Source organism: Ferranicluibacter rubi (genome assembly GCF_011603255.1).
GTDB lineage: Bacteria > Pseudomonadota > Alphaproteobacteria > Rhizobiales > Rhizobiaceae > Ferranicluibacter > Ferranicluibacter rubi.
On sequence record NZ_JAANCM010000004.1, the window covers coordinates 277,759 to 335,429 of the forward strand.

Consider the following 57,671-nt stretch of genomic DNA (forward strand, 5'->3'; position numbering starts at 1 on the left):
CGGCACCTGGCCCGCCAATCTGCGAATCAAGGTCAATTCCCTGATCAATTCGCCGATCCCGCAGGTGCTGATGTGGGGTCCGGATCATGTGATGATCTACAATGACGCCTACCGCGAGATCGCCGGCGGCTATCACCCCCGGGCACTCGGCGGCAAGGTGCCGGAGATCTGGCCGGAAATCTGGGACTGGAACCGCCGCATCCTGGAGAGCGGCTTCAAGGGCGAGGTCCAGAGCTTTCGCGACCAGCCCATGGTGCTGCACCGGAACGGCCGGCCGGAAGAAATCGTCTTCGACCTGTTCTATACGCCGATCTACAATGACGAGGGTGGGGTCGATGGTGTGCTCTGCACGGTACTCGAAAACACCGACCGGGTGCGAGCCGTGCGGGCGCTGGCCGAAAGCCAGGCGGAACTCAGCCGGATCACCGACGCGCTCCCCATTCTCGTCGGGTTCCTCGATGTCGATCATGTCTACCGGTTCGCCAACAAGGGCTATCTCGAATGGTTCGGCCATCCCGCGAACGCGGTCATCGGCCGGCACATCCGCGAGATCATCGGCGAGGACTATTATCGCAAACGCATTTCCTATCTCGAACGCGCCTTTGCCGGCGAGCCCGTCATTACGGATACGGTGATCCGCAGACCGGGCGGCGACCATCGGACCGCCGAGGTGCGCTACATGCCGCGCCTGACGGATGCCGGCACGGTGGACGGTATTTACATCCTGATGATCGACATCGAGGATCGCAAGCGCGCCGAGAAGGAGCTTCTTGCCAGCAACAGCCGGTTTCGGGCCGCAGTTCACGCCGTGCACGGCGTTCTCTGGACCAACAGCGCCGATGGCCGGATGATCGGGCAGCAGCCGGGCTGGGCAGAACTGACCGGGCAGCCTTACGAGGCCTATCAGGATTACGGCTGGGCGGACGCAGTGCATCCCGACGACCGGCAGGCGACGGTCGAAGCCTGGAATGCTGCCGTCGCCGACCGGCGCACCTTCATCTGGGAACATCGCGTGCGGCGGCATGATGGCGTCTGGCGGATGTTTGCCATTCGGGGCGTGCCCATCTTCGACGAGCAGGGCGATATCACTGAGTGGGTCGGCGTTCACACGGATATCAGCGAGCAGCGGCAGGCCGAGGACGAGCTGCGCCGGCATGCCGTGCATCTGGAGCGCCAGGTCCGCCATCGCCAGCGCGCCGAGGAGCAGCTGCGTCTGCTCAACGAGACGCTGGAGGCCCGCGTCGGCGAAGAGATCGCCGTGCGGCGGCAGGCGGAGCGGGCGCTGCAACAGGCCCAGAAAATGGAGACGATCGGCAAGCTCACCGGCGGCGTCGCCCATGATTTCAACAACCTGCTGCAGGTCGTCTCGGGCAATCTGCAGCTGCTTGCGAAAGACGTGGCCGGCAACGAGCGCGCCGAGCGGCGGGTCGCCAATGCGCTGGCCGGCGTCAGCCGCGGCGCCAAACTCGCAAGCCAGCTTCTGGCCTTCGGCCGAAGGCAGGCGCTGGAGCCGAAGGTCATCAATGTCGGGCGCTTCATGTCGGGCATGGACGATCTGCTGCGGCGCTCCATCGGCGAGGCCATCGAGCTGGAAACCATCGTCGCCGGCGGGCTGTGGAACACATTCGTCGATCCGGTGCAGGTCGAGAACGCGGTGCTGAACCTCGCGATCAATGCGCGCGACGCCATGGAGGGCAATGGCAAGCTGACGATCGAGGTGGGCAATGCCTATCTCGACGACGATTATGTTCGCAACCATGCCGAGGTCGAGGCGGGCCAGTATGTCGTGCTGTCCGTCAGCGACACGGGATCGGGCATTGCGCCGGAGGTGCTGGAACAGGTGTTCGAGCCATTCTTCTCCACAAAGGCCGAGGGCAAGGGCAGCGGGCTCGGCCTGTCGATGGTCTACGGCTTCGTCAAGCAGTCGGGCGGCCATGTGAAGATCTACAGCGAGGTCGGGCACGGCACGACGGTCAAGCTCTACCTGCCCCGCGCCACGGCCAGCGAAGACCGCGAGGTGACGATCCAGTCCGGACCCGTCGTCGGCGGAACGGAAATGATCCTCGTGGTGGAGGATGACGACGAGGTGCGCAACACGGTCGTGGAGATGCTGAGCGATCTCGGCTACGGCGTGCTGAAGGCGACCAATGCGCAGAATGCGCTCAGCGTGGTGGAAAGCGGCATCGCCATCGACCTGCTCTTCACCGACGTCGTCATGCCCGGACCGCTGAAAAGCGTTGACATGGCGCGCAAGGCCAAGGAGCGCCTGCCGGATATCGCCGTGCTCTTCACCTCGGGCTACACGGAGAACTCCATCGTCCATGGCGGACGACTGGATGCCGGCGTGGAGCTTCTCTCCAAGCCCTATACCCGCGAAGCACTGGCGCGCAAAATCCGCCACGTCATCGCCAATCAGAAACAGCGTTCCGCCGTGAACAGGCGGGTCGCCGACACTGTCGCACCCGGGCCGGCCGCGACGGCCTTGCCTGCGCCGATCGTCACGCCCGCGCCGGCACCGCTGACGGTTCTCGTCGTCGAGGACGATCCGCTGATCCGGGCCAACACCGTGGAGCTCGTCGAGAATTTCGGCCATGCCGTCATCGAAGCGGGCAATGCGCAGGAGGCGAGGGAGAAGCTTGCCGGCGCATCGGTCGATGTGCTCGTGACCGATCTCGGCCTTCCCGACGCATCGGGCGCAGAACTTGCCGCGGAAGCGCTGGCGATCAACCCCGCGCTCGGCATCGTCTTTGCAACAGGTAACGACCGGGCACCGGACGGTTCGCCGCCGGATGCAGTGCTGCTGCGCAAACCTTATGATGCGGACGGCCTGGAAGCGGCCATCAAGGCGGCAGCACGGCGGGGATCTACGACCTGATTTTGCGAGCGTAAACGGGGATGGGCGCGGTTCGGCGGACGTTTTCCTGCAGCGGCGGTCTCACGCCTCTGCGGCGACCACGCTCCACAAAAGCTCTTCCGTGTTCAGGCCATCGCTGAACAGCGCCACGAGATAGGCAGCCTCGATTTCCGCCTTCGGGCCGGTACTGGGGATCTGGCGATGATCGCAGAGGCGCTGGAAGACGCGAAAGAGCATATCCATTTCCGTCGGCGTGATGACGGTGCCTTCCTGAAAAACATACGAACCCAGCATGACGTGCTCCCGGCTGCCATGCAGCAGCCTCTGTTGGCGAATGAGGCGTAAACCGTCTTCCCTGAAGACGGCGCGAGCCTTATGTCGCTCGCCTTCGTCAGGGCGCCGCCTCTACGCGCTATCCTCCGTTTGTGACGTAACGTTCTCCCCGGCTATTTCAATATGTCGTGAAGGTTGTAGTATGGAGGGAGAGCCGCTTCGTAAAAACACAGGACTCTTCGCCGCCTCTTCAAAGCGCATTCCCGTTTAGAGGTCGCGTGCGTTTGGAGAGTTCTTGCGCTCTACACATTCCTTTTTTTCGAGAGAGCCATTGTTTTTCCGTAAAACCGACCAAATGAGGTTTTACACTTTTTCTCAAACAGCCCTATTTTCCTCTGAGCCATATCCCAAATGTCTGAACTGGCTGCCCTTCGACCAGCAGCCGTAAAGAGAAGAGACTGAACCGATGTCCTGGCGTAACCAACCCATGCTGCCCGAGCATGTCGATCTCTGTCAGCGCGTCTACGACGCTGCTCGCAAGAAGCGCAAGATCGCGCCTGACAGCGATGCCAGCAACCCCGTCGCAGCTCTTGTCCTTACGCTCTATCGTCACGGGGTCCTCGAGGAAGAGGAGTTGCTGCGGCGCGTCTTGAAGGCACTTGACGAAAAGAACTGAGATGCCAACAGGTTCCGGTTCTCGACCGGTGGGGCGGTCGTGGGTCTGGGTTTATTGCAGGAACACGCGAACGCTGGCGGCCCGGCCCGCAGCATCGATGACAGTCAGCGTGGAATAGCCGGCACCATCCGGCACCCACTGGTTGACCCGCCGCCGGGTGAGATCCGCCAGCGGCCGGCCATTGGCCAGCCAGCGAAACGGCGCCCGTCCACCCTGAAGTTTCAGCATCAGCGGCAGCGGCACGCCGGCGACATCCTTACCGAGATCGACGCGCGCGCCCTCCGGCGGATAGACGATCTGCGGTGCAGCTTCGCGGATGTTGGCGCGCAGGAGGCCGCTTGTCGTCATGGAAAAGCGGCGCTGGCTGATCGGCAGGTCCTGCGCCGCGATACGCACGGCACCGGCCGGCGCGCGCGGCAGCGGTACGCCCGCAATGCCCGATTTGGCAAAAGCTTCGAACAGGATCGGCGCCGCCGTCGCATAGCCGGTAATGCCCGGCACGGCGCCGTTGTCGGCGCGGCCGACCCAGACGCCGAGCACCGTCCGACCGTCATATCCGACCGACCAGGCATCGCGGTAGCCGTAGCTCGTGCCCGTCTTGTAGGCGATCCCACGGCGAGCGCTGCCGGTCGGCGGCAGGACGCCCGAGAGGATATCGGCAATCTGCCATGTCGCGGCCGGGTCTAGCATGGGTTCGCCGGCGATGGGCCCGGGCACCGAGTCCACCCCGTCGCCGAGCCGTACCGGCCGGCCCTCATTGGCAAGCCCGGCATAGAGCTGCACCAGATCGCGCAGCGTCACACCGAGACCGCCGAGCCCGATGGCAAGGCCCGGCGTCTCCTGCGGCGGCAGGATCGGGTTGATGCCCGCGCGCCGCATGCGCAGCATCAGCCGGGACGGGCCGACCGCATCCAGGAGCCGGATGGCCGGGACGTTCAGCGACAGTTGCAGCGCCTGCCGGATGGTGACGTCGCCCTGGTAGGTCATGTCGAAATTGCGTGGGCGGTAGCCGAAGAAGTCGGCCGGCCGGTCTTCGATCACCGTTTCCTGCGACACCAGCCCCTCTTCGAAGGCCAGTCCGTAGATGAAGGGCTTCAGGGTCGATCCCGGCGAGCGCGGCACGCGGGTCATATCGATCCAGCCTTTGCGGCTCGAATCGAGGTAATCCGCCGATCCCACCTCCGCAAGAATCTCCCCCGTCGCGGCGTCCGCCATGACCATGGCGACCGAAATGCGTAGGCCGGCACGCTCGGCCGCACTCTTGGCCACCGCCTCCAGCGCAGCCTGAACGGGCGCGACGAGCGTGGTATGAAGCGTGGGTGCGGCCGGCGCCTTGCGACGTGCGGTTTCGGCGAGGTGCGGGCTGAGCGTCGGCAGCGGCCGACGGCTTTCGGGCACACGCGTGACGGCTGCCCGCTCCGCCTCGCCCTCGCCGATAACAGCGGCAACGGCGGCGCGCTCCAGCACGCGGGCACGCGCGGCTTCCGCCGCTTTTGGATGCCGGTCGGGACGCCGGCGCTCGGGCAGTTGCGGCAGGGCGACGAGAAGCGCCGCCTCCGCAACCGTCAGCCGCCGCGGCTCCTTGCCGAAATAGGCAAGGCTTGCCGCGCGCACGCCTTCCAGATTACCGCCATAGGGCGCGTGCGTGAGGTAGAGGTCGAGAATCTGCGCCTTGGTCAGCCGGCGCTCCAGCTGCCAGGCGCGGGCCATCTGCCGAAGCTTCGCACCGATCGAGCGGCTTTCGCGTGGCTCGATCAGCCGGGCGACCTGCATGGAGAGGGTCGAGGCGCCCGAAACGATACGGCCGTGGGCGAGGAACTGCATGACGGCGCGGGCGAGCGCACGGACATCGATACCCCCATGCTCGGCAAAGCGCCGGTCTTCGTAAGCGATGAGCATGCGGACGAATTGCGGATCGACATCCTGCGCCGTGGTCCGCAGGCGCCAGCGGCCATCGGCGGTCGCAAAAGCCCGCAACAGCCGGCCATCGCGATCGACCATTTCGGCCGAGGTCGAAAGCGCCGGTCCTTCGAGCGGTGGCGGATAGGCGTGATCCGCCGCATCGATAGCAAACACGACGCCGACGACAAGGCCAACCAGAATGCCGCCGCCGACAAGGCCGGCGGCGAACGTTCGGACGAGACCGCCAGAAAGGACGGATGGGCGCAACGACGGACGCATCACTCGACCGCCTGAACCTCCATGCGGCCCGTTGCCGTGCGCGCGGAGAATTGCGGGCGGTACATGTCCTCGACCGTTGCCGCGGGATGATCGTAGGTGCCGGAGGTGACGGCACGCACGACATAGGCAACCGTCATCTCGTTCGTATCGCCGGCGGCATGGTCGAAGGCGGCGACGAAGCGGTCGCTGCGGAACTCGCTATGGGCTGCCTGCATCTCGCCCAGCCATTCGAAATTCGACAGCTTGGCACTGTCCACCAGCGTCGGATTGTCGATCTCGAACCCGGCGGGCAGAAGGTCCGTGACAAGAATACGGGCCGGGCCGGGGTTGAGATCGGTCGCCTTGATCACCACGACATAGCGTTCGTTCTGGCGGGCTTGGCTGACATTCGCGGGTTCGCCGTCGAGCGTGTAGTAGCTCCGCTCGATGGCATAGCCGTTGCCGCCGGCCGGCAGCGGGAAGGCGGGAGCGGCAACAGTCGTCACCGTCGCCGTTACCGGCTCCTTGCCGGCATTGGCGATGGTGACGGGACGGGCAAGGATCTCGTCGCCGGTCTTGCGGGCGGCAAAGGCGCCCGATGACGCCACGCCGTCCACCGTCAGGGCGAGGCCCTCGTCTCCGCCCGACACCGCACGGGCGGCGAGCAGCATCCACAATTGCTCCTGGGTGCTGGTGGTCGATGTGCGGTCCCATGCGGCCGCGACCTTCCTTGCGAGCGCAGGAATGATCGTCGGGACAGGGCGGCTTTCGGCCGCAAGAGTCAGCACCGCCGCATCGTCGCGAAGGGCGGAGCCGTAGTCCGACCGGGCAAGCTCCGAGATCTTCGCATCCTCGGACATCGTCGCTGCCTGCGAGAACACGCTCTCCGCCCGGTTCGCATCGCCATAAAGCGACAGGGCTGCGGCCAAGTGACCCTTGGAAAGGGCCGTCGGGAATTCGCCGAGCTTCGTATCGACGTAGTAGCGCAGGTCGCTGATGGCGGCCTTGCGGTTGCGGGCGAGAACATAGAGCGCGTAGGCGATGCCGTTGCCCTGCTCGGTCACGTTGACGTCGTAGGAGAGCGAGTTCTGTAGATTGTCGAGCGCCTGCACCATGGCCTGCTCCGGCACGTCGAAGTTCTTTTCGCGGGCGCGGGTCAGGAACTCGGTCACGTAGCTGTCGAGCCAGAGATCGCCGGAACCGGGACCCCAAAGGCCGAAGCTGCCCGACGACGACTGGTAGGAGAGGACGCGGTGGATGGCATCCTGAACACGCGTGCGCACATCGGCATCTTCGGGAAGACCGGATTGGGCAGAGAGTTCGCTCAGATAGAGAAGCGGCAAAGCGCGGCTCGTCGTCTGCTCCGCGCAGCCATAGGGGTAGCGGTCGAGCACCATCAGAAGCGCCGGGATATCGAAGGCGGCAGCCCTGCTGACGCTAAGACTGACGGACGCGCCGCGCAGCTGACTTTCCGCAAGCAGGCCCTCGTCCACGACAAGGCTCGCGCCGGGTTTCAACTCGACCGGCAGGCGCGTGGTGACCGGAAGCGAGGCGGGCCGGACAGGGATCGACAGCGTCTGGTCGAGCGACAGTCCATCGGCCCCGGCGATCTTGACGGTGAACGTTCCATCGCCCGGATGCACGCCTTTCAGCGGCAGGGTCACATCGATCTTCGAGCCGGCCGGAATGGCAAAGCTCTGGGCGAGCGACGCTGTATCGACGGAGAGCGAGGGATCGGCCTCGACCGTGATTGTGAGATCGCCGGCCGGGGCATCGGTATTGGCGATATCGAGGCGCAGTTCGGCGCTGTCGCCGGGCGCCAGGAACTTCGGCAGGCTGGCGGTGACGACGACAGGATCTCGGATGACCACGTCGGCGCTCGCATGGCCGACGCCCGCTTTCGTCCAGGCCACGGCCATGACGCGCGCGGTGCCGTTGAATTGCGGAATGTCGAAACCGATAATGGCCTTGCCCTCGGCATCGAGCTTGACCGGGCCGGAGAAGAAGGCGACCAGCTTTTCCGTGGGCGGATTGCCCTGCAGCGCCATGGCACCGCCATCGCCGCCGGTGCGCAGACGTCCGGTCGCGCCCAGCGAGCCATCGATCAGGCGGCCGTAGAGATCGCGGATCTCGAGGCCGAGGCGGCGCTGGCCGAAATACCAGCCATCGGGATCCGGCGCCTGGTAGCGCGTGAGGTTGAGAATGCCGACATCGACGGCGGCAAGCGTCACATAGGCTTCCTCGCCGACACCGGAGCCGGCAACGCTGACGGGGATGTTCAGCGTCTGCCGCGGCAGCGTCTTCTCCGGCAGCGTCAACGACACGTCGAGCTTGCGCTCGGCTGGATCGACAGACAGCCATTTGACGCCGATGGCGCGCATCGGCATACGGCTTTCCTGCGCGTCACCCGGCCGATAGAGCGTCGCCGTGACATAGGCGCCGGCACCGAACTCGGCCGTGATCGGCAAAGCGATCTTGTCGCCGGTCGCGGGAATGGAAACGGTTTTGGTGGCGATCAGGGTTTCCGAACCGACGGTGACCAGCAGTTCGCCGGCAAATCGCGGCGAGACGTTGAGGGTCGCGGTTTCCCCGACCTTGTAGCTGTTCTTGTCGAGAGCGATCTCCAGGCCGTCGGGCGTCTCGGTGGAGGTCGCCGCGACGTAGAAGCCGGCATCGAACTCGACGCTCGAAACGGGATCGCCGCCGGGACCCGCAACCTCCAGCCGGAAACGGCCCCAGGTGACGGGAACGCTGACCGTGCCACCATCAGTCCCGGCATCGACCGTGCCGTTCGACAGAAGCTTGGTCGACAGGATGGGCTCGTAGCGCCACGCCGTACCTTCGCGATACCACTGGTACTGCCGCTCAACGCTCATGAGCTTCCACGTCAGGCCCGGCATCGCCTTGCGCGCGCTATCCGGCCCGACACCGATCACGTGGAACGTGCCGGTGGAATTCTCGGTGAGAGCACCACTGAAGTTCGGCTTGATGCCGATCCGGTCGGTCTCCGAGCGCACCGGAATCTCCAGCGTCCGCTCGACCGCCCGTCCGCCGGCTTCCTGAAGCCGGACGGCGATGGTGGCGTTGATGAGCTGGGTCGTGGCCGGGACATCGGAGAGATCGACATCGAAGCTCGCCTTGCCGTCCGCATCGAGCGGCGTCAGCATGTCGAGCGTCTGGCGGCTGTCCTCGGTGTTCTCCTCGTCCGCAAGGCCGAAGACGTAGCCGGGATAGTCAGTGCTTTCATGCGTTGGCTTCAGGAGCACGTCGCCTTCGAGCTCAAGACCCGCCGCCGGCGCGCCATAGAGAAAACGGCCATCGACGGTGACCGGTACCGGCGTGCCGGGTGTGATGGCCTGCGCGGTGCTCTTGAGGTCGAATTCGATGCGATCCGGTACGAAATCATCGACCTGAAACGGTTTTTCGCTGATGGCCTTCGCTTTCGGATCGGTGAAGACCTGCACCGTCCAGGTACCGCGCATGGCATTCGGCTGCAGCGCCATATCGAGCGTGTAACCGCCGAGCTTGCTGTCGGACGACACGATCCGCCGGTCCTCTACGCCATCTGGGCGCAGGAAGACGAAGGTGAGCGGCAGATCGGGAACGGCTGTCGCCGCGGGATCGCGGGCGAGCGCCGACACGTGAACCGTCTCCCCGGCCCGATAGATGCCGCGCTCCGTCCAAGTGAGCACATCGACAGCGCCCGGGGCCGGGCGGCCGGTAACGCCGCGGTCGGACAGGTCGAAGCCGGCCCGTGTCATATCGAGGAAGACATAGTCGTCGGTGCCGGCACGGGCTGCGATGACGGCCGGCAGCGTGGCATCGCCACCGCGCAGGAGACCGGCGGCAAAGACCGCGCGGCCATCGGCGTCGGTGGTTGCGGTGCCCAGCACCTCGTTGTTTTTCGCGACGAGTTCCAGCGCGACGCCGGACAAGGGGCGTGCCGACGAGAGCGAACGGGTGAACACGCTGAGGCCATCGGTGCCGGCAAAGGTCGAGAGGCCGATATCGGAGACGACGAACCATTGCGTGGCCCGGTTGTCCCATTCGTTGGAGGCGCCGGTCGCCGAGACGGCCGTCAGCACATAGACGCCGGGCTTGCGCTGCGGCAGGGCCTCGTCCACCGGAAAGCTGGTGACGACCTCCTTGTTGAGGTCCGTCTGGAGGTCGATAGTGCCCTGCCAGACGAGTTCGCCGCTCTCGTCGCGAATGCGGTCGGCGCTGTAGCCGTCAAGCTGGGTCAGGAATTGCGAATTCGTCAGCAGCTGGGCGATGTTGCGATCGCCGACGCGGTAGAGCTTGAGATTGGCGCTTGTCGTATTGACCGACACGAGGGGAATGCCGCGCCGTGCCGTCATCGGCAGCACGAAGCTGTCGCCGGTGAAGCGCACCATGGCCGGGCGGTCGGGAATGTAGAGATCGAGATCGACGGCCGCCTCGAGCGGCTCCTCGACGGACGAGGGAAGACCGGGGCGCAGCGCGAGCTTGTAGCGCTGGCCGTGCAACAGGCCCTCGACGCAGATCTGGCTTTCCTTCGCCTCCACCGCCTGAGGTGCAGCACCATCCAGCGTCAGGAACGGCGTGTAATCGACGCCCGACTGCAGCGGCTCGGAAAACTGGACGCAGGCACGCGGCGAAACGGCTTCCGCCTCCACCGTATTGCCGATCACGCGAAAGCCGTTCTTGCTGCGCAGATCTGCAAAGGCGGCCCGTATCGTCGGGTTTTCCACCAACGCAAGGCTTGCCTTGTAGGCTTCGAGCGCCGGGCGGAAGCTTTCGGTGGCGGCAAGCGCCTGCCCCAGCATGGCCAACGCGTCGGCGCGGTCGGTGGCGGTGCGCGACAGCTCGTAGCCATTGATGGCGGCAAGCGCCGACTGGTTGGCGACGGTCGCATTGCCAGTGATGAGGTTGGCGGTGCGGGAGGCCTGCGTCCACAAGCGGCCATCCTCGGCATCGATCGCGAGCGCAGCCATGAGGCTCTGGAGGGAGGCCTCGTTGGCACCCTCCTGCCGTTCGCGGGCGGCCTGCGCAATCAGCGCCGCACGACCGGCGTCCGCGCGATCTTCCGGCACGGTGAGTGCGCGCTTGGCCTCGCGCGCCTGGGTTACCAATTCCTCCGACAGGAAGGGCAGCGAAAGGGCGGCACCGATATCCGGGCCGGCGCTTGCGGCATCCACGATCCGGCCGGCAACGGCGCCGGGGAAGGTGTTCAGCGTGTGGAAATCGGACTTGAGGAAGCACCACTTCACCTTGGGATTATAGGTGAAGGCGCGGCAGTTGCGATCAGCGATACAGACCTTCTCGCAATCGGCGAGCGACAGGTTCTGCTCCGTGCGCAGGTCGAAGCCGAAATAGTCGTGATCTCTCGTCGTCGCGACGGTTCGCCCCCCGGCGGCAGCGACCGAGATCACCGAACCGAGCAGCATAAACAGGCCCAAGGAGAACCGAAGTGTCGCGCGCATGCCGAATTTCCCCCGTAAGGTCCGGCCTGCTCAAGGCGGCCGGTTCCGGCGCCACTCTCTGTCCGGGCCCTGTCATTGTCAATCCAGAGGCACGTTCATAGAGGGATCGGCAGACCCTGAAGAGCGATGCTGCGATAGGTCACGCCGACCTTTGGTTCGGAGGCCCTACCTTCCGAGCAAGCCCTTCGGCAACAGCGCTTGTCGCGTCAGCCGGCCTGGCGCTGCGGGCGGGCGCGCATGTCGATGAGCGTGGCTGCGGCATAGGTCTGGGCGACGATTTCCGGCACCAGATCGATATCCGGCAGGGAGCCGAGGCCGAGCGGGCCGATGGCAAAGAGGCCGAGGGAGCGGCCGCGCGCATCGAGAAGCTCGCCAGCCGGATTGACCGACAGGCCGAGCTGCAGCTCGTCGGTGACCGCAAGCTGGTTGCGAAGGGCGGCCGCAATCACCGGCACATCCAGATCGGCCGACAGGCAGCGGCAATCGATGATGCGGTCAGCCGTAAACAGGCTTTCCGCCTGCTCGCCGGCCCAGCGGACCACGAGGCCTTGAGAGGACCTGCGCAGCGCAGTGCCACGCCGCAGTTCCGTCAGTCCGGCGCCCAGCTCGCGCTCCAGCCGGGCATGGACGTCGGCCGGCAACCGGTTGCGGTGGGCGTCGTAGATCGAGCGCAGATGCCGGTTGAACTGCCGCTTCTCGCTGGGCGGAAGGGACGACCAGAGCGAGCTTGCCCGCTTGCGGAGCCCATTCATGGCCGCCTGCCAGCTCCAGCCGTTCTCCTCCGCCTCGGCACAGGCTTCGCGCACGAAGCGCAGGATGTGACGCAACTGCGAGGGCATGGGCTGGGTCGGGAACACCGAATCGGCGGCAAGCCGCGTGTGCGGCTGGGGCAGGAATCCGCGGCGAGAGAGGATGGAGATCCGGCCAGCGAAGCCTGCGTCGCGTAGCTGCAGTACCTGATCCACCGCCCGCAGGCCGCTGCCCATGACGATCACGTGCTTCTCGACGCTTTGCGGCGTGGTGATCTCGCGGGTCAGCGCCCGCGCGACATCGCCGGCATCCGCCTTCAGGCCATAGCCCGTCGCCAGAATCACGTCGTCGAACACCATGGCCCCACCATCGGCAAAGCCGAGGCGAACGCCGCCATGATCGAGGCGGCGGATGTCGTCGGCGATATCGTGCGACATCTGCACCGTCACATCGCGCCGCTGGGCGAGCGCCTCGGAAAAGCGCTGATAGACATAGTCGCTGAAGATCGATTTCGGCACGAAGATCTGCCCGAAGCCGGGAATTGCGGCGGAAACGGCATCGCGAAATTCGCTGCTCGCCTGCAGCCAGCGCGTGAAATCCTTAGGTTCCCCGGTCGCGACCGAGAGATCGCGAGCGCGGCTGTTGAGGATCTCCGTCGAGCGGGCGCCGGCCAGCGCCTGACCGCCGCTGATGGTAGGCGCGGGATCGAACAGGCGCAGCCGGAAGGGTTGCGTCACCGTCTTCAGAAGCGCGATCGCCATCATGATGCCGGAGAAACCACGGCCGACCACCGCGATATCGAGCGGGTCGCCGGATGCACGTCGGCCGGGCGCGGAAATGCCGTGAACCGTCATATCATTCCTCCCTTCCTGCCGCCTCCAGCAGGTGTCGGATCGTTGAACCGGATGCCCTCGCCCTGGTCGTCCTCGCGGACATTGCCTTGGGCGCATGCGTTCACACATATGCGGTCATGTCGTCAGTGGGGGATTACAACACGGGTTTCGCCCGCCATCAAGCGGTTTTCACGATCCGTTAACGTCTGCCATCGTCGGGTAGGACGGCGCGCGAGTGTTTCCACAACGAGAAAGGGGCCACTTTCGCAGCCCCTTTGGGTTATGAGCGAACGAGGCGATGCGCCTGCTGTCGCTCCATCCGGCGGATAAACGCGTTGATATCGGCCCGTCCGCTGCGCACCTGGCGCTTGCGGATCATGATGCCCATGATGCGGGCTGCCGTAGAGACCGTCATATCGTCGAGCGGGCTTTCGCTCGACCACGGCTTGGTCAGCTGCGACGTCACCACCTCCCGGACGGACGTCGGCAGAATATCGGTGCATCCGCGCATATGATCGAAGACCAGCGCGATCGGCAGGAGTGCACCTTGATAGTAGATGGTCGGCGCATCGGCGCCGCCGTTCCATTCCTCGTAGGCGTCGATCGCCTCGCGGAACAGCTGATGCAGCGTAATCGGAGCATGCCCCTGGTGAAGTTCTGGCAGTAGAGTGTTCATCTGCGTCTCCTCACATTTGCTTCGACGCGGGCGGGTCGCGCCTGCACATTTCCGCCTGACACATTAATGACGTGCTTTGCCGCCGGGTTCCACCCTTTTGAGAAATTTTTTTGCGCATTTCGCAGAGGTAACAATCCTTAAGCCAAGGATTACAATAGCTTTGCGTGGGTACATCCATCTTTCGCCCTTGTTATCGGTGCTGCGTGGAAAGGGCTGATTAACCTTTATTTTCTATTGAATAGAGGTGCCCATCGGCCCTCATGTTCCCGAGTTTGCAGGTTCCCATGCGTCTATCCAGAACGAATCTTCCCCACGGTATCGACAATGCGAAGGCGGAGGATGCGCAGCAGCGTATCGAGCCGGTCAAGCGGATCTACGGTACGCCGGAGACGCTCGGCAGCGCTTTCCTGTCGGGCGCCGACACGGAGAATGCCGACGAGATGGCCGCCGGCGAGATCGAAGGACGCGCGCCGATCTGGCAGAGCAACTTCGTCATCGGCCCCAATGTCCGCTTCACCCGCACGCCGGACAGCGCCTATCCCAAGCGCAGCCCGAAATCGCCGCCCATGCTCGAAATGGTACAGATCAACGAGCATCCCCCAGCGTCGATCTCCGACATGACAGAGGCCACGGCCTCAATGGAACGACCCGAAATGACACAGACCTTCGACATGCCGGAAACCGACTTCGCGACGGCGCGCGGCGCCTTGGCGCTGGCACTGAAACTGCGCCGCGAATTCCCGCAGAGCGACGCCTGGCCGCAGCTGGCGCAGATCGAGGCGCCGCGGGATGTCCAGCCCACAGAGATTGTCGACGTGGTGTCTGTCGAACCCGAGACTGTGATCGAAGACGTTGCCGTCCCGGCAGAGGCGCCCGCGCCCGTAACGCTGGCTCCCCGCGCCTTCAGCTTCGCGATCAACGATGCGATCTTCTTCGAGACGCTGCTCTCGAACCCGGATTTCGATCCGTCCCTTTCTCTCATCCCCGCGCCCTCCATTCGGGAAACGGCATCGGTGAAGACCGAGGCCGAAACGATGGCAATACCGGTTGTGGCCGAAACGCCGGCTCCCGTGCCGCCGACGATCGCGTTTCGGACAAGCCCGGAATCCGTGACGGCGCTGTATCGGGTGATCGAGGTCGGCCCGGCCAAGGCCGTTGCCGTTTCCGGCATCGATGAGACCGCACCTGTCGAAACAGCTACCGAGGAGCCACAGGCCGCACCGGAACCGGTCGCCGAAGCGCCGGCCGCCCCCGAGGTTGCCGAGGAGGCGCCAGCCGCCTTCAAGCCGCGCATCCGCGCCGCTCAGGTTCTTGCCGGCCGGCTGACACCCTCGCTGCAGCTGAGCGCCGCTGCCCGCGCCATCGATCTCTCGGTCCTGCCGGAGATGGAAGGCTACCAGCTTCCGTCGGTCGAACTGCTGCAGGAGCCGGTGTTCCAGCAGACCACGTCCATGAGCCAGGAAGCGCTGGAACAGAGTGCGGGCCTGCTCGAAAGCGTGCTGGAAGATTTCGGCGTGCGCGGCGAGATCATCGACGTGCGGCCGGGCCCAGTCGTCACGCTCTATGAGTTCGAGCCGGCACCGGGGGTCAAATCCTCGCGCGTCATCGGCCTGTCCGACGATATCGCTCGCTCCATGTCGGCGCTGTCGGCCCGCGTCGCGGTCGTTCCCGGCCGCAACGTCATCGGCATCGAGCTGCCGAACCCGGTGCGCGAAACCGTCTATTTCCGCGAGATGATCGAGTCGCACAGCTACGAGGAAACGAAGTTCAAGCTGCCGCTCTGCCTCGGCAAGACCATCGGCGGCGAGCCGGTCGTGGCGGAACTCGCCAAGATGCCGCATCTGCTCGTCGCGGGAACGACGGGGTCCGGCAAGTCGGTGGCGATCAACACGATGATCCTGTCGCTCCTCTACCGCCTGAAGCCCGAGGAATGCCGCCTGATCATGGTCGATCCGAAGATGCTGGAACTGTCGATCTATGACGGCATCCCGCATCTCCTCACCCCCGTCGTCACCGACCCGAAGAAGGCCGTGATGGCGCTGAAATGGGCGGTGCGGGAGATGGAAGACCGCTATCGCAAGATGTCGCGGCTCGGCGTGCGCAATATCGACGGCTATAACGGCCGCGCGGCGATCGCCCGTGCCAAGGGCGAGACGGTGTTCACGACGGTCCAGACCGGGTTCGACCGGGGCTCCGGCGAGCCGGTGTTCGAGGAGCAGGAACTCGACCTCGCGCCGATGCCCTATATCGTCATCATCGTCGACGAGATGGCCGACCTGATGATGGTCGCCGGTAAGGAAATCGAAGGCGCGATCCAGCGGCTGGCCCAGATGGCACGTGCCGCCGGTATCCACCTGATCATGGCGACGCAGCGCCCCTCGGTCGATGTCATCACCGGCACGATCAAGGCGAACTTCCCCACCCGCATCTCCTTCCAGGTGACCTCGAAGATCGACAGCCGCACCATCCTCGGCGAACAGGGTGCCGAACATCTGCTCGGACAGGGCGACATGCTCCACATGGTCGGCGGCGGACGCATCGCCCGCGTCCATGGGCCCTTCGTTTCGGACGAAGAGGTCGAGAAGGTCGTCAACCATTTGAAGGCGCAGGGTCGTCCCGAGTATCTCGGCACCGTCACCGAGGACGCCGACGAGGTGGAGGAGGCGCCCGAGGAAGATACGGCTGTGTTCGACAAGTCTGGCATGGCCGAGGAAGACGGGCAGGACCTCTACGACAAGGCGGTCAAGGTGGTGCTGCGCGACAAGAAGTGCTCGACCTCCTACATCCAACGTCGCCTGCAGATCGGCTACAACCGTGCGGCCTCGCTGGTGGAGCGCATGGAACGCGAAGGTCTCGTCGGCGCGGCCAACCACGTCGGCAAGCGGTCGATCATCGCCGGCGGACGGGACACCATGGAGCCCATCGCCATCGAGCCTGCTATTCTTGAAAGCGAAGACTGAGGACATGCAGGACGCCCGGGGCGAGACATTCGCCCCGGGTTCCGCGATCCAGACGCTGTCCGGTCTTGCAAACCCCTTTGCGGCAGGCATTTGGAACCAAACCCGGGTTCGCGAATTATCCCGTGTTCTTAGGGGCGCGACGACGCGCGTGGGAGATATCGTAATGAAGAAAATTCTAGCTTCTGCCGGCATTGCGCTGGCGATCGCAGCTGGCGGCACGGCCGGTTTTGCAGGCATTGCCAATGCTCAAGGCGTGGAACTGCGCGTCGGGCCGGACGGCATCCGTCCTGTCATCCGCGAGCCGCGCCGCGAACGTGGTCGTGATCGTTGCGGCGAACGCGAAGCTCGCGCTGCCGCCCGCGACTCGGGTCTCCGCGACCCGGAAGTCGTCCGCGTGACCGACCGCCGTGTCGTCGTCGAAGGCATGACCCGTCGCGGTCCGCAGCGCATTACCTTCGCCAACCGGAACGGCTGCCCGGAAATCTGATCGCCTTTAAAGGCGACGACTAAAAAGGGCTCCCGCATCGCTGCGGGAGCCCTTTTTCATGTCTTGACGGTTTAGATCAGTCGAGCAGTTCGGCCGGAACCTTGCCGCCGTTTTCCGACAGCTTCTGGAGCAGCGCCTTGTGCAGGAACACGTTCATCTTGCCGGAGTCGTTCGCGTCGCCGGTATAATGAAGCTCCTGCGCCAGTTCCTTGCGTTCCGAAAGGCTAGCTTCCATGCCGAGCGCCTTCATCAGATCGACGATGGAGTGGCGCCAGTCGAGCTTCTGGCCGTTAGTGGCGACAGCCTTGTCGAGCATCGCGGCGACATCGACAGGACCGGACGAAGCGGTGGTGGCCGAGGGCGCCTGCGACGGGGCGGCCGTCGGCGTACCGGATGTCGTGTTTACCGCCGGACCTGTCGGGGCAACCGGTGTGGCCGACGGTGCCGTGGATGCAATAACCGGGCCGGTGCCCGTGGGGTTGATGGTCGTGCCGGTCGGCGAAGCCGGTGCGGCGGCCTTGTCGTGATGGCCGAAGATCGCGTCCTTGATCTTGTCGAAAATGCCCATGGGAACGTCCTCCTTTGGTGGGGGCGGCGCATCGCATGCGCGCCTGCCTGCACGCTTTAACTAAGCCGCAGGTTTCATTCTCCAAGGGCTCGCCCTGGAATGGCACTTGGTAAAAGGACAGAAGCGGATAGAGGCGCCCCGTGCCCGCTGGAGATTTTTCTTCAAATCATCGGCGTTTTGCTCTAAAGCGCGAGGCAATTCCGTTCCCCCCTGGAAAACGAAAGTCGCAAGGCCATGGACAAGTTCGTCAAGCTCACCGGCGTCGCCGCTCCCCTGCCCGTCGTCAATATCGACACGGACATGATCATTCCGAAGGATTACCTGAAGACGATCAAGCGCACCGGGCTCGGCACGGGCCTGTTTGCCGAAGCGCGCTACAACGAGGACGGCACGCCGAACGAGAGCTTCGTTCTGAACAAGCCCGCCTACCAGAACGCCAAGATTCTGGTCGCCGGTGACAATTTCGGTTGCGGCTCCTCGCGCGAACATGCGCCGTGGGCACTGCTCGACTTCGGCATCCGCTGTGTCATCTCGACCTCGTTTGCCGACATCTTCTACAACAACTGTTTCAAGAACGGCATCCTGCCGGTCGTCGTCAGCCCCGAGAATCTCGAGAAGCTGATGGACGATGCGAGCCGCGGCTCGAACGCCGTTCTGACGGTGGACCTCGAGAACCTCGAGATCACCGGCCCCGATGGCGGCAAGATCAGCTTCGAGCTAGACGCCTTCAAGCGTCACTGCATGCTGAACGGCCTCGACGATATCGGCCTGACGCTGGAGAAAGTTTCGGCCATCGACGGCTTCGAGAAGTCGAACGCCGTCGAGCGTCCCTGGGCCTGATGTCCGACGCCGAGGCACCGGACACCCGCCGTCTGATCTCGTCAGGCTCGCCGTTCGAAAGGACGGCGGGCTATTCGCGGGCGCTTGTCCAGGGCGACTGGTGCTTTGTCTCCGGCACCACCGGCTATGATTATGCGACCATGACCATGCCCGAGACGGTGGAAGAGCAGGCCCGCAATTGCCTGAAGACCATTGAAAGTGTCGTCCGCGAAGCCGGCTTCTCTTTGTCCGACGTCGTCCGCTGCCACTATTACATCACCGATGCCAGCTTCGCCGACCGGGTCTTCCCGATCCTCGGAGAAGCCTTCGGCGAGATCCGCCCGGCCGCCACCATGGTCGTCTGCGGCCTGATCCGCCCGGAGATGCTGATCGAGATCGAGGTCACGGCGCTTCGCCGCTGACCGCAACACCAATGCCCCGACGCAAAAACGCCCCGCTTTCGACGGGGCGTTTTCGTATTCGGTATCGTGATCCTTCCGGGATCAGGCGGCCGTTGCACGGCGGACGTCGTCGTCCGTCAGGATGCCCGAGGCCCGCAGCAGGGCTGCAAAGCGGCCGTTGGACTGGCTGAGCTCGTTGAAGCCGCCCATTTCGACGATCCGGCCACGGTCCATGAAGACCACCAGGTCGGCTTCGCGAACCGTCGAGAGACGGTGTGCGATGATGAAGGTCGTGCGGTCCTTTCGCAGGTTGTCGATAGCGTCCTTCACCCGGTTTTCGGTTTCCACGTCGAGCGCGGAGGTGGCTTCGTCCAGCACCAGGATCGGTGCATTCTTCAGGATGGCACGAGCGATCGCGATCCGCTGGCGCTCGCCGCCGGAAAGGCGGTTGCCCCGTTCGCCGACCCGTGTGTCGTAACCCGTGTCGCGGCTTTCGATGAAGTCCGAAGCAGCGGCGGCTTCAGCGGCCTTCACGACTTCTTCCAGCGTGGCATCCTCGCGGCCCAGACGGATATTGTCCGAGATGGAGCGATTGAGGAGGCCGGCGTCCTGGAAGACGGTGGCGATCGAGGCACGCAGCGACTTGCGGGTCACCTTGGCAACATCGACGCCGTCGATCAGGACCTTGCCGGAGGCCGGTTCGTTCACACGCTGCAGCATGTTGATCAGCGTGGTCTTGCCGGAGCCGGTGGGGCCAACGATGGCGATGGTCTGGCCGGCCTTCACCTTGATGTTGATGTCGTGCAGGCCATCCAAGGTGCCCGGGAAGTGATAGGTCAGGTCGCGGAACTCGACGTCGCCACGAACATGGTTCAGTTCACCGGCGTCGGCAGGCTCTTCACGGTCACGAACCGAGTCTTCGAGGTTGAAGAAGTCTTCCAGCTTGGCACGGGCTTCGAAGATCTGGTTGACGAAGTTCTTCATCTGGTCGAGACGGCCGATCAGAAGGTTCGCAAAGCCGATGAAAGCAACCACTTCGCCGACACCCAGTTCGCCGCGCTGGACGAGGATGGTGCCGATGACGAGGATCGTCATCATGGAGATCGTGGAAGCCATGCGGTTGAGGCCGCTGGCCAGCGCCCACCAGTCGAGAACCGGCAGCTGCACCGACATGAGCTTCTGCGTGAAAGCCTTCAGTTCGCGCGTTTCGGCTTCGATACGGTTGTAGCTGTGAACGACCGAGACGTTGCTGATGGCATCCGACACATGGCCGAACACGGTGTGGTAATGACCTTCGACAGCAGCCTGGCCGTCCTTGGTCTTCGCCATGACCAGCTTGCCGATGATGACGTAGAGCGTGCCGAGAACGACGAGGACGATCGACAGGCGCCAGTCCATCGCAAAGGCGGTGGGAACCAGCAGCGTCAGCGCGACGGCCGTCGAGAGATGCTCGCGCATGAATTCGAGCCAGAGGCCGAACAGCGTTTCGCAAGCCCGCAGCAGTGTATGCAGCGCATTGGACGTGCCGCGCTGGCTGTGCCAGGAAAGCGGCATGGAGATGATGCGGCTGAAGGCTTCCGTGATCAGCGTCGCACGGCGCTGATGCGCCAGGCGGTCGGCTTCACGGGCGACCAGCACGAATGCGATCGTGTTGAAGATGCCGAGCGTCGCCCACATGATCAGGGTCGACGTGACTTCCGTCTTGGAGGAGATCGCGTCGATGATGCGGCCGAACAGGATCGGCTCGGCGATCGTGATGCAGGCCAAAACGATGTTGGCGACCACGATTGCGGAAACGCGAAGCTTGTGAGCGGCGAGATACTGAAGTGCTCTCGCATAGACCTGGAACAATGACACTATCTTATCCCTCGTGGGAAAACTCGTTGTCGCGCCAGACCGGCCAACCGGCCCGGCTTGAAAACGAACCGGTGAGAAGACGTGCTTCTCCCTGTTCGATGAGTCCACTATCGCAATCGCAACATGAATGGTCGCTGAACGAGGCATTCATGTTGCAATGCAGCACCGCGGGCAGCCTCGAACGTCGTCTTCGCGCAAGCTGGCCTGGACAGGCGAAATAGCTGGGCTTTGCTTGGTCTGGACAGGCGCCAGACCGGCATCATGATTCTGACATTCTTGTGAAATCCGAAATTGAACTTCCTAAAATGAGCGGATAGAACTTATATCGCGGTGCAGCAGAACCGCACGTCAAGGTGTAGGAGGCCAGCTTGTCCATCAAAAAAATTCTCGTTGCCAATCGATCCGAAATCGCGATCCGCGTGTTTCGCGCCGCCGACGAGCTGGGCCTGAAAACCGTCGCGATCTGGGCCGAGGAGGACAAGCTCGCCTTGCACCGTTTCAAGGCCGACGAAAGCTACCAGATCGGGCGGGGGCCCCATCTGGAGCGCGACCTCGGACCGATCGAAAGCTATCTCTCGATCGACGAGATCCTGCGCGTGGCCAAGCTGTCGGGCGCGGATGCGATCCATCCGGGCTACGGCCTGCTGTCGGAAAGCCCGGAATTCGTGGATGCCTGCAAAGAAGCCGGCATCATCTTCATCGGCCCGACGGGCGACACGATGCGCCGTCTCGGCAACAAGGTCGCCGCGCGCAACCTCGCCATCGAGATCGGCGTTCCCGTGGTGCCCGCGACCGAGCCGCTGCCGGAGGACATGGCGCAAGTGGCGCGCATGGCCGAGGAGATCGGCTATCCCATCATGCTCAAGGCCTCCTGGGGCGGCGGCGGGCGCGGCATGCGCGCCATTCGCGACCCGAAGGATCTCGCCCGCGAGGTGACGGAAGCCAAGCGCGAGGCGAAGGCTGCCTTCGGCAAGGACGAAGTCTATCTGGAAAAGCTGGTGGAGCGGGCCCGCCACGTCGAAAGCCAGGTTCTGGGCGATACCCATGGTAATGTCGTGCATCTGTTCGAGCGCGACTGTTCGGTTCAGCGCCGCAACCAGAAGGTCGTGGAACGGGCTCCCGCCCCCTATCTGAACGAGGCACAGCGTCAGGAGCTGGCAGCCTATTCGGTCAAGATCGCCCAGGCGACGAATTACGTCGGTGCCGGCACGGTCGAGTACCTGATGGATATGGATACCGGCAAGTTCTACTTCATCGAGGTGAACCCGCGCATCCAGGTCGAGCACACCGTCACCGAAGTCGTCACCGGCATCGATATCGTGAAGGCGCAGATCCACATTCTCGATGGCCATGCCATCGGGACACCGGAATCCGGTGTCCCGAAGCAGGCGGACATCCGCCTCAACGGCAACGCGCTGCAGTGCCGCATCACCACGGAAGACCCCGAGCAGAACTTCATTCCCGACTATGGCCGCATCACCGGCTACCGTTCGGCAGCCGGCTTCGGCATCCGCCTCGATGGCGGCACGGCCTATACCGGCGCAGTCATCACCCGCTTCTACGATCCGCTGCTGGTGAAGGTCACCGTCTGGGCGCCGGGCGCTCCCGAGGCCATTACCCGCATGGAGCGCGCTCTGCGCGAATTCCGTATCCGCGGCGTGGCGACGAACCTCACCTTCCTCGAAGCCATCATCACGCACCCGAAATTCCGCGACAATTCCTACACGACGCGCTTCATCGACACGACGCCGGAGCTCTTCCAGCAGGTCAAGCGGCAGGACCGTGCGTCGAAGCTCCTCACCTATCTGGCAGACGTGACCGTCAACGGTCACCCCGAGGCCAAGGGACGGCCGCGCCCCTCCGCCGATATCGCCAAGCCCGTCGTGCCCTACGTCAAGGGCGACATCTTGCCCGGCACCAAGCAGAAGCTGGACGAACTCGGCCCGAAGAAATTCGCCGAATGGGTGCGCGCCGAAAAGCGCGTGCTGATGACCGACACCACCATGCGTGACGGCCACCAGTCGCTGCTGGCGACCCGCATGCGGACCTATGACATCGCGCGGATCACCGGCACCTATGCCAAGGCGCTGCCACAACTGTTCTCGCTGGAATGCTGGGGCGGCGCGACCTTCGACGTCTCCATGCGCTTCCTGACCGAGGATCCGTGGGATCGTCTCGCCCGCATCCGCGAAGACGCGCCGAACCTCTTGCTGCAGATGCTGCTGCGCGGCGCGAACGGCGTCGGTTACAAAAACTATCCCGACAATGTCGTAAAGTATTTCGTGCGCCAGGCAGCCCGCGAGGGGATCGACGTCTTCCGCGTGTTCGACTGCCTCAACTGGGTCGAAAACATGCGCGTTTCGATGGATGCCGTGAACGAGGAGAACCGCATCTGCGAGGCGGCGATCTGCTACACGGGCGACATCCTCAATTCCGCACGTCCGAAATACGACCTGAAATACTACACCGCGCTTGCAGGCGAACTGGAACGTGCCGGTGCGCACATGATCGCGCTGAAGGACATGGCGGGCCTCTTGAAGCCGGCGGCAGCCACCGTGCTGTTCAAGGCGCTGCGCGAGGCGACCGATCTGCCGATCCACTTCCACACGCACGACACGTCGGGCATCGCGGCTGCGACCGTGCTGGCCGCCGTGGATGCGGGCGTCGATGTGGTCGATGCGGCCATGGATTCGCTCTCCGGCAACACCTCCCAGCCCTGCCTCGGCTCGATCGTCGAGGCGCTGAAGGGCTCGGAGCGCGATCCGGGTCTCGATCCCGAATCCATCCGCCGTATCTCCTTCTACTGGGAAGCGGTTCGCCACCAGTATGCGGCCTTCGAAAGCGACCTCAAGGGGCCGGCATCCGAAGTCTATCTGCATGAAATGCCGGGTGGTCAGTTCACCAACCTCAAGGAACAGGCACGCTCGCTTGGCCTGGAGACCAAGTGGCACCGGGTCGCCCAGACCTATGCCGACGTCAACCAGATGTTCGGCGACATCGTGAAGGTCACGCCGTCCTCCAAGGTGGTGGGCGACATGGCGCTGATGATGGTGAGCCAGGATCTCTCCGTCGCCGACGTCGAAAACCCGGCCAAGGACGTGTCCTTCCCGGAATCGGTCGTCTCCATGCTGAAGGGCGATCTCGGCCAGCCTCCGGGCGGATGGCCGGAAGCGCTGCAGAAGAAGGCGCTGAAGGGCGAGGAAGCCTATACCGCCCGTCCGGGCTCGCTGCTTCCCGAAGCCGATCTGAATGCCGAGCGGCAGGAGGTCGAAACCAAGATCGGCCGCTCTGTCTCGGATGTCGAGTTCGCCTCCTATCTCATGTATCCCAAGGTCTTCACCGATTACGCGCTGGCCGTCGATACCTATGGCCCGGTCTCCGTGCTGCCGACGCACGCCTATTTCTACGGGCTGACGACAGGCGAGGAGCTTCTGCCGGAAATCGAGCGCGGCAAGGCGCTGGTCATCCAGCATCAGGCCAAGAGCGAGCCGGACGAGCAGGCCATGGTCAAGGTCTTCTTCGAGCTGAACGGCCAGGCCCGTATGATCAAGGTGCCCGACCGCAACCGCGCGGCGACCGCCGCCGTTCGTCGCAAGGCCGAAGCCGGCAACGTCTCCCATCTCGGTGCGCCCATGCCGGGCGTCGTCTCGACCGTCGCCATATCCGCCGGCCAGACCGTCAAGGCGGGTGACGTGCTTCTGTCGATCGAAGCCATGAAGATGGAAACGGCGCTGCACGCCGAGAAGGACGGGACGATCGCGGAGGTGCTGGTGAAGACCGGCGACCAGATCGACACCAAGGACCTGCTCGTCGTCTTCGGCTGAAACCGGCGATCCCGACGATGTGAGAAACACCGGCCGGCAACGGCCGGTGTTTTGCGTTCTGGGAGCTCGCACGCCGGTATCAGGCGCGGCGCGTTCTCTCTACAAAAACAGCGGCACGATCAGCGCCGTCACCAGCGCGTTCAGCGCCATGGCGATGCCGGCAAAGAGGCCGGCAACGGGATCGACCTGGAAGGCGCGGGCGGTGCCGATACCGTGCGAGGCAAGACCCGCCGCAAAGCCGCGGGCAGCATAGTCGGTGATCCGCATGCGGTTCATCAGACCGGTGACGATGACCGCACCGGTAATGCCGGTCAGGATCACGAAAACGGCGGTGAGGCCGGGATCGCCGCCGAGACCCTTCGATATCGCCATGGCAACGCCGGCCGTCGAGGACTTCGGCGCCATGGAGACGGTGAGCGCTTCCGGAAAGCCGAAGAGCGCGCCGAGCGCGAGAACGCTTAGGACCGCCGTGACGCTGCCGGCAGCGAGCGCTGCGAGCATGGGCAGGAGATTGGCGGCAACCAGCTTGATCTGCCGCACGAGTGGCACCGCCAGCGCCACCGTTGCCGGACCCAGCAGGAAATGGATGAACTGCGCGCCCTCGAAATAGGCGGGATAGGCGACCCCACCGAGCGTCAGGCCCGTGCCGATGACGACGACCGAGATCAGCACCGGATTGACCAGCGGGTGTCCGTTCGCCCTGCGCGCCGCTGCATTGGCAAGCAGCCAGACGACGAGCGTCGCCGTCAACCAGAATAGCGGCGTCGCGGAAAGGTAGACCCAGAGGCTGGACGGCAAGGCCGGCAGGGATTGCGCCTGATCGGTGGCAGCCTGTGCCGCGATCTGACCCAGGTTAGACATCTCGGTCATGGCTTGCGCCTCCACTGCTGTTCCAGATGCTTGGCCAGAGTGAACGCCCAGACGGTCACGACGAGCGTGACGACCGTGGAGACGAGGATGGCGACGAGAATCGGCAACCCCATGGATATCACGAGATCGAGGTGCTGGATAATGCCGACACCGGCCGGCACGAAGAGGATGCCGAGATTGGCGAGCAACCCGTCGGCCACCTTGCCGGTGGATTGCTCCATGGCGGCAGCAGCGGAAAAGCGTCGGGTCGCAAGCAGAAAGAGCGCGAGCAGCGCAAGTCCGATGACAGGTCCCGGAACATGGCCGCCGCTCGCATAGGAAAGAGTCTCCCCGACGAGCTGGAAGCCGAGCAGCCACGTGATGCCCTGAATCATGCTGGGTGTTTCCTGTCGATGTTGGAGATGCGTCCTGTGTCCAGAGATGCCTTGTGAACCCCTCTTTTACGGAGGGTCAAGCCCGGCAGATAGAAATCCCTTTGCACCTCGGCCAAAATTGTTTATGCACGTTCTTACCGATTCATGCATGATTGAGAATGAAGATGGCAAGTGACCTGCTGTCGCGCGAGAGACAGGATGCGATCCGGGCCGAACTCCGCCAGTCCGGCCGGGTGCTGGCCGGCGATCTCGCACGCGCGTTCAAGGTCTCGGAAGACACGATACGGCGTGACCTGCGCGAGATGGCGGCAGCGGGCCTCTGCGAACGCGTTTATGGCGGCGCGCTGGCATTGCCCGCCGAGCAGCCCTTCTCGGTGCGGACCGGCATTTCGCGCGGACGCAAGCAGATGCTGGCCGCAGCCGCCGTCTCCTGCCTCAAGGACGGGATGACGGTGTTCGTCGATGCCGGATCGACCAATCTCGCCATCGTCCAGGCGCTCCCGCCCGGGCTCTCCCTCACGCTTGCGACCAACATGCCGGCCATCGCCGTTGCAGCGCTGGAGCACGCCGGGATCGAGGTGATCACCATCGGCGGGCGGATCGACCGTCATGTGGGCGCGGCGATCGGCGCACAGGCGGAGCGGGACCTGGAGATGCTGCGGCCCGACCTCTGCATTCTCGGCGCCTGCGGCCTTGATGCGAGAGCAGGCCTGACGGGGCTCGTCTATGACGACGTCGCCTTCAAGAAGATCGCCGCCGCGCGCGCGGCGGCCGTGCTCGTCGCCTGCACCAGCGACAAACTGGAAGCGGTGCACCCTTTCGTGATCGCCAACCTGAGCGACCGGATGACGCTGATCCTCGAGGCGGACGCACCAGACGCCATCGCGACCGGGCTCAAGGATACAGGTGCGACAATCCTGCGGGCCGACCCGGTCGACGGCTGATCCGCACATACACAAAGACGACATGATCCGGTCGCAGAGGACCGGGAGGAGACAGATGATGGACCACCACACGACCACAGGAGCACCGGACGGGCCAGCGCACGCAGCAGCGGAGATGGCGCCACGGGGCTACATGCCGAAGATCAGGCTCGCCGTGTCGCTGCTGTTCCTGATGAACGGCTTCATGATGGGCAGCTGGGCGCTGAAAATTCCGGTGCTGAAGGATCGGCTCGGCATCAGCGAGGGCATGCTCGGCCTCTTGATCCTCACCTTCGGCATCGGCTCCCTGCTGATGATGCCGGTGGCGGGCGGGCTGATCTCACGGCTCGGCTCGCGGCAGATCTCGAACCTCATGGCCGCCTGCCTGGCGCCCATTCTGCTCCTGCTCAGCCTCGTGCCGGGCCTGCCCCTCACCTTCGTCGTCCTCTTCCTGCTCGGCGGCTTCATCGGCGCCATGGACGTGGCGATGAACGCCAATGCGGTGGCCGTGGAAAAACGCATGCGGCGGGCGATCATGTCGTCCTGCCACGCTTATTGGAGCCTCGGCGCGCTGTTCGGTGCAGCGCTCGGCGGCCCGGCGCTCGCCCATTTCGGCGAGGTCATGCATGCCGTGCTGGTCACGATCACCGGCCTTGCGATCCTCGCGGTCGCCTGGCCCATGGTGATGGCGGATCACCCGCATCCCGAGGCCGAAAAGGAAAAGCTGGCCTTGCCTCGCTCGGCCCTTCCCTGGCTGATCGGCATCGTCGCCCTGTTCTCGATGATCCCCGAAGGATCGGTCATCGACTGGAGCGCGCTCTACATGCGCAACGAACTCGGCGCTTCCGTCGCCTTGTCCGGATACGGTTTTGCTGCCTTCTCCGCCACCATGGCCATCATGCGCTTTGCCGGCGATCATGTCCGCGATCGCTTCGGCGCCGTGAGGACGCTGCGCGTCTGCACGCTGCTCGCTCTCCTCGGACTGGTGACGGCCGGGCTTGCACCCAGCCCAACCGTCGCGATCATCGGCTTTGCGGTCGCCGGCATCGGGATTTCCAACATGGTGCCGATCGCGTTTTCGGCGGCTGGCAACCTGCCGGGGCTTGCACCGGGCATCGGCCTTTCGGTCGTCACCTTCATGGGCTATTCCGGCATCCTGGTTGCCCCATCCCTCATCGGCTTCATCGCCGAACATGTCGGCTTCTCCCTCGTCTTCACCGCCATCCCCCTGCTCTTCCTCGTCGTCCTCCTGCTGTCGGGCCATGCGGTTCATGCGGATGCAGCAAAGAACGGATAAGATGAGAGCCTGATGCCAGGCGGCGGATAGGCGCCACGAATTCGCCGCCAAAACCTGCTGGAGCACAGGTGCTGCCGGGTGCGCCTTTTCGACCTGGAAGGCGCGGCGTCAGTTGACAGCGCGTCGATCCTCCTGCACCTCAGGGGCGCCGATCGACCGGGAATGCACGAGGCCCACCATGTCCATGTCCTTTGCCTTCGAACCTCAGCCGCGCCGCGAAACGGTTGCCGTGGATGTCGGAGGCGTGCTCGTCGGTGGCGGCGCGCCCGTCGTCGTGCAGTCGATGACCAACACCGATACGGCCGACGTGGATGCGACGGTGGCGCAGGTTGCAGCCCTCCACCGCGCCGGTTCCGAACTCGTGCGCATCACGGTCGATCGCGACGAAAGTGCGGCGGCAGTGCCGCGCATCCGCGAGCGGCTGGAGCGCCTCGGCCTCGACGTGCCCCTGATCGGCGACTTCCATTATATCGGCCACAAGCTGCTCGCGGATCACCCGGCCTGCGCGGAGGCGCTGGCCAAGTACCGGATCAACCCCGGCAATGTCGGCTTCAAGGAAAAAAAGGACCGGCAGTTCGGCGCGATCATCGAGCGGGCCATCCAGTACGACAAGCCCGTGCGCATCGGCGTGAACTGGGGCTCCCTCGACCAGGAACTCCTGACACGACTGATGAACGAGAACCAGGAAAAGGGCTTTCCGCTCACCGCGCAGCAGGTGATGCGCGAGACCATCGTCCAGTCGGCACTGATCTCGGCGGAGCTTGCCGAGGAGATCGGCTTGCCCCGCAGCCGCATCATCCTGTCGGCCAAGGTTTCCAACGTCCAGGATCTCATCCCGACCTACGCCATGCTCTCGGTTCGCACCAACCACGCGCTCCATCTCGGCCTGACGGAGGCCGGCATGGGCTCAAAGGGCATCGTCGCCTCCTCCGCTTCGCTGGGCATTCTCATGCAGCAGGGCATCGGCGACACCATCCGCATTTCGCTGACACCGGAGCCGGGCGGCGACCGCACCCGCGAGGTGCAGGTGGCGCAGGAGCTGCTGCAGGTCATGGGTTTCCGCCAATTCATCCCCGTCGTCGCCGCCTGTCCGGGCTGCGGGCGCACCACCTCCACGGTGTTTCAGGAACTGGCGCAGAAGATTGAGGACGATATCCGTCGCAACATGCCTGTCTGGCGCGAGAAATATCCGGGCGTCGAGGGCCTGAAGGTCGCCGTCATGGGCTGCATCGTCAACGGCCCCGGCGAAAGCAAGCACGCCGACATCGGCATCTCCCTCCCCGGAACCGGCGAACTCCCGGCCGCCCCCGTCTACATCGACGGCAAAAAAGCCCTCACAATCCGCGGCACCAACATCGCCGGCGATTTCGAAACCCTGGTCGGCGAGTACATCGAGAAACGCTTCGGCCACGGCCAGGCTGCGGCGGAGTAAGACGGCGCTGTCGATACAGCCCCGCATGGCGAAGATGGATGACAATCATCCTACTGCCGGACGATCTGGCGCGTGATTCGCATAACGACGACTGCTTCAGATCGTTGATTTCCATAGGAAATGTATGCTGATGGGTCAGCCCGAGATCCGTCTCCGGCAACCGACAAGAGCGGATGCGTACACGTGCCGAAGATCAGCAATAATTCGTGACTGAATCATCAGACAAATGGCGGAGAGGGTGGGATTTGAACCCACGATGCCCTTGCAGGCATGCCGCATTTCGAGTGCGGTGCATTCGACCACTCTGCCACCTCTCCGCGGGGTCAGAAGGCGCTTTGGAGCGCGAGGCGGTTCATAGCGGCAGTTCGGGGGGATGGCAAGAGGGGGAAAGGCTTCAATTTGAGGGATTTCAGGGGTTTTACCTTGACAGTTTTCTAAAGTTCACGTAACGGGCGCGTCTGAAGTGGTGCGAACTCCGTCATGGGGTTGCGGTGCTACGTCAGGCAGGATGTCCGAAAGGGTATTCGTTTCGTCGGCCGGGGAGAACCTTCCCTTGGCCATTCCGACTGATAAAAAGACGGCCGTTCTCTTCTCTCGAAGAGGCAGAGCCGGACCGAACAGACAAGGACAAGACATGTTCGCAGTCATCAAGACCGGCGGTAAGCAGTACCGCGTAGCCGCAAACGACGTCATCACCATCGAAAAACTGGATGGCGCCGAGGGCGACAAGATCGAATTCACCGAGATCCTGATGGTCGGCGTTGGCGCCGACGCCACGATCGGCCTTCCCTTCGTCGAAGGCGCTATCGTCAGCGCGGAAGTTGTCAGCCATGGTCGTGCCAAGAAGGTCATCGCCTTCAAGAAGCGCCGTCGCCAGAACTCCAAGCGCACGCGCGGCCATCGCCAGCACCAGACGACTGTCCGTATCCTGGACATCGCAGGCGCCAAGTAAGATCGATCGAAGGTTTAAAGGAGAAGACCCATGGCACACAAAAAAGCTGGCGGTTCGTCGCGTAACGGTCGCGATTCGGAATCCAAGCGCCTTGGCGTGAAGAAGTTCGGCGGCGAAGCCGTCATTCCAGGCAACATCATCCTGCGCCAGCGCGGGACGAAGTGGCATCCGGGCGCCAATGTCGGCCTCGGCAAGGACCACACCATTTTCTCGCTGACGACAGGCAACGTTGACTTCCGCACGAAGGCCAATGGCCGCGTGTACGTCTCGGTGATGCCGAAAGCAGAAGCAGCGGAATAAGCCGGTAGCGCTCTAAAACAGCCGGCGTCTCATCGACCCGGCTGGCCGTTTCAGGTTCAGACCACGACAAAGGGGAGATGGGGCAAGACCCAACTCCCCTTTTTCACGTCTGGAGGACGAGACATGCAGAGCGAATTGTTACGGGAAGACCGGCCGAGGTCTCCCGAAGAGCGGCTGAGGCCGCAACGGTCAAGGACCGATTGCCCGATATTATTGTCACCGAGGCTCGTGCTGCGCGCGCCCCATGAAGACGATATCGACGCCCTTGCCCATCTTGCCAACAACGCCAACATCGCCACCATGGTTTCGCGCATGCCGCATCCCTACACGGTGGCGGATGCCGCGGATTTCGTGCGACGTACGAATGCCGGCACGATTGGCAAGTGCGTCTACGCCATCACCAAAGCGGACACGGGCGCCTTTCTCGGGTGCTGCGGCGTCGAGCCGCATGAGGATGGACGTACGGCCGAACTCGGCTACTGGCTGGGCGAACCGCACTGGAACAAGGGCTATGCGACGGAAGCCGCCCAGGCCCTGATCGACATGGCGTTCCGCACGCGCGAGATCGCGCAGCTGGATGCCCGCTGCCGGGTGATGAACGTCGCCTCGCGGCGGGTCATCCAGAAGTGCGGCTTCCAGTATCAGGGCGGCGGCATGGTCGGCAGCCTTGCGCTCGGCGGCATGGTGCCGGTCGAGTGGTTCCGACTGGATCGCAAGACCTGGATCTCGCTCAGAAGCTGGGGAGGCGGACGATGACGCTCGACTTGGAAATGCCGGCACGGCGCAAGCCTGAGATGTCTGGCGCCAAGAGCCCGGATCGCAAGAGCCAAGCGTCCGGAAGCTTGCCGCCCTGCCCGGTCATCCGGACGCCGCGGCTGACCTTGCGGCCGCATCTCCTTTCCGATGCGGAGGCGGTCACCGCGTCGCTCACCGACTTCGGCGTCGCACGCATGCTCCTGCGCGTGCCGCAGCCCTATCATCTGGGCGACGCACGGGAGTGGCTGGAGACGGAAGCGAATGCCGGCACTGCATGGAACGCGGCCATTACCGAGACGGACGATGCGCATATCGGCGTGGTCTCGATCGAGAAGCTGCGGAACGGCTGGCACCTCGGCTATTGGCTGAACCGCCAGGCTTGGGGCCGCGGCATCATGAGCGAAGCCGCATGGGCCCTCGTCGCGGCGTTCTTCCGACAAAGGCCCGATAGCACCGTGCTATCCGGTGTCTTTGCCGACAACACGGCCTCGCTGAAGGTCCAGGCAAAGCTCGGCTTCGCGATCTCGGGCATTGCGGATGTCTATGTCCCGGCACGCGGTGCGACGGTGAACCGGATCGAGACGCGGCTGACGCGGGATGCCTTTGCGCCCGCCACAGAATGACATTGCGGGCGGCTCCGGCGTCAAAGCCGGGGCCGCCCGCATGAAGGATTTCTTTGACCTGTCCGGGCCGCGCCTATATCGATGGCGGCATTTCCGGCAGTAACCACGAACGGCACGACGATGAAATTTCTTGATGAGGCCAAGGTCTATATCCGCTCCGGCGACGGGGGTGCCGGCGCGGTATCCTTCCGGCGCGAGAAGTTCATCGAGTTCGGCGGGCCGGACGGCGGCGATGGCGGGCGCGGCGGCGATGTCTGGGTGGAGGCTGTCAACGGCCTGAACACCCTGATCGACTTCCGCTTCCAGCAGCATTTCAAGGCCGGCACGGGTGTCCACGGCATGGGCCGCAATCGCACGGGTGCGGGCGGCGATCACGTGACGCTGAAGGTGCCGGTCGGCACCCAGATCCTTGAAGACGATGGCGAAACCCTGATCATCGACATGATCAGCGAGGGCCAGCGCTTCCGCATCGCAGCCGGCGGCAATGGCGGCTTCGGCAATGCGCATTTCAAGTCTGCGACCAACCAGGCACCGAGTTGGGCCAATCCGGGCCTCGAGGGCGAGGAAAAGACCATCTGGCTGCGGCTGAAGCTGATCGCCGATGCCGGGCTCGTGGGGCTGCCGAACGCCGGCAAGTCCACATTCCTCGCCACCTGCACGCGGGCACGGCCGAAGATCGCGAACTATCCCTTCACGACGCTGCACCCGAACCTCGGCGTCGCCACCATCGATGGACGCGAATTCATTCTGGCGGACATTCCCGGTCTGATCGAAGGCGCGCATGAAGGCGTCGGCCTCGGCGACCGTTTCCTCGGCCATGTCGAGCGCACGCGCGTCCTCCTCCACCTCGTCTCCGGACAGGAAGAGGATGTGGCCAAGGCCTACAAGACCGTGAAGCACGAGCTGCAGGCCTATGGCGGCGAACTGACGGACAAGGTGGAGATCGTGGCGCTGTCGCAGGTCGATACGCTCGACCCGACCGAGCTGAAGAAGAAGCAGAAAGCTCTGGCAAAGGCCTCGGGCAAGACGCCCTTCCTGCTCTCTGCCATCGTCGGCACCGGCATGACGGAGACGCTGCGCGCCCTGCGCGATATCATCGTCACGGCCCAGACGGCGGGGAGCGACGACTGATGCGCTCAGCCCGCAAGCCGCTTTCGACCTATCGCCGGATCGTCATCAAGATCGGATCGGCCCTGCTGGTCGATCGCGCAAGCGGGCTGAAGACGGCATGGCTTCATGCCATCTGCGCCGATATCGCCGCCCTGAAGGCAAAAGGCGTCGATATCCTTGTGGTCTCCTCCGGCGCCATTGCGCTCGGCCGCTCCGTGCTGAAGCTGCCGGGCGGCGCCCTGAAGCTGGAGGAGAGCCAGGCGGCGGCGGCCGTCGGGCAGATCGCGCTGGCACGTGCCTGGTCGGAAAGCCTGTCGCAGGATGCCATCATTGCCGGACAGGTGTTGCTAACGCTCGGCGATACGGAAGAGCGGCGCCGCTACCTTAATGCGCGCGCGACGATGACGCAGCTTCTGAAGATGGGCGCCATTCCCATCATCAACGAGAACGACACAGTCGCGACCAGCGAGATCCGCTATGGCGACAATGACCGGCTGGCCGCGCGCGTGGCCACCATGATCGGTGCCGATCTCCTGATTCTCCTCTCCGATATCGACGGCCTCTACACGGCGCCGCCGCATCTCGATCCGCAGGCCCAATTCCTTGAGACGATCCCGTCCATCACGCCCGAGATCGAGGCGATGGCCGGCGGGGCCGCATCGGAACTGTCGCGTGGCGGCATGCGCACCAAGATCGACGCTGGCAAGATGGCGACGGGCGCCGGTTGCGCCATGATCATCGCCTCCGGCAAGGTCGATCACCCCTTGAGCGCGCTCGGCGACGGCGCCCGCTCCTCGTGGTTTGCGCCCTCCACCACGCCGGTGACCGCGCGCAAGACCTGGATTGCAGGGCAATTGCTGCCCTCCGGCAGCCTCGCCATCGATGCGGGGGCGGAAACCGCGCTGCGCTCCGGCAAGAGCCTGCTGCCGGCCGGCGTGCGCGACGTCACCGGCTCCTTCAGCCGTGGCGATACGATCGCAATCCTGAGTGCGAACGGGCGCGAGATCGCCCGTGGCCTTGCCGGCTACGATGCTGACGAAACGCGGCAGATCGTGGGACGAAAATCGGGAGAGATCGCAGCGATTCTCGGCTATGCCGGGCGCGCCGCCATGGTGCATCGCGACGATCTGGTCATGACCGGTGCGACGCAGCAGCCCATGACTGAGGATACGGAGAGGAGGGACATCCATGCTTGACGATCCCCGCAAGCGCGAAATTCAGGACCTGATGGCGACCATTGGCCGGCAGGCAAAGGCGTCGGCCCGTCCGCTCGCCACGGCGTCGCCGGAACAGAAGACCGCGGCCCTCCTGGCCATGGCCGATGCGATCCTGCGGCGGACCGCCGAGATCCTTGCCGCCAACGTGCTGGATCTGGAAAACGCCCGGGAAACCGGCGTTGCCGCCTCCTTCATCGACCGGCTGACGCTCAGCGAAGCGCGGATTGCGGACATGGCGAGCGCCATCCGCGATATCGCCGCTTTGCCGGACCCGGTCGGCGACGTCATCGCCGAATGGGACCGGCCGAACGGCCTGCGCATCCAGCGCGTCCGCACGCCGCTCGGTGTCATCGGCGTCATCTACGAAAGCCGGCCGAACGTGACAGCGGATGCCGGTGCGCTGTGCCTCAAGGCCGGCAATCCGGTGATCCTGCGCGGCGGTTCCGACAGTCTCCATTCCTCGCAGGCGATCCATGCCTGCCTGCTCGAAGGTCTGGCCGAAGCCGGCCTTCCCGAACATGCCATTCAGATGGTTCCGGTTGCCGATCGCGCGGCCGTGGGCGCCATGCTGACCGGCCTGAACGGCACGATCGACGTCATCGTGCCCCGCGGCGGCAAGAGCCTTGTTGCCCGGGTGCAGAACGAGGCCCGCGTGCCCGTGTTTGCGCATCTCGAAGGCCTCTGCCATGTCTATGTCGATGCCTCGGCCGATCTGGACATGGCGCGCGCCATCATCGTCAACGCCAAGATGCGCCGCACCGGCGTTTGCGGCTCGGCGGAAACGCTGCTGATCGACAAGGCCGGCGCCGCGCGCTTCGTCGAGCCATTGATTGCAGCCTTGAAGGCCGCCGGATGCGAGGTGCGCGGCGACGAAACGGTTCGTGCCATCGTCCCCGGCCTCATCGCTGCCACGGAAGAGGACTGGGCGACCGAATATCTCGACGCGATCATCGCCGTGCGGATGGTCGACGGCATTTCCGGAGCGATCGAGCATATCGGCCTCTGGTCGTCCTCCCATACGGAAGCCGTCATCGCCGAGGATCCCGACGTCGTTGGCCGCTTCTTCACCGAGATCGATAGCGCCATTCTCCTGCACAATGCCTCGACGCAGTTTGCCGATGGCGGCGAGTTCGGCATGGGCGGCGAGATCGGCATCTCCACCGGCAAGATGCATGCGCGCGGGCCTGTGGGCGTCGAGCAGCTGACCTCCTTCCAGTATCGCGTGCACGGCACCGGCCAGGTTCGGCCCTAGGTGACGCGAAACGAAGCCGTCGCCGACCGCTATCTCCGGATGCCGCATGTCGAGCCGGGCATGACGGTCGGCCTGTTCGGCGGCTCGTTCAATCCGCCGCATGACGGGCATGTGCTGGTGGCCGACATCGCCCTGCGCCGCCTGCGGCTCGACCAGCTCTGGTGGATGGTGACGCCGGGCAACCCCCTGAAGAGCCGGCGCGAACTGGCGCCGCTTGCCGATCGCATCGCGCTCAGCGAGGCGATCACGGAAAACCCGCGCATCAAGGTGACCGCCTTCGAGCAATCGCTCGGGCAGAGCTACACGGCGCGCACACTGGAAAAGATTCGCGCGCGCAACCCGGCCATTCATTTCGTCTGGGTCATGGGTGCCGACAACCTGAAAACGTTCGACCGTTGGCAGCGCTGGCAGGAGATCGCCCGTAGCGTGCCCATCGCCATCGTCGATCGCCCGGGCGCCACGCTGGCCTATCTCTCCTCGAAGATGGCGCAGACCTTCGACTATGCCCGTGTGGACGAGGAGGATGCCGCTCTTCTCGCGCGTAGACCCGCACCGGCCTGGACGTTCCTCCACGGTCCGCGCTCGCGTTTAAGTTCCACGGCGTTGCGGGCGGGCAAGCCTGTGCGAGGCTGACGATCTTTTTGGCGGCGTCTTGAAACCTTAAGGCTTTGATGACTACATTTATACAGGCGACTGTCCGACAAGCAGTTGCCCGGCATGAGATGTGCCGAACGTGCATGTTCTGGTCATTGGGAAAGGAAAAACTCTGACAACAGTACACGCCAAGGGAAATGTCACCCGCATCTTCCCGAAAAGCACGGAACGTGGCGACGATGCCGCCGACCGGGCGCTTCAACTGGTTCTCGCAAGCCTCGAGGACTCAAAGGCAGAAGATATTGTCACGATCAACATTGCCGGGAAATCGGCGCTGGGCGACTACATGGTTGTGGTCTCCGGGCGATCGAGCCGCCATGTTGCCGCGATCTCCGACCACCTGATGTCCGACCTGAAGGACGAAGGCCTGGGCTCTCCCCGGGTCGAAGGCCTCGAGACGGCAGACTGGGTGCTGATCGACGCCGGCGATATCATCATCCATGTGTTCCGTCCTGAAATCCGCGAATTCTACAATATCGAGCGGATGTGGGCGGCCCCCGAGATGGATGACGGCACGCGCCACTGACCCTTTGATATCAGGCGTTCGGCGACACCTCCCAAGGGTTCGTCGAAGGCTGTACCTTGCGCGGCTTTAATGACGCGGCGTCGCTGCGGATCGTCCGGCCGAATGCCGACGGACGACGTCGGTCGAAATCACAGCTGCGCCGGAGGCCAGAGGGTTGAAAATCGGACTTTTTGCTGTCGGGCGCCTGAAAGCCGGCCCGGAGAAGGATCTTGCGGCGCGTTATCTCGACCGCTTCGCCAAGGCTGGCCCCGCTATCGGCCTCGAAGCCGGGCGGATGACGGAAATCGCCGAAAGCCGCGCTTCGTCCAGCGACACCCGCAAGCGCGAAGAGGGAGCCCAGCTTCTGAAGTCGCTCCCCGACGCGGGTCTTCTCATCCTCTTGGACGAACGCGGCAAACACTTGGAATCACCGGATTTCGCCAACCTCATTGGCGGCTTTCGCGACCAAGGCAAACGCGAGATGACCATCGCGATCGGCGGCGCCGATGGTCTCGACCCCGACCTGCACGCCCGCGCGGACGCCGTGATCTGCCTCGGCCGTATGACATGGCCGCATCAGCTCGTGCGCATCCTGATTGCCGAGCAGCTCTACCGCACTGTGACCATCCTCTCCGGCCATCCCTATCATCGTGTCTGATCTCTCGCAGGCACCATCAACCTTGCGTCATCAGGCAGACAGGCCACGCGCCTGCCGCAATTGTGACAAAAGGCTTGGGCCTTCACTTCACGCGCAAGCTTCGGGCAAGGCGGACGACGGCAGATGGCGGGATGACCAAAAGGGGGCAGACCAGACGCGGGAAAGCCGGGGCAGGCGACCGGACGATGCCGCATGGCCGCAGCTTCCGTCACATTCTCCTGATGTCCACGATTCTCGCCGCCTCAGCCCCCCTGGGTATGCCTGCTCATGCGCAGGAAGCCGAGCGTGGCGATCGCCCCGCTGCTGCTGCCGCCGCACCGGAAGATCCCGCGGCCGCGCTTTCCCAGCGGCGCAACAATACCCGCATCGAACTCGAAGCCCTGTCGAAGACGATAGGCGTCTCGCAGGAGCGGGCGCTGGCGCTTCAATCCGAGATCGCCGACATTGAAAAGACCAATGAATCCCTGCGGCAGGCTTTGGTTGATTCCGCAGGCAAGCGTCAGGCGCTCGAACAGCAGATCGCCGATGGCGAGACGAAGCTGACCGATCTGCGCGTTCGCGAGGACACCGTGCACCAGTCGCTGAAGGCGCGGCGCGGCGTGCTGGCGGAAGTTCTCGCCGCCCTCCAGCGCATGGGCCGCAACCCGCCGCCCGCCCTGCTCGTCACGCCGGAAGATGCGCTCGGCTCCGTTCGTAGCGCCATCCTGCTCGGTGCCGTCGTGCCCGGCATCCGCCACGAGACGGAAAACCTTGCCGCCGACCTCCAGGCTCTGGCAGGCCTGCGCACCGAGATCGTCAATCAGAAGCAGGCACTCGGCAACGACATGACCGCACGGCTCGAGGAAGAGCGGCGGATGAACATGCTGGTGGCCGAGAAGGAAAAGCTGAAAGACCGCAACGCCACCGAGCTTGCTGCGGAACGGCGCAAGGCCGAACAGCTGGCCTCGCAGGCAACGAGCTTGCAAGGCCTGATCGGCTCGCTCGAGACCGAGATCGGCTCCGTGAGGGCTGCCGCCGAGGCAGCACGCGCGGAAGAGGAAGCCCGTGCGCGCCTGTCGGAGTCCGAACGCGAGGCCGCGCGCGCGCTGGCACGCAACGCGGTGCCCGACAAAAACCGCATTGCCCCCGCATATGAATTTTCCGAGTTGCAGAAGAAACTCGCCTTTCCCGTCGCTGGCTCCGTCCTGCGCCGCTACGGCGAAGACGACGGCACCGGGCATTCCTCGCAAGGCATGATGCTGCGCACCGAAGCCGGCGCGCTGGTCACGGCGCCGGCGGACGGATGGGTCATGTTCGCAGGCGCATTCCGCAGCTACGGACAGATGATCATCCTCAACCCGGGCGACGGCTATCTTGTTGTTTTGTCTGGGATGGAGACGGTCGCCGTCCAGCCGGGCCAGTTCGTCGTCGCGGGCGAACCGCTTGGCCAGATGGGGGCGAAAAGAGTGGCGAGTGCTGCGGCTTTGGCGCTGGAAACAGATCGACCAACGCTTTACATTGAATTCAGAAAAGACGGTAAACCGGTTGATTCTCGACCCTGGTGGACCGCCTCAGATACCGGAAAGGGTCGAAATGATTCGTAGGGCTTCACTAGTTCTGGTCGGGGCGTTGATGGGCGCGACGGCGATGAGCGTCGTCTACTCCGCAGTCGTTCCGGCCGTTGCGGCCAATCCGTCCACCTATCGCGAACTGTCGATCTTCGGCGATGTCTTCGAGCGCGTCCGCGCCCAGTACGTCACGCCGCCGCAGGACGACAAGCTGATCGAGAATGCCATCAACGGCATGCTCTCCTCCCTCGATCCGCATTCGAGCTACATGAATGCGACCGACGCGGAAGACATGCGCACCCAGACCAAGGGTGAATTCGGCGGTCTCGGCATCGAAGTCACGATGGAAGACGAGCTGGTCAAGGTGACGAGCCCGATCGACGACACGCCCGCCGCCAAGGCCGGCGTTCTCGCCGGTGACTTCATTTCCAAGATCGATGGCCAGGACGTTCGCGGCCTGAAGCTTGAGGAAGCCGTCGACAAGATGCGCGGCGCCGTCGGCAAGCCGATCAAGCTGACCATCCTGCGCAAGGGCGCCGACAAGCCGATCGAACTGACGATCGTGCGCGACGTCATCGCGGTACGGGCCGTCAAGTCGCGCGTCGAAGGCGATGTGGGCTATGTCCGCGTCATCTCCTTCACGGAAAAGACCTATGACGACCTGAAGAACGCGATCGAGAAGATCAAGAAGGACGTGCCGGCCGACAAGCTGAAGGGCTACGTGCTCGACCTGCGCCTCAACCCGGGTGGCCTGCTCGACCAGGCGATCAACGTCTCCGACGCCTTCCTGGAACGCGGCGAAGTCGTTTCCACCCGCGGCCGTAACGCCGACGAGACCCGCCGTTTCAACGCGACGCCGGGCGACCTGACGGACGGCAAGCCGGTCATCGTGCTCGTCAATGGCGGCTCGGCTTCGGCATCGGAAATCGTCGCCGGCGCCCTGCAGGACCTGAAGCGTGCCACCGTTCTCGGCACGCGATCCTTCGGCAAGGGCTCCGTTCAGACGATCATCCCGCTCGGCGAAGCCGGTGCGCTCCGCCTGACGACGGCGCTTTATTACACGCCGTCGGGCAAGTCGATCCAGGGCACGGGCATCTCGCCGGACATCAAGGTCGATCAGCCGCTGCCGCCGGAACTTCTCGGCAAGGTCGAGAACACCAGCGAATCCAGCCTGCGCGGCCACATCCAGGGCCAGAACGAGACGCAGGAGGGCTCCGGCTCCGTCGCCTACGTTCCGCCGGAACCCAAGGACGACATCCAGCTGAACTATGCGCTGGACCTGCTGCGCGGCAAGAAGAGCGACCCTAGCTTCCCGGCCAACCCGCAGAAGGCCGAACTCGCTCCGTAAGGGTCGAGGGACCATCGCTATCGCTTCAAACGCCGTCCGGTCCCCCGGGCGGCGTTTTTGCGTGTAAGGCGTCGGTGACGCGCAAGCTTCGGCCGGTAACAAGGTCGGCAGAGCCGATAGCAGATGACTGTGTTACCACGGGCTCGCCCGGCCGAATCGCTTGAGGGCACGGCTGAAGACATCGCTGTGATATTCCGGTTGGGAATGGGCCAGCTACCAGTGCAGGACGACTTTGGGGACGGATCTCAACGCACCGCTTGGCCAGAACAGGCGACCGGCAAAGACGAAGACGCCGCTCCGCAAGGGGCAGGCGGCGCTTGGTCTCTTCGCGGCAGCCATAGCCGGCGTAACCGTCTTCGCGCTGATGTCGCCCACGGGTCTTCTTCCTCCAAAGCCTGACGTCGCCGTCGCGCCGGCCGGCGAAAAGCCCGAAGACAAGACACAAGACGCGGCGAAAGCGACAGCCCAGCCGACCCGCGAAACATCGTCGTCGGGCGCGACAGTCAACCGGACGCTCCTCAACGACGGCAATGTGGTGACGACCTATTCGCCCGGCAAGCGTGGCAAGGACGGTCCCGCCATCATCGAGGTCGGCCCGGTGCGAGGCCAGGATCCGCGCATGGCGGCACAGCCGAACGACCTCCTGCTGGAGGACGCGCCCGAGGGCCGCCTGCCGGTCGTCGGACCGGATGGGCTGCGGCCGATGGATCAGTATGCAAGGCCCTGGTCGGGCGCGCGGGGCACGCGGATCGCGCTTGTCGTCGGCGGCCTGGGAATGAGCCAGACGGGGACGCAGAACGCCATCCGCACGCTTCCCCCCGCCACCACCCTCGCCTTCGCCGCCTCGGGCAACAGCCTCCAGCGCTGGATGCAGGAAGCGCGGCGGACGGGTCACGAGATCCTGCTGCAGGTGCCGTTCGAACCTTTCGACTACCCCGCGAACAATCCCGGGCCACAGACCCTGCTGGTGGGAGATAGCGCCAAGCAGAACCTGGCGCAGCTGCGCGACGCGCTCGGCAAGATCACCAACTATACCGGCATCATGAACTTCCTCGGCGGCCGTTTCCTGTCCGACGCCGGCGCCCTCGAGCCCGTGATGCGCGATCTCGGACGCCGCGGGCTGCTGTTCCTCGATGACGGCACCTCGGCACAATCACTGACATCGACGCTCGGCGACGCGCTGGACGTGCCCTATGCTTTCGGCGACGTTGTGGTGGATACGCAGCTCGACCGCACCGCCATTCTGCGCAAGCTCGACGATCTCGAGCGGATCGCCCGGCGCAACGGCACGGCGATTGGCACGGCGTCCGCCTTCGACGAAAGCGTCTCGGCCATTGCGCAATGGATGGAAGAGGCAGAGAAGCGCGGCATCGAATTCGTCAGCGTCTCCGCGCTGGTGAAGGACACGAAGCGAAACTGAACCGATCCCCCTTGTGCGCGCTGCAGGACAGCCGCCACACGTCTTGAGGACACCCGATGAGCAAGACCGGCAAGAACCCTCCCCTTCGCGCTGAAGACCTCCCCTACCGGCCCTGCGTCGGCATCATGGTGCTGAATAGCGACGGCCTTGTCTGGGCCGGGCGCCGCATCCCGCTCGGGAATTCGGAATATGACGGGTCGGGCCAGCTCTGGCAGATGCCGCAGGGCGGCATCGACAAGGGCGAGGACCCGCTGGAGGCGGCAAAGCGGGAGCTTTACGAGGAAACGGGCATGCGCAGCGTGTCGCTGCTGATGGAAGCGCCCGATTGGATCAACTACGATCTGCCGGCCCATCTGATCGGCATCGGGCTGAAGGGCAAGTTTCGCGGGCAGACCCAGCGCTGGTTCGCGTTCCGCTTCGAAGGCGATGACAGCGAGATTGCCATCAACCCGCCGCCGGGCGGGCACGAACCGGAATTCGAGGAATGGGCGTGGAAGCCGATGACCGACCTTCCCGGTCTTATCGTGTCCTTCAAGCGGGAGGTCTACGACACCGTGGTCGCCACCTTCGCACATCTGGCAACGGAAACGGCCCGCAAGGGCTGAACGCGCCAGAATAGCGGCTGATACTGGATCGTGTCGGCTTGGATGATACGAAAAAAGGATGCGGCGAGAATACCGCCGCATCCGATCAAAGCCTGTATCAGGCGTCTTCGCTGCCGACTTCGGCCTTGTCGGCGGAGGTCGCGTTCAGCTGGCCGTACTTCTCGGCGCCGATCGAATTGAACAGCTGCAGCTGGGTTTCGAGGAAGTCGATATGGCCTTCCTCATCGATCAGCAGCTGTTCGAACAGCTTCATGGAAACGTAGTCGCCGGCCGCGTGACAGATGTCGCGCGATTCCTTGTAGGAACTGCGGGCGTCGTATTCGCCGGCGAGATCCGCTTCGAGGACTTCCTTGACGTTCTGCCCAATGCGCAGCGCACCGACGGTCTGCAGGTTGGGATGACCGTCGAGGAAGATGATGCGCGCGATAATCTTGTCGGCGTGATGCATTTCCTCGATGGATTCGGCCCGTTCCTTCTTGGCCAGGAGCGTATAGCCCCAATCCTCGAGCAGCCGGAAGTGCAGCCAGTACTGGTTGACCGCTCCGAGTTCGAGATAGAGTGCTTCGTTAAGCCGCTCTATGACCCTTATGTCGCCTTTCAAGATCCGCTCTCCTGTTTTCTTCATGGAAATTTTTGAGACGGGTCATGAAATCAAATATTTGGTCATCCGTCGAGTGCCGCAGGGCATGATAGCGCTCGGTGGTCCGGATAATCAGGTCAACGACATTGGGGAAACAGCCACAGCAGCGGCCACGCTTGGCCATGGCATGATACACCTTAGCAGGCACGATCAGCTGCCAACAGTCCTCATCGAGAAGGGCGGTGATCGTGTCCTCGATCTCCTTTTCGGAGATGAAATTGCAACTGCAAACCAGCATGGCGTCTTGCCTGTTTTCGCATCCTCGCTGAGGCCAGCAGTAAACAAACAAGATAATTCGTGTCAAGAAAAAACCCCGTGAGGGGAGCCGGTCTAGTTTAGAACAATTCCAAAGAGATAGAGAAAGAGAAACCGAAGCCGGATATCCGCCCATGGGCGGACGCTGACGGCGGGAGGTCGATGCGATCCCTTATCTACGCGAACAGGCGGGCAAGGAAAAAGTCGATCTCGGAGACTTTGCGCAAGCGTTCCTGCCCGGACGCGGGCAACCCATCAAAATGACATCAGCAGCACCTTGCCGACGGGAATATTTTCAGAAGATTCCGGGCGTCTCGAAAGAGGTTTCCGGCCACTTTGGATAGGACGAACGACGACATGCGCGCCGTCTAAAATAAATATGTGGACGCGCGTTTTTTCTCGCCGGAGCACCTCTAAAAATAGGTCTCAGTGAAAATTCCGGCCCTTCGGCATGACCTGCGCCGTTTTCATCAGGCCGGATTTGATTCGCGCCTCGCGGCGCGCGCGCTCCCGCTGGGCCTGATCCACCGCATTGCCCTTCTGCCGCTCGTCGACGGTCGCACGCAGCACCTCGTCCGCCCGTTCATTGACGGCAAAGCGCCGGGCCTCGCCCTTCAGGAGCCCCAGAGCCTCGGTCATGTCCTCCAGGATCTCGGCAACGACGTGGATGACGCCGTTCTGGCTTTGCAGGCGGCCGGTGACCTTGACCAGCCTTGCCCCCATGACGACGGCGCGGAACGTCTCGAAGACGGCCTTCCAGACGATGATGTTGGCAACGCCCGTCTCATCCTCCAGCGTCATGAAGATCACGCCCTTGGCGGACCCCGGCCGCTGCCGCACGAGAACGAGGCCGGCCACCGTGACGCGTCGCCCGGGACGCAGTCCCGACAGCCCACGGCTCGCCACCACACCATCCCGCGCAAAGGCCTCCCGCATGAAGGAGACTGGATGGGCCTTCAGCGACAGGGACAGCGCCCTGTAATCGTTGACCACCTCTTCACCGGCCGGCATGGTCGGCAGGCGCATGGCCGGGTCCGTCCGGAGGTCCGCCTCTCCCGCTGCGGCAAAGAGCGGCAGGCGCTCGGCCGGTGCCCGCTCGTCGAGCGCCTTGATCGCCCAGAGCGCCCGGCGGCGATCGAGCCCGATCGAACCAAAGGCATCCGCGTCCGCCAGCCGCTCCAGCACGCTGCGCGCCAGCCCGGATCGCAGCCAAAGATCATAGATCGAGACATAGCCCTCGCCACGGACTGCAGCGAGCTGCTTCATGTCGTCTTCCCGCAGGCCCTTCACAAGGCGAAAGCCGAGGCGGACGCCATATTTCGTGCGGATGACGTCGCGCATGTCGCGATGCCGCGGATCGATCGCCCGCCGGTCGAAGGCGCTTCGTACCCCGCCATCCACATCGCCCTGCCCGTCGCCCTCAAGAATCGTTTCCCAGTCGGAGCGGTTGATATCGACGGCCCGCACCTGCACTCCGTGCTCGCGGGCGTCGCGCACCAGCTGCGCCGGGGCATAGAAACCCATGGGCTGGGCATTGAGGAGCGCCGCGCAGAAAACGTCGGGATAGAAGGTCTTGAACCAGCAGGAGGCATAGACAAGCAGGGCGAACGAGGCCGCATGGCTCTCGGGAAAGCCGTACTCGCCGAAACCCTTGATCTGGTTGAAGCAGCGGACGGCGAAATCGCGGCTGTATTTGTTGGCGACCATGCCCTCGATCATCTTGGTCTCGAAATTCGCGACCAGACCCGACCGCCGGAAGGTGGCCATGGCGCGGCGCAGCTGGTCGGCCTCGGCCGCCGAAAACCGCGCGGCCGTCATGGCGATCTGCATGGCCTGCTCCTGGAACAGAGGCACGCCCAGCGTCCGCTGCAGCACCGCCTCCAGCTCCAGACTTTCATAGGGGATCGCCTCTCCCCGCAGCCGGGCCTCCCGGCGCTTGAGATAAGGATGCACCATATCACCCTGGATCGGGCCCGGCCGCACGATGGCGACCTCGATGACAAGATCGTAGAATTCCCGGGGTCGGAGCCGCGGCAGCATGCTCATCTGCGCCCGGCTCTCGATCTGGAAAACCCCCACCGTATCGGCCCGGCAGATCATGTCGTAGACCGGATTGTCGTTGTTACCATAGTCGAGCTCGGTGTCGTAGACCTGCGAGAGCAGCATCTGCTTGCCGTAATGAGTCTCCAGCATGCGAAACGCCTTGGCGAGACAGGTGAGCATGCCAAGTGCCAGCACGTCGACCTTGAGAATCTTCAGCGTATCCAGATCGTCCTTATTCCACTCGATCATGTAGCGGCCGGGCATGGCCGTCGGCATGATCGGCACCACCTCGTCCAGCCGGTCCTTCGTGATGACGAAGCCGCCGACATGCTGGGAGAGATGCCGCGGCATGTCCATCAGCCGCCCGGCATAGGTGAACATGCGCATCACGGTCGGGTCGGTGAGATCGAGCCCGGCGGCCTTTGCCTGCTCGTCGGTAAACGACGACGTCCACCAGCCCCAGATGGAAGCGGCAAGCGCCGTCTGCACGTCCTCGGAAAAGCCGAACACCTTGGCCACCTCGCGCCCGGCCGAGCGCGCCCGATAGCTGATGGCCGCCGCCGCGATGCCGGCATGCTCCCTGGTATAGGTATCGTAGATGAACTTGATCACCTCATCGCGCCGGGCATGCTCGAAATCGATGTCGATATCCGGCGGCTCGTCGCGATCCATCGACAGGAAGCGATCGAAGAGAAGGGTGAACTTGACCGGATCGACCTCCGTCACGTGCAGGCAGTAGCAGACGGACGAGTTCGCCGCGGACCCCCGGCCCTGACAGAGGATGCCTTCGTCTCGCGCAAAGGCCACCAGCCGGTGGACGGTCAGAAAATAGGGCTCGTACTGCTTCTTATGGATCAGATCGAGCTCGTAGGCGATCTTCGTCTCCACGGCCTGCGGCACGCCATGCGGATATCGCCGCGCAGCCCCTTCCCGCACCAGCCGTTCGAGCGTCTGTGCCGACGTCTCGCCCGGACCGGCTTCATCGGGATAATTGTGCTTCAACTCGTCGAGCGTGAAATCGAGCGTCCGGAAGAATCGTTCGGTATTGGCAACCGCTTGCGGGTAGCGGCGGAAGATGCGGACCATCTCGCCCGGCGCCTTGAGGAAGCGCTCGGCATTGGCCTGCAGCCGGAAGCCTGCCTCTACAATCGTCACATGCTCGCGAATGGCCGTCATGACATCGGCAAGCGGGCGGCTGTCGGGGGAATGGTAGAGCACGTCGTTCGTGGCGATGAGACGCACGCCCGTGCTGTCGGCAAGGGCTGCGAGAGCTGCGAAATCCTGCGCATCGAACCCGTCATAGCGCGGTGTCATGCCGAGGAAGAGCCGGCCCTTCATGAGAGGCTGTAGCGACCGAAGGGTATTGCCGAGCGTCTTCCAGGCACGGACCTCCTTCCCGTCAAGGCCATCGTCCATGCCTGCGTCGGATGGCACTGCATGAGGTCCATCCAATGCTTCCTCCTGTCGATCGGCCCCCAGTCGGTCGGCCTGAACGCTTTCATGCACGTTCTCATGGGTGCAGCGCTTCATCACGATCACTTGCAGGTGTTCCTGCCATGTCAGGAGATCGGAGAGGAAAAGGGTGCAGGTGCCCTTGTGCTCAGCACGCAGGTTGCCGGCGCTCAACAGGCGGCAGAGATGTGCCCATCCCTGCCGGTTGCGCGGATAGGCCAGCATGTCGGGCGAACCATCGGCAAAGACGAGGCGTGCACCGGGCTGGAAAGGAAATTTTTCCTCTCGCGCCTCTGCATGAACCCGGACGACGCCGGACAGCGTGTTGCGATCGGTGATCCCCAGGCCCCTGAGACCGATCCGCTTGGCCGTGACCACCATCTCCTTGGCGCCCGAGGCGCCGCGCAGGAAGGAGAAATTTGTACAGGCGCCCAGCTCAAAAAAGGTCGGCGGCTGGGCTTTGGGTGGCTCGCTACCTGGCTCTACCGAACCTCTGCCGGATTCATGGCCGGTCATGCGAAAATACCGTGCATGAACCAGTCGGGATGCATCCGCTCGCGCTGGAAGAGGCCGTTGCGGAACATCCAGAAACGGCGCCCCGTCTCGTCCTCGATGCGGAAGTAGTCGCGCGTCGGCGCATCCTCGCCGTCGATCCACCACTCCGCGGCAATGCGCTCCGGGCCTTCCGCCCGGGCGACCCTGTAGGCTGTGCGCCGCCAGAAGAACCGCTCCGGCGCGCCGTCGGGAACATCGGCAGCGGGAACCTCCACCCGTTCGGGGTGGGTCAGAAGGCGCAGGGGTCGCACGGGCATGACCGGCCATTCCTCTGCCTGCAAGGTTTTCCTGGCCGGAAGGACGGCATCGCCCGCCGGCTGCAGGCTCGCCGCCCGTTCGGGGATATGGCTTGCGGCGAGAACCGCGATGGAGAGCACCTCGTCCCCGAAACGGGCGATGACGCGATCGGTGAAGTCGGCAAGCGCCCGGCTCTGGTCCGGCCTTCCGGAAAAATCGTCCTGGACGGATTTGATCGGCTCGACTTTCAGGACGCAGAGCCGCAGGATCTCGAAACCGAAACCGGCATCCAGATCGTCATGCACAGCGGCAAGCCGCTCCTTGTAGAGCGCCGCGATGCGCTGCGGATCCCGCAACGGGGACGATGTGCCTGCGAGCAGCCGGAACACTTTGCCATCGACCCGAAAGAGCAGCAGCTCGAACTGGCGCCCGCCCTCTCCCCGCTCCTCCAGCGTGGTCTTGAGGCCCGCGGCAAGCTGCAGCGCAAGCCCGAGAATATCGTCTTCGCCTGAAACCGGCGAGATCAGCCGGCGCTCGACCGAAAGCTCGGCCACCGGGCGGCGTGGCGACAACGGCTCATCGTCATGCCCGAGTGCCTGGTCGAGCCGGAGGAAGACGAGCGGGCCGAAGCGGCGCGCGAGCGCTGCCCGAGGTGCCTCCATGAGATCGGCGACATGGGTCAGCCCCAGCCGGATCAGTGTGTCCGTCAAGGTCTCCGGCAGCCGAAGCGCCGTCACCGGCAGGGGGCCGAGCGCTGCGGCCTCCTCTCCCGCCTCGATCACGCTATCGTCAGACAATCGCGCAGTGGAAAATCGTGCAAGAGCCCAGGCGAGGCCGGGAGATGCGGCAATCGCCCCGCGCGCCTCGACGCCGAGCTGGAAAAGGCGCGACAGGACATCGTCGAGCAGCGCCTTTTCCCCGCCATGCAGATGCGTGCAGCCGGTAATGTCGAGCGCCAGACCATCGGCACCGGCATAAGCGACCAGCGGCGTATAGCGATCGCACCAGTCGGCGAGAGCCGACAGAAAGGCCTGATCGGCAGTAGGATCGGCCGGCAGCACGTCGAGCTGCGGATGCATGGCGCGGGCTTCGGCCACGCCCTGCCCCCGCTTCAGTCGTAGGCGATCGGCCACGCTGTCGAGCGCCACGATCCGCATGGCATTTTCGACCTTGTCGGAGAACACCACCGGCGGGTGATCAGGACGCCCGCTTGAAAGCCATGACGCGCCCCAGCGCCGGCGCGCCACCCGGTCGGCCGACAGATGCGGAAAGGACAGTGAAAGGATCCGCTGCGTTTGCCGGAAGAGGGACGGCGACGGGGTCGAGAGGATGGAACCGGCGCGCATGGGAACTCCATTCAAGGTAGGCATCGACAGGGGAAAAGGCCCGTGTCTTCTCGGCAATGACGTGAAAGGCGGGATGCCCGATGCCGGTCGTGAGCATCGTGCCATCGGGCAGCATGAACGGGGCTGCGGGCGCGGGACGCACGAGAAGACGCAGGTGCGCGCTGCTCGCCTCCTCCTCGCCCGCCTGCCGCAGGAGAAAGACCGGAACGCCGCTACCCAGCGACCGCAATTGCAGCCGCCGGCTTTCGGCAAGCCCGAGACGCGCCGGATTGCCGCGGATCTCCAGAATGACGGCGGAAAACACGGAAAAGCCGAGTGCCGCTTCGGCAATCCACAACGCCTGCTGCAGATTGCGAGGCCGGGAGAAGAGGGCGGCACGCAGATCGATCCCGAGAAGCGACAGGCCGACACCATAAGGCTCGCCCGCCTCCTGTCCTGCCATCGTCTCGGAGATCCAGAGGATCGGCCCGAGCTCGCCCCGCGCCTTGCGTCGTGCTTGGCAGAGCGCGGCAAGTCCCAGCGTAAACCCCGTGGCGGCACCGGCATCACGCGTTTCCGCCACACGGATCTCGCTTAATCCCTTGAGCGGCAGTCCGCCGGACATAGCATGATCGAGCGTGGGAACGCCGAGCGGCAGAACGTCAGCCTGCCGGGTGACGTCCTGCCCAGTGACGTCCGGCATGGGCAGAGACCGTCCGGACGCCGAAAATCCCGCCCGTTCGCCCTCCGTCTCCCATCTGGAAAGACAGGAACCGGATGGCCTGTCTCGTTCCAGTCGGGCAATGGCATCGCGCAGGGCGAGCACCGTCTCCCGCGGCACAGCGTTTTCAGCCATGGCAGTCAGCTCCTATCCGTTCTTGATATGTTCTTATAGATTCCAGAGCTTCAAAAAAGAGTCAACGCAGTTGGGAAAAGATTCCGCAGATTCTGCACAATTGCCTTACCAAACGAATTGCTTCTCGAAATGAACCGGAAAATGGCTATATAAAAAGGACAAGGAGTATCCATGGCCCGGATTGACCAAAGCGACGATTGGCGGGAACGCCATGCGCCGACCATCAGCACGTTCGAATCCCTGACACTGGAGGCCTATGGGCATCTTCCCGAGGAATTCCGGCTGCTGGCCACAGACCTCATCATCGTGATCGAGGATTTTCCGGATGACGACGTGTTCGAGGACATGGCACTGGAAACGCCATTTGACCTGTTGGGCCTGTTCGAAGGTCGCGGCATCGGCGAGCGGTTCACCATGGAAACCGGCACGATGCCGAACCGGATCACGCTTTATCGCCGACCGATCCTCGATTACTGGGCCGAAAACGACGAAACGCTGGGCGATATCATCACCCATGTGCTGATCCACGAGATCGGCCATCATTTTGGCCTGTCGGATGACGACATGGAGCGCATCGAGGAAAGCGTGGAGCATGTCGGCGGATAGGAGCCTGCCAGGGCAGGCACCTATCCGCCGCACGAAATTCACGACCTGGCTTTCGCCTACTGCTCCGACAGCTTCATCTCCGGCACGTAGTCCTTGCCCTCGACATCCTTCACCACGGCCTGGCCACACTGCATGACTTGGCTATCGGCATTGAAGGTGTATGTCGGCGAGCCGTGGAGATCCCAGCCCTTGTTGAGGGCGGCCGTTACCTTGTGGCAGAAGCTGGCATCGTCGGGGCCGGTGAGAAAACGGTAGAGTTTCATAGCTGCGTTCCTTTGTTTCGGATGGCCTCGACCTTTGCAAGACAGGCGATCGCCTGTTCGAGATGCAGGGCCTCGACCATTTTTCCCTTGTGGACGATGACCGACCTGCCCGCATTGTCGGGGTGAGCGAAGGCCGCGACGATCTCCAGCGCCTCCGCCTCGTCCTGCACCGTTGGACCGAAGGCGGCATTGGCCGGTGCGATCTGCTGCGGATGGATCAGCATCTTGCCGTCAAAACCCATGTCGCGGCCGTCAGCGCATTCCTGTGCGAACCCTTCGGCATCGCCGATATCGTTGAAGACGGCGTCGAGAACGTCGAGCCCGCTACCGCGCCCGGCGAGAAGGATCTGCATGAGCCAGGGCACGAGATAGGCACGCCCGGGGAGAGCCACAACGCCCGTTTCCTTGCGCAGATCGTTGAGGCCGGGAATGAGGCAATCGAGCCGCCCGCCGCGGGTTCGCCCGGTCTCGGCGATCGCGGCCACGTTGAGAACGCCCCGCGGCGTCTCGATCATCGCCCAGAGCCGCAGGTCTTCCAGACCGTCGCCCTCGTCCATCGCTTCGGCAATGTCGAGAATGTCGCGCGGCCCTTCCACCTTGGGTACCAGCACCGCATCGAACCGGCAGGCGGACAGCGCTTCGAGATCCGCTTCGCCGAAACCGGAGGCAAGGCTGTTGATTCGGACGATCCGCTCGATACCGGGCGTGGCCTGTGCCAGATGACGCACCAGCGCTTCGCGTGCACCGGCTTTGCGCTCCGGAAGCACGGCATCCTCCAGATCGTAGATCACTGCATCGGTTGAAAGGCTCGCCACCTTCGCGAGCGCGCGGTCGTTGTCGGCGGGTACGCAGAGCACCGAGCGACGAATGCGGTAGGGATGGCGATCGGACAAGGACATCATGCCATGTTGTGCCTTTCCCGTCCCGTCTTCGCAAGTCTCATGCTTTCAGAGCCTCGCCTATCAGCAACGCACCTGCAGACGGTCATCAAAAAACCGGCCCCGTCTTTCGATGGAGCCGGCTGATATGTCTGGAAAAATACGGGCCTCAGGCGGCCTTGCGATCGTGACGGCCTTCTTCCACTTCCTCGACGATCTTCGCCACGAAGGCATCGAGATCGCCAGGGTTGCGAGAGGTGATGATGCCCTTGTCGGTCACCACGGCCTCGTCCGACCAGAGGCCACCGGCATTGACAACGTCCGTCTTGATCGACTTGAACGACGTAACCTTGCGACCCTTGACCGCGCCGGCCTCGACCAGCAGCCACGGCGCATGGCATATGGCCGCCACGACCTTGCCGGAGGAGACGAATTCGCGAACGATCCGGAGCGCCTCGTCCTCGACGCGCAGCTTGTCGGGATTGATCTGGCCGCCCGGCAGAACCAGCGCATCGAAATCCTCGATCCTGACGTCCTTGGCCTCGAGATCGACGTCGATGCTGTCGCCCCAATCCTTTTCGTCCCAGCTCTTGATGCTGGTCTTGCCGATCGATGCGATCTTCACGGTCGCACCCTGCTTCTGCAAGTCATCATAGGGCACGCGCAGTTCAGACCGCTCGTAGCCGTCCGTTGCGAGAATGAGGATTTTGGATTCCTTGATGGAAGGCATGAGCCTGCTCCTTACTGTCTTTTGATATTTTGCTTCCGATCATCCCGGGGATATCGGAGGCGAATGTCACGACGGGTTCGCCCTGTTAACGAGACGCTCCACCGATCGTTCCCCAAAAACATCCGCATCATTTCCGACCCGGCCCGTCGCTTCATCAGACGATCAACGTCGAAAATGAAACCGTTAACGCACACAACATTGACGCGAACGGCAAAAGAACATATGTAGAACATCATGAAAAAGTCGCTGAAAGAGCGTTTGGCTATCCTCTCGGATGCCGCCAAATACGATGCGTCCTGTGCCTCCAGCGGAACGACGAAACGCAATTCGTCGGCCAGTGGCGGCCTCGGCTCCACGGAGGGATCCGGCATCTGTCATGCCTATGCGCCCGACGGGCGATGCATTTCCCTGCTCAAGATCCTGATGACGAATTTCTGCATCTACGACTGCGCCTATTGCATCAACAGGTCGTCCAGCAATGTCGAGCGCGCACGCTTTTCGGTCGAGGAAGTGGTCTGGCTGACGCTCGAATTCTATCGGCGCAACTATATCGAAGGCCTGTTCCTGTCGTCCGGTATCATCCGCTCGTCCGACCATACGATGGAGGAGATGGTGCGCATTGCGCGCGAGCTGCGCGTCACGCATAATTTCCGCGGCTACATCCATCTGAAATCCATTCCCGAAGCATCCGCTGCGCTGATCGAAGAGGCAGGGCTTTATGCCGACCGCCTGTCGATCAACATCGAACTGCCGACCGATGCAGGCTTGACCCGCTATGCGCCGGAAAAACGGCCTGCCGGCATTCGCAAGTCGATGGGCGACCTCCGCCTGAAGATCGAGGAAATGCGCGACCCGACCCTGCAGACCAAGCGCATACGGCGCTTTGCGCCCGCCGGCCAGAGCACGCAGATGATCGTCGGCGCCGACCAGGCGAACGACAGCGTCATCCTCGGCACCAGCGCCCGGCTTTACGGCAGCTACGGCCTGCGCCGCGTCTATTACTCAGCCTTCAGCCCCATTCCGGATGCCTCGCGCAACCTGCCCCTCGTCAAGCCGCCTTTGATGCGCGAGCACCGGCTCTACCAGGCCGACTGGCTCTATCGCTTCTACGGCTTCGGCATCGAGGAGATCACGCGCGACCAGCCGGATGGCATGCTCGATCTCGATCTCGACCCGAAGCTCGCCTGGGCGCTCGCCAACCGGCAGCGCTTTCCCGTTGACATCAACAAGGCCGATCGCGAGATGCTTCTGCGCGTACCCGGTTTCGGCACGAAGATCGTCCGCGCCATCCTCACCGCCCGCCGGCACCGCACCTTGCGGCTGGAGGATCTCGTCCGCCTCAAGGTCTCGTTGAAAAAAGTGCAGGCCTTCATCATTGCCGAAGGCTGGACGCCGTCGCGCCTCATCGACCGGCCCGACCTGCGCACCATGTTCGCGCCGAAACCCGAACAGCTGGTCCTTCTCTGATGCAGTCGCTCGACCTTGAGAGGCAAACGGTCATGCTCGACGGGAAGGGCGATTTCGGCGAATGGCGGGAGGCCGCACGCCGGCTTCTGATGGTGGGAACGTGGCCGGCCGCCGTGGACTGGCGGGAAAAGCACGGCGCAACCGACCTCTTTGCCGATCCGCCGCCGGCGCGGCCGAACGCAGAAGGAAAACCGGAGGGAACACGGCCGGAGATCACCGTTCCCCGCGCCTTCATGACGCTGGCGGAAACCGTGATCTGCCATTCCGATCCCGGCCGTTTTACGCTTCTCTATCGCACGCTCTGGCGCCTGCAGGCCGAGCGCAACCTGCTCGACATCGTCTCGGATGCCGATGTCGTTCGGCTCAACGCCATGGAAAAATCCGTTCGTCGGGACAGCCACAAGATGAAGGCCTTCGTGCGCTTCAAGGAGATCGGCGCCAGCACATCCACAACAAGCACATCGACGACGGACATTATGGAGGTGATCGCCCGTCCCGCCCCTCTGGAGGCGAGCGGCATCCCGATCGGCCGCCGGCGCTTTTTCGCCTGGTTCGAGCCGGACCATTTCATCGTCGCGCGCGCGGCCCCTTTCTTCCAGCGGCGTTTCACCGATATGGACTGGATCATCGCCACGCCGAAAGGCTCCGCCGCCTGGGATGGAACCGCGCTGACGGTGACGTCCGAGCCGGCCGACGATCCCAAACTGACCGATGACGCGGACACGCTGTGGCGCACCTATTACAGCAACATCTTCAATCCGGCGCGGCTGAAGGTGAAGGCGATGCAGTCGGAAATGCCGAAGAAATATTGGAAGAACCTGCCGGAAGCCAACCTCATCCCCGGCCTGATCGCCGGTGCGGAAGAAAAGGTGCGGGCCATGGCCGAACAGGCGATGAAGGACCCGCCGGCCTTTCACGCGAAGGTGCGCGAGGCCGCCATGCCGAAGACTGAGGAGAACACAGCCCTTCCCGGTACGCTGGAGGCCGCACGGGCAGAGGCGCGCGACTGCACCCGCTGTCCGCTCTCCTGCAAGGCGACGCAGACCGTGTTCGGCGAAGGGCCTGACGACGCAAAACTGATGTTCGTCGGCGAGCAGCCGGGCGACCAGGAGGATCTTGCCGGCCGTCCCTTCATCGGCCCCGCCGGCAAGATGTTCGACACGATCGCCGGCGAGGTCGATCTCGATCGCAAACATGCCTATGTCACCAATGCGGTGAAGCACTTCAAATACGAGCCGCGCGGCAAGCGCCGTATCCACCAGAAGCCGAATATGGGCGAAATCCGCGCCTGTCGCTGGTGGCTCAAGCTGGAACTCGACCTGATCCAGCCGAAACTGGTGGTTGCCATGGGTGCAACGGCTCTGACGTCCGTCATGAACCATGCCGAACGCCTCAGCGACTACCGGAGCCGCACGGTCGATCTCGATGACGGGCGCGCGCTCTACACCACGGTCCATCCCTCCTACCTCCTGCGCATTCCCGACGAGGGACGCAAGCGTGAGGAGATCGACCGTTTTCGCGAAGATCTGCAAGCGATCAAGAGCCTCAGCGACACACTATAAAGCCGGCTATGCAGTGGCCGGCGTCAGACAGAAACCAATCCCCATGGCAGGCTGTTCATCACCTCATGGCCATCCGGCGTGATCAGCAACTGGTTCTCGATGATCATGCCGCCGACGCCATCCACATACCAGGGCGTTTCGAAGGCGACGACCATACCGGGCTCCAGCACGACGCTGCTGGTCGCGGAAAAGAACGGCCACTCCTCGCTGCCGAGCCCTGCACCGAGACCATGGCCGAAATGGCCGCGGCTGAAACCCGGAAAGCCCGCTTTCGCCATCGCAGCACACGCCGCCTTATACACCGCCCGCATCTCGACGCCTGGCCGGATCTGCGAGAGGCCCGCCTCGAAAGCCTGAGACAGCGCGTCGAAGAGACGGCTCTGCAACGGCGTGGGGGCACCGCAGACGAACGTCCGTCCGGTATCCGACGTATAGCCACTGATCAGGCAACCCACATCGACCTTAATCAGCGATCCCGGCTCCACCACCCCACCCCGCGACCAGGGATTGGCGCCGACCGACACATATTCCCAATGTCCTGTCAGGTTGTGGATATCTCGCTCCCGCGCCGCCGCCTGCACGGCCGACGTCCAGACCTCAGCCAGCGCATCGCGCGTCTGCCCGGGCGCGATCGCGGCCGCCAGTGCGCCAATCCCGACCTCGGCCAGCGTGACGGCGGTTCGCAGATGTTCGATCTCCGGCGCCGACTTCACCATCTTCAGGCGGCGAAGCACATCGCTGCCATCGACCAGCCGGCAACCGGGCAGTGCCGCCGACAACGCGGCGAAATCCGAAACCGAAAGGCTGTCGAGCTCGACGCCGACACGCGCGCTGCCAAGCTTCCGGGCCGCCAGAAGATCGCCGGCGAGGCGAAACCCGAGCGCCGCATCGAACGTCTCCGGCCGCACGAAGCCAGCCGCCCGGCCGGAGCCTGCCCACGCAGCGGCAATAAGATCGGGCGCAGGCTGGGACGCGTCGTGCGGCCTCACATCCGCCGTCTCCACCCAGAGCGGATGGATGCGGATATCAGTGACCGCGCTCGATGCCCGAAAACTCTCCGCGAACAGATCGCTGACGACGGCACCGATGGGCAGACCCGAATCTGCGGGAACGAGTGCCGCGACGGCCCCGGCACGCCGCCACATCGTGCCGACACCGGGGCTCGCACCCGTCGCATAGGTAAAGCCTTCCGGCGTGAACAGAAGAAGCGCATCGAGGCCGGCCGCAGCCATGAGCCGTGCCGCCCTGTCCCTGTCGAGATACGTCATATCCGTCTCCATTCGCCCGGGCTTCATTGCGGTCTGTACGCTAGAGTTTGTCAGGGATAAGTGGAATCCGGTTATCCCGAAGAGACAAACGACAACAAAGGAATCTAGAGTCTGGCTGGTTCAGAATGAACCTGACAGACTCTAAATATTGCCCATGCAGAGATATTTCATGTCGAGGTAATCCTCCATGCCGTGCCGCGACCCCTCGCGGCCGATCCCCGACTGTTTCAGCCCGCCGAACGGCGCCGCCTCGGACGACATGCGGCCTGTATTGATGCCGATCATGCCGTAGTCCAGCGCCTCGGCCACCCGCCAGACTTTCCGCAGCTCGGTGGCATAGAAATAGGCCGCAAGGCCGTAGATCGTGTCGTTCGCCTGATGGATCACGTCCTCGACCGTTTCGAACCTTATGACCGGCGCAACCGGGCCAAACGTCTCGTCGCAGGCGACCAGCATGCCGTGATCCACATGGGTCAGCACCGTCGGCGCAAAAAAAGTCCCGGTCTCGCCGACCCGACCGCCGCCGCAGAGCACCTGCGCACCGCGCAACACCGCATCCTCGACATGATGCGTCACCTTGCGCAGCGCCGCCTCGTCGATCAGCGGGCCGACCGAGACGGTGGGCTCGAAACCATCCCCGACACGCAGATCGGCGACATGCGCCGCGAGCTTTTCGGCAAAGGTGTCGTAGACCGCGGACTGGACATAGATCCGATTGGCCGAGGTGCAGGTCTGCCCGGCATTGCGGAACTTCGCCTGCACGGCGCCATCGACCGCGGCATCGATATCCGCATCGTCGAAGACGATGAACGGCGCGCTCCCGCCAAGCTCAAGGCTCACCTTCTTGATCTGGTCGGCACATTGCCGCATCAAAAGCCGCCCGACCTCGGTGGAGCCTGTGAAGCTGATCTTGCGCACCTTCGGATGCGTGCAGAGCTCATAGCCCACCGCCTGGCCCTCGCTGGCAAGGACGAGCTGGAACACGCCATCGGGAAAGCCGGCATCAAGCGCCAGCCGCTGCAGCGCGACGGCCACCAGCGGCGTCTGTTCGGCCGGCTTCAGGATGACCGGGCACCCTACGGCCAGCGCCG

General features: G+C 63.9%; 46 protein-coding genes and 1 tRNA gene (2 of these 47 only partly in view). 27 read left to right on the forward strand and 20 right to left on the reverse strand.

The window, feature by feature from the left end; all coding sequences use genetic code 11:
- On the forward strand, positions 1–2,875 hold the 3' portion of the coding sequence (locus G8E10_RS10485) for a PAS domain-containing protein (RefSeq protein WP_167128572.1). Its footprint begins 101 nt before the window's first position; the window shows 2,875 of its 2,976 coding nt (coding positions 102–2,976); the start codon falls outside the window, past its left edge; its stop codon occupies positions 2,873–2,875.
- 60 nt (positions 2,876–2,935) lie between these two features.
- Here the strand turns inward: G8E10_RS10485 and G8E10_RS10490 are convergent, their stop codons facing one another.
- Entirely contained in the window at positions 2,936–3,148 is a 213-nt protein-coding gene (locus G8E10_RS10490; protein ID WP_110729813.1) for a hypothetical protein, read from the reverse strand.
- 445 nt (positions 3,149–3,593) lie between these two features.
- Between G8E10_RS10490 and G8E10_RS10495 the strand changes: the two genes are divergently transcribed.
- Positions 3,594–3,803 (forward strand): hypothetical protein, encoded by a 210-nt coding sequence (locus G8E10_RS10495; RefSeq protein ID WP_132448759.1) that lies wholly within the window; start codon positions 3,594–3,596, stop codon positions 3,801–3,803.
- 51 nt (positions 3,804–3,854) lie between these two features.
- Here the strand turns inward: G8E10_RS10495 and pbpC are convergent, their stop codons facing one another.
- From pbpC to G8E10_RS10515, 4 genes are all read right to left on the reverse strand, one after another.
- Positions 3,855–5,984, reverse strand: a complete 2,130-nt coding sequence (gene pbpC, locus G8E10_RS10500) for a penicillin-binding protein 1C (RefSeq protein ID WP_167128575.1) — start codon at positions 5,982–5,984, stop codon at positions 3,855–3,857.
- Positions 5,984–11,425, reverse strand: coding sequence for an alpha-2-macroglobulin family protein (locus G8E10_RS10505; protein WP_167128578.1), 5,442 nt, complete (start codon positions 11,423–11,425; stop codon positions 5,984–5,986). Before G8E10_RS10505 ends, pbpC begins: the two co-directional genes overlap by 1 nt.
- A 206-nt stretch (positions 11,426–11,631) precedes the next feature.
- Positions 11,632–13,029 (reverse strand): FAD/NAD(P)-binding protein, encoded by a 1,398-nt coding sequence (locus G8E10_RS10510; protein ID WP_167128581.1) that lies wholly within the window; start codon positions 13,027–13,029, stop codon positions 11,632–11,634.
- Between the two features lie 259 nt (positions 13,030–13,288).
- Complete coding sequence (locus G8E10_RS10515) at positions 13,289–13,684, reverse strand: BRA0787 family protein (RefSeq protein ID WP_110801081.1); 396 nt, start codon at positions 13,682–13,684, stop codon at positions 13,289–13,291.
- A gap of 284 nt (positions 13,685–13,968) precedes the next feature.
- Here G8E10_RS10515 and G8E10_RS10520 point away from each other — a divergent pair, with 284 nt between their 5' ends.
- Together G8E10_RS10520 and G8E10_RS10525 are read left to right on the forward strand one after the other, a co-directional pair.
- Positions 13,969–16,644 carry a DNA translocase FtsK gene (locus G8E10_RS10520; protein ID WP_167128585.1) on the forward strand — a complete coding sequence of 892 codons (2,676 nt, stop codon included), beginning with the start codon at positions 13,969–13,971 and terminating at the stop codon, positions 16,642–16,644.
- A gap of 163 nt (positions 16,645–16,807) precedes the next feature.
- Positions 16,808–17,131, forward strand: coding sequence for a hypothetical protein (locus G8E10_RS10525; protein WP_167128588.1), 324 nt, complete (start codon positions 16,808–16,810; stop codon positions 17,129–17,131).
- Positions 17,132–17,207: 76 nt separating this feature from the next.
- Here G8E10_RS10525 and G8E10_RS10530 read toward each other — a convergent pair whose 3' ends face one another.
- Entirely contained in the window at positions 17,208–17,699 is a 492-nt protein-coding gene (locus tag G8E10_RS10530; protein WP_167128591.1) for a DUF3597 domain-containing protein, read from the reverse strand.
- Positions 17,700–17,933: 234 nt separating this feature from the next.
- Here G8E10_RS10530 and leuD point away from each other — a divergent pair, with 234 nt between their 5' ends.
- Both leuD and G8E10_RS10540 read left to right on the forward strand, forming a co-directional pair.
- Positions 17,934–18,539: a 3-isopropylmalate dehydratase small subunit gene (gene leuD, locus G8E10_RS10535; RefSeq protein WP_110729804.1), complete on the forward strand. Its 606-nt coding sequence runs from the start codon at positions 17,934–17,936 to the stop codon at positions 18,537–18,539.
- Positions 18,539–18,940: a RidA family protein gene (locus tag G8E10_RS10540; RefSeq protein ID WP_167128594.1), complete on the forward strand. Its 402-nt coding sequence runs from the start codon at positions 18,539–18,541 to the stop codon at positions 18,938–18,940. Before leuD ends, G8E10_RS10540 begins: the two co-directional genes overlap by 1 nt.
- A gap of 81 nt (positions 18,941–19,021) precedes the next feature.
- Here G8E10_RS10540 and G8E10_RS10545 read toward each other — a convergent pair whose 3' ends face one another.
- Complete coding sequence (locus tag G8E10_RS10545) at positions 19,022–20,776, reverse strand: glucan ABC transporter ATP-binding protein/ permease (protein ID WP_167128597.1); 1,755 nt, start codon at positions 20,774–20,776, stop codon at positions 19,022–19,024.
- 368 nt (positions 20,777–21,144) lie between these two features.
- Between G8E10_RS10545 and pyc the strand changes: the two genes are divergently transcribed.
- The gene (gene pyc, locus G8E10_RS10550; protein ID WP_167128600.1) at positions 21,145–24,600 is read left to right on the forward strand and encodes a pyruvate carboxylase; all 3,456 of its coding nucleotides are present in this window, start codon (positions 21,145–21,147) and stop codon (positions 24,598–24,600) included.
- Positions 24,601–24,699: 99 nt separating this feature from the next.
- Here pyc and G8E10_RS10555 read toward each other — a convergent pair whose 3' ends face one another.
- Together G8E10_RS10555 and G8E10_RS10560 are read right to left on the reverse strand one after the other, a co-directional pair.
- Entirely contained in the window at positions 24,700–25,407 is a 708-nt protein-coding gene (locus G8E10_RS10555) for an LrgB family protein (RefSeq protein ID WP_167128847.1), read from the reverse strand.
- A 59-nt stretch (positions 25,408–25,466) separates the two neighbouring features.
- On the reverse strand, positions 25,467–25,844 hold the full coding sequence (locus tag G8E10_RS10560; protein WP_167128603.1) for a CidA/LrgA family protein: 378 nt from the start codon (positions 25,842–25,844) through the stop codon (positions 25,467–25,469).
- Positions 25,845–26,008: 164 nt separating this feature from the next.
- Here G8E10_RS10560 and G8E10_RS10565 point away from each other — a divergent pair, with 164 nt between their 5' ends.
- From G8E10_RS10565 to ispG, 3 genes are all read left to right on the forward strand, one after another.
- Positions 26,009–26,788 (forward strand): DeoR/GlpR family DNA-binding transcription regulator, encoded by a 780-nt coding sequence (locus tag G8E10_RS10565; protein ID WP_281517504.1) that lies wholly within the window; start codon positions 26,009–26,011, stop codon positions 26,786–26,788.
- Positions 26,789–26,903: 115 nt separating this feature from the next.
- Positions 26,904–28,064: an MFS transporter gene (locus G8E10_RS10570; protein ID WP_281517525.1), complete on the forward strand. Its 1,161-nt coding sequence runs from the start codon at positions 26,904–26,906 to the stop codon at positions 28,062–28,064.
- A gap of 178 nt (positions 28,065–28,242) precedes the next feature.
- A complete protein-coding gene (gene ispG / locus G8E10_RS10575) occupies positions 28,243–29,496 on the forward strand; it encodes a flavodoxin-dependent (E)-4-hydroxy-3-methylbut-2-enyl-diphosphate synthase (protein ID WP_110801090.1) in 1,254 nt (417 codons plus the stop codon).
- 227 nt (positions 29,497–29,723) lie between these two features.
- Here ispG and G8E10_RS10580 read toward each other — a convergent pair.
- Positions 29,724–29,813: transfer RNA gene (locus G8E10_RS10580), tRNA-Ser, on the reverse strand.
- A gap of 317 nt (positions 29,814–30,130) precedes the next feature.
- Between G8E10_RS10580 and rplU the strand changes: the two genes are divergently transcribed.
- The 14 genes from rplU (at position 30,131) to G8E10_RS10650 (ending at position 42,443) form a co-directional block, all read left to right on the forward strand.
- A complete protein-coding gene (gene rplU, locus G8E10_RS10585; RefSeq protein ID WP_092930972.1) occupies positions 30,131–30,448 on the forward strand; it encodes a 50S ribosomal protein L21 in 318 nt (105 codons plus the stop codon).
- A 30-nt stretch (positions 30,449–30,478) separates the two neighbouring features.
- A complete protein-coding gene (gene rpmA / locus G8E10_RS10590) occupies positions 30,479–30,748 on the forward strand; it encodes a 50S ribosomal protein L27 (RefSeq protein WP_062477551.1) in 270 nt (89 codons plus the stop codon).
- A 123-nt stretch (positions 30,749–30,871) separates the two neighbouring features.
- Entirely contained in the window at positions 30,872–31,504 is a 633-nt protein-coding gene (locus G8E10_RS10595; protein ID WP_110730409.1) for a GNAT family N-acetyltransferase, read from the forward strand.
- 38 nt (positions 31,505–31,542) lie between these two features.
- Positions 31,543–32,127, forward strand: coding sequence for a GNAT family N-acetyltransferase (locus tag G8E10_RS10600; RefSeq protein ID WP_167128853.1), 585 nt, complete (start codon positions 31,543–31,545; stop codon positions 32,125–32,127).
- A gap of 120 nt (positions 32,128–32,247) precedes the next feature.
- On the forward strand, positions 32,248–33,258 hold the full coding sequence (gene obgE, locus G8E10_RS10605; protein WP_110801202.1) for a GTPase ObgE: 1,011 nt from the start codon (positions 32,248–32,250) through the stop codon (positions 33,256–33,258).
- Positions 33,258–34,433, forward strand: a complete 1,176-nt coding sequence (gene proB, locus G8E10_RS10610) for a glutamate 5-kinase (protein WP_167128609.1) — start codon at positions 33,258–33,260, stop codon at positions 34,431–34,433. The genes obgE and proB overlap by 1 nt, the downstream gene beginning before the upstream one ends.
- Entirely contained in the window at positions 34,426–35,706 is a 1,281-nt protein-coding gene (locus tag G8E10_RS10615; protein ID WP_167128612.1) for a glutamate-5-semialdehyde dehydrogenase, read from the forward strand. Before proB ends, G8E10_RS10615 begins: the two co-directional genes overlap by 8 nt.
- A gap of 39 nt (positions 35,707–35,745) precedes the next feature.
- On the forward strand, positions 35,746–36,339 hold the full coding sequence (locus G8E10_RS10620) for a nicotinate-nucleotide adenylyltransferase (RefSeq protein ID WP_132448856.1): 594 nt from the start codon (positions 35,746–35,748) through the stop codon (positions 36,337–36,339).
- 91 nt (positions 36,340–36,430) lie between these two features.
- Positions 36,431–36,886 carry a ribosome silencing factor gene (rsfS, locus tag G8E10_RS10625; protein ID WP_420851144.1) on the forward strand — a complete coding sequence of 152 codons (456 nt, stop codon included), beginning with the start codon at positions 36,431–36,433 and terminating at the stop codon, positions 36,884–36,886.
- 154 nt (positions 36,887–37,040) lie between these two features.
- Positions 37,041–37,523 carry a 23S rRNA (pseudouridine(1915)-N(3))-methyltransferase RlmH gene (gene rlmH, locus G8E10_RS10630; protein ID WP_167128615.1) on the forward strand — a complete coding sequence of 161 codons (483 nt, stop codon included), beginning with the start codon at positions 37,041–37,043 and terminating at the stop codon, positions 37,521–37,523.
- A 257-nt stretch (positions 37,524–37,780) separates the two neighbouring features.
- Positions 37,781–39,106 (forward strand): murein hydrolase activator EnvC family protein, encoded by a 1,326-nt coding sequence (locus G8E10_RS10635; protein ID WP_281517526.1) that lies wholly within the window; start codon positions 37,781–37,783, stop codon positions 39,104–39,106.
- On the forward strand, positions 39,096–40,418 hold the full coding sequence (locus G8E10_RS10640) for a S41 family peptidase (RefSeq protein ID WP_110730403.1): 1,323 nt from the start codon (positions 39,096–39,098) through the stop codon (positions 40,416–40,418). The genes G8E10_RS10635 and G8E10_RS10640 overlap by 11 nt, the downstream gene beginning before the upstream one ends.
- Positions 40,419–40,650: 232 nt before the next feature.
- A complete protein-coding gene (locus tag G8E10_RS10645; protein ID WP_167128621.1) occupies positions 40,651–41,838 on the forward strand; it encodes a divergent polysaccharide deacetylase family protein in 1,188 nt (395 codons plus the stop codon).
- 56 nt (positions 41,839–41,894) lie between these two features.
- Positions 41,895–42,443: an RNA pyrophosphohydrolase gene (locus G8E10_RS10650; RefSeq protein ID WP_167128624.1), complete on the forward strand. Its 549-nt coding sequence runs from the start codon at positions 41,895–41,897 to the stop codon at positions 42,441–42,443.
- 97 nt (positions 42,444–42,540) lie between these two features.
- On the opposite strand, the gene bfr is transcribed toward G8E10_RS10650, so the two are convergent.
- The 5 genes from bfr to G8E10_RS25915 form a co-directional block, all read right to left on the reverse strand.
- A complete protein-coding gene (gene bfr, locus G8E10_RS10655) occupies positions 42,541–43,044 on the reverse strand; it encodes a bacterioferritin (protein ID WP_110801097.1) in 504 nt (167 codons plus the stop codon).
- Complete coding sequence (locus G8E10_RS10660; protein ID WP_092930998.1) at positions 43,010–43,321, reverse strand: (2Fe-2S)-binding protein; 312 nt, start codon at positions 43,319–43,321, stop codon at positions 43,010–43,012. Before G8E10_RS10660 ends, bfr begins: the two co-directional genes overlap by 35 nt.
- A gap of 443 nt (positions 43,322–43,764) precedes the next feature.
- Positions 43,765–47,349 carry an error-prone DNA polymerase gene (locus G8E10_RS10665; protein WP_167128627.1) on the reverse strand — a complete coding sequence of 1,195 codons (3,585 nt, stop codon included), beginning with the start codon at positions 47,347–47,349 and terminating at the stop codon, positions 43,765–43,767.
- Positions 47,346–48,872 carry a Y-family DNA polymerase gene (locus G8E10_RS10670; RefSeq protein ID WP_245420107.1) on the reverse strand — a complete coding sequence of 509 codons (1,527 nt, stop codon included), beginning with the start codon at positions 48,870–48,872 and terminating at the stop codon, positions 47,346–47,348. The genes G8E10_RS10665 and G8E10_RS10670 overlap by 4 nt, the downstream gene beginning before the upstream one ends.
- Positions 48,823–49,806 (reverse strand): ImuA family protein, encoded by a 984-nt coding sequence (locus tag G8E10_RS25915; RefSeq protein WP_281517505.1) that lies wholly within the window; start codon positions 49,804–49,806, stop codon positions 48,823–48,825. The genes G8E10_RS10670 and G8E10_RS25915 overlap by 50 nt, the downstream gene beginning before the upstream one ends.
- 171 nt (positions 49,807–49,977) lie before the next feature.
- On the opposite strand from G8E10_RS25915, the gene G8E10_RS10675 reads away from it, so the two are divergent.
- Complete coding sequence (locus G8E10_RS10675; protein ID WP_110801101.1) at positions 49,978–50,412, forward strand: metallopeptidase family protein; 435 nt, start codon at positions 49,978–49,980, stop codon at positions 50,410–50,412.
- 56 nt (positions 50,413–50,468) lie between these two features.
- Here the strand turns inward: G8E10_RS10675 and G8E10_RS10680 are convergent, their stop codons facing one another.
- From G8E10_RS10680 to G8E10_RS10690, 3 genes are all read right to left on the reverse strand, one after another.
- Complete coding sequence (locus G8E10_RS10680; protein WP_110730396.1) at positions 50,469–50,675, reverse strand: DUF1737 domain-containing protein; 207 nt, start codon at positions 50,673–50,675, stop codon at positions 50,469–50,471.
- Positions 50,672–51,574 (reverse strand): HpcH/HpaI aldolase/citrate lyase family protein, encoded by a 903-nt coding sequence (locus tag G8E10_RS10685; RefSeq protein ID WP_167128856.1) that lies wholly within the window; start codon positions 51,572–51,574, stop codon positions 50,672–50,674. The genes G8E10_RS10680 and G8E10_RS10685 overlap by 4 nt, the downstream gene beginning before the upstream one ends.
- 148 nt (positions 51,575–51,722) lie before the next feature.
- Positions 51,723–52,283, reverse strand: coding sequence for a type 1 glutamine amidotransferase domain-containing protein (locus G8E10_RS10690; protein WP_132664842.1), 561 nt, complete (start codon positions 52,281–52,283; stop codon positions 51,723–51,725).
- 234 nt (positions 52,284–52,517) lie between these two features.
- On the opposite strand from G8E10_RS10690, the gene G8E10_RS10695 reads away from it, so the two are divergent.
- Together G8E10_RS10695 and G8E10_RS10700 are read left to right on the forward strand one after the other, a co-directional pair.
- Positions 52,518–53,750 carry a putative DNA modification/repair radical SAM protein gene (locus G8E10_RS10695; protein ID WP_110801105.1) on the forward strand — a complete coding sequence of 411 codons (1,233 nt, stop codon included), beginning with the start codon at positions 52,518–52,520 and terminating at the stop codon, positions 53,748–53,750.
- A gap of 32 nt (positions 53,751–53,782) precedes the next feature.
- Positions 53,783–55,312, forward strand: coding sequence for a UdgX family uracil-DNA binding protein (locus tag G8E10_RS10700; RefSeq protein ID WP_281517506.1), 1,530 nt, complete (start codon positions 53,783–53,785; stop codon positions 55,310–55,312).
- A gap of 23 nt (positions 55,313–55,335) precedes the next feature.
- Here the strand turns inward: G8E10_RS10700 and G8E10_RS10705 are convergent, their stop codons facing one another.
- Complete coding sequence (locus tag G8E10_RS10705) at positions 55,336–56,580, reverse strand: M24 family metallopeptidase (RefSeq protein ID WP_167128636.1); 1,245 nt, start codon at positions 56,578–56,580, stop codon at positions 55,336–55,338.
- A gap of 141 nt (positions 56,581–56,721) precedes the next feature.
- A protein-coding gene (locus tag G8E10_RS10710) for an NAD-dependent succinate-semialdehyde dehydrogenase (RefSeq protein WP_167128640.1) crosses the window boundary here: on the reverse strand, positions 56,722–57,671 show its 3' portion. Its footprint extends 502 nt past the window's final position; 950 of the gene's 1,452 nt are visible here — the last part of the coding sequence; the start codon falls outside the window, past its right edge; its stop codon occupies positions 56,722–56,724.

Coding starts and splice junctions, on each gene's coding strand:
- G8E10_RS10490 (WP_110729813.1), bottom strand. CDS start 3,148: ATGCTGGGTTCGTATGTTTTTCAGGAAGGCACCGTCATCACGCCGACG.
- G8E10_RS10495 (WP_132448759.1), top strand. CDS start 3,594: ATGTCCTGGCGTAACCAACCCATGCTGCCCGAGCATGTCGATCTCTGT.
- pbpC (WP_167128575.1), bottom strand. CDS start 5,984: ATGCGTCCGTCGTTGCGCCCATCCGTCCTTTCTGGCGGTCTCGTCCGA.
- G8E10_RS10505 (WP_167128578.1), bottom strand. CDS start 11,425: ATGCGCGCGACACTTCGGTTCTCCTTGGGCCTGTTTATGCTGCTCGGT.
- G8E10_RS10510 (WP_167128581.1), bottom strand. CDS start 13,029: ATGACGGTTCACGGCATTTCCGCGCCCGGCCGACGTGCATCCGGCGAC.
- G8E10_RS10515 (WP_110801081.1), bottom strand. CDS start 13,684: ATGAACACTCTACTGCCAGAACTTCACCAGGGGCATGCTCCGATTACG.
- G8E10_RS10520 (WP_167128585.1), top strand. CDS start 13,969: ATGCGTCTATCCAGAACGAATCTTCCCCACGGTATCGACAATGCGAAG.
- G8E10_RS10525 (WP_167128588.1), top strand. CDS start 16,808: ATGAAGAAAATTCTAGCTTCTGCCGGCATTGCGCTGGCGATCGCAGCT.
- G8E10_RS10530 (WP_167128591.1), bottom strand. CDS start 17,699: ATGGGCATTTTCGACAAGATCAAGGACGCGATCTTCGGCCATCACGAC.
- leuD (WP_110729804.1), top strand. CDS start 17,934: ATGGACAAGTTCGTCAAGCTCACCGGCGTCGCCGCTCCCCTGCCCGTC.
- G8E10_RS10540 (WP_167128594.1), top strand. CDS start 18,539: ATGTCCGACGCCGAGGCACCGGACACCCGCCGTCTGATCTCGTCAGGC.
- G8E10_RS10560 (WP_167128603.1), bottom strand. CDS start 25,844: ATGATTCAGGGCATCACGTGGCTGCTCGGCTTCCAGCTCGTCGGGGAG.
- G8E10_RS10565 (WP_281517504.1), top strand. CDS start 26,009: ATGGCAAGTGACCTGCTGTCGCGCGAGAGACAGGATGCGATCCGGGCC.
- G8E10_RS10570 (WP_281517525.1), top strand. CDS start 26,904: ATGGCGCCACGGGGCTACATGCCGAAGATCAGGCTCGCCGTGTCGCTG.
- ispG (WP_110801090.1), top strand. CDS start 28,243: ATGTCCATGTCCTTTGCCTTCGAACCTCAGCCGCGCCGCGAAACGGTT.
- rplU (WP_092930972.1), top strand. CDS start 30,131: ATGTTCGCAGTCATCAAGACCGGCGGTAAGCAGTACCGCGTAGCCGCA.
- rpmA (WP_062477551.1), top strand. CDS start 30,479: ATGGCACACAAAAAAGCTGGCGGTTCGTCGCGTAACGGTCGCGATTCG.
- G8E10_RS10595 (WP_110730409.1), top strand. CDS start 30,872: ATGCAGAGCGAATTGTTACGGGAAGACCGGCCGAGGTCTCCCGAAGAG.
- G8E10_RS10600 (WP_167128853.1), top strand. CDS start 31,543: ATGTCTGGCGCCAAGAGCCCGGATCGCAAGAGCCAAGCGTCCGGAAGC.
- obgE (WP_110801202.1), top strand. CDS start 32,248: ATGAAATTTCTTGATGAGGCCAAGGTCTATATCCGCTCCGGCGACGGG.
- proB (WP_167128609.1), top strand. CDS start 33,258: ATGCGCTCAGCCCGCAAGCCGCTTTCGACCTATCGCCGGATCGTCATC.
- G8E10_RS10615 (WP_167128612.1), top strand. CDS start 34,426: ATGCTTGACGATCCCCGCAAGCGCGAAATTCAGGACCTGATGGCGACC.
- G8E10_RS10620 (WP_132448856.1), top strand. CDS start 35,746: ATGCCGCATGTCGAGCCGGGCATGACGGTCGGCCTGTTCGGCGGCTCG.
- G8E10_RS10635 (WP_281517526.1), top strand. CDS start 37,781: ATGCCTGCTCATGCGCAGGAAGCCGAGCGTGGCGATCGCCCCGCTGCT.
- G8E10_RS10640 (WP_110730403.1), top strand. CDS start 39,096: ATGATTCGTAGGGCTTCACTAGTTCTGGTCGGGGCGTTGATGGGCGCG.
- G8E10_RS10650 (WP_167128624.1), top strand. CDS start 41,895: ATGAGCAAGACCGGCAAGAACCCTCCCCTTCGCGCTGAAGACCTCCCC.
- G8E10_RS10660 (WP_092930998.1), bottom strand. CDS start 43,321: ATGCTGGTTTGCAGTTGCAATTTCATCTCCGAAAAGGAGATCGAGGAC.
- G8E10_RS10665 (WP_167128627.1), bottom strand. CDS start 47,349: ATGACCGGCCATGAATCCGGCAGAGGTTCGGTAGAGCCAGGTAGCGAG.
- G8E10_RS25915 (WP_281517505.1), bottom strand. CDS start 49,806: ATGGCTGAAAACGCTGTGCCGCGGGAGACGGTGCTCGCCCTGCGCGAT.
- G8E10_RS10675 (WP_110801101.1), top strand. CDS start 49,978: ATGGCCCGGATTGACCAAAGCGACGATTGGCGGGAACGCCATGCGCCG.
- G8E10_RS10680 (WP_110730396.1), bottom strand. CDS start 50,675: ATGAAACTCTACCGTTTTCTCACCGGCCCCGACGATGCCAGCTTCTGC.
- G8E10_RS10685 (WP_167128856.1), bottom strand. CDS start 51,574: ATGTCCTTGTCCGATCGCCATCCCTACCGCATTCGTCGCTCGGTGCTC.
- G8E10_RS10690 (WP_132664842.1), bottom strand. CDS start 52,283: ATGCCTTCCATCAAGGAATCCAAAATCCTCATTCTCGCAACGGACGGC.
- G8E10_RS10695 (WP_110801105.1), top strand. CDS start 52,518: ATGAAAAAGTCGCTGAAAGAGCGTTTGGCTATCCTCTCGGATGCCGCC.
- G8E10_RS10700 (WP_281517506.1), top strand. CDS start 53,783: ATGCTCGACGGGAAGGGCGATTTCGGCGAATGGCGGGAGGCCGCACGC.
- G8E10_RS10705 (WP_167128636.1), bottom strand. CDS start 56,580: ATGACGTATCTCGACAGGGACAGGGCGGCACGGCTCATGGCTGCGGCC.